The organism is Streptomyces xylophagus, from assembly GCF_000716435.1.
Taxonomy (GTDB): domain Bacteria; phylum Actinomycetota; class Actinomycetes; order Streptomycetales; family Streptomycetaceae; genus Streptomyces; species Streptomyces xylophagus.
This window is the reverse complement of the sequence record NZ_JNWO01000010.1, coordinates 56,751-114,421: the sequence shown is the minus strand read 5'-3', so window position 1 is coordinate 114,421 and position 57,671 is coordinate 56,751. Positions and strand designations below refer to the sequence as shown.

Sequence of the window (57,671 nt, the reverse complement as noted above, 5' to 3'; positions counted from 1 at the left end):
ACGGGGACTTGGCCACTTCCTGCATCAACGGCCGCTGACCGCACGCGACTTCGCCCCCTGCCCGCACCTGCTCCATCCCGCACCCGCACCCGCTCCACCCCTCACCCACGCACACTCCACCCCAACCCAAAGGTGACCACATATGCCCACACGCACCCTGTACGCCGCCACCGACACCCCCTCCCACTCCCACCTCCCTCACCCCTCCCACGCCTCTCAACTCGACATCGCCGCCGACCTGTTGACCCTCCTGCGCGACACCACCACCGAACCGCGCCCCGACACCCAACTGGAGGCCCTGACCTTGGCCGTCGCCGCCGACCTCCCCGTGCTGCTGTGGGGCGAGCCCGGCATCGGCAAGACGGCGGCGCTGACCCAGCTCGCCGCCGCGCTGGACCTGCCGTTGACCACGGTGATCGCGAGCGTGCACGAGCCGTCCGACTTCTCCGGGCTGCCCGTCGTGGGCGACGATCCCGCGGAGCAGGGCGTCCCGATGGCCCCGCCGGACTGGGCCGTACGGCTCGTGCGCGCGGGCCGGGGGCTGTTGTTCCTGGACGAGTTGTCCACCGCGCCGCCCGCCGTGCAGGCCGCGCTGCTGCGGCTGGTGCTGGAACGGCGGATTGGCGCCCTGCGGCTGCCGACCGGGGTGCGGATCGTGGCCGCCGCCAACCCGCGGTCCTCGGCGGCCGACGGCTGGGAGTTGAGCCCGCCGCTGGCCAACCGGTTCGTGCACCTCCAGTGGACCCACGACCACGAGGTCGTCGTACGAGGACTCGGTGGCACCTGGCCCCGCGCCACCCTGCCGCGGCTCGATCCCGAGAAGCTGCCCGGGGCCGTGGACTTCGCGCGCCGCGCGGTGTGCGGGCTGCTCACCGGCCGCCCCAAGCTCGTCCATCAACTGCCCAGCAGCGAGACGCGGCGCGGCGGTGCCTGGCCGTCGCCCCGGAGCTGGGAGATGGCCCAGACCCTGATCGCGTTCGCGACGGCGGTCGGCTCCTCGCGGGAGGTGCTGTCCCAGCTGGTCAGGGGCACGGTGGGGGACGGCCCCGGCCTGGAACTGCTGGCCTGTATCGACCGGATGGACCTTCCCGACCCCGAGACGTTCCTCGCCGACCCGACGGCCGGTGAGCTGCCCGAGCGCGGGGATCTGCGGCAGGCCGTGCTCGACGGTGTGGTGGCCGCGGTCCGCAACCGCCCGGACAGGGCCCGTTGGGACGCGGCCTGGGCGGTCCTGGTCCGGGCGTTGGAGACCGGAGCCCCGGACCTGGTCGTTGTCCCCGCGACCACCCTCGCCTCGCTGCGCCGCGCGGACTGGGACGTTCCCGCGTCCATCGAGCAACTCGCCGGAGTGGTCACCCTGTCGCAGCGGGCGGACCGCGCCGCCGCAGCCGCGAAGGGCGGCCGATGAACACGGGCACGGGCATGGGCACGGGCATGGGCACGGGCACGGGCATGAACACGGGCATGAACACGGGCACGGGCCCGGACACGAGTACGGTCGCCGCCCTCGACCTCGAGAAGCTCTTCGCCGCCCGCCTCTTCGCCGCCCGGGTCCGCCCCTACCTCGCCACGGCCCTGTTCGCCCTGCACACCGTCGAGTCGCGGCAGGTCCCGACGATGGCCGTCGACCGGCACTGGCGCTGCTATGTCTCGCCGGGATTCGTGGACCGGATGTCGGTCGAGGACCTGGCCGGTGTCTGGGTCCACGAGGTGTCACATCTCCTGCGCGACCACCACGGCCGCAGCGACCGGGTCGCCCGCGAGCGCGAACTGACCGGCCCGGGGGAGCGGTTGAGGATGAACATCGCCGCGGACTTCGAGATCAACGACGACGTGTTCGGCGACGGCCTGGTCGTCCCCGAGGGAGCGGTCCTGCCGGGGTCCCTGGGGCTGCCCGCGGGGAACCTGATGGAGGACTACTTGCGCTGGTTCCAACTCGGGCCGCGCACCCAGGAGTTGGCCTGGCTGGACTGCGGCAGCGGTGCCGACGGGCTGGACCGGGGCTGGGAGTTGGGGCCCGATGGCGCGAACGGGCTGAGCGAGCAGCAGCGCGACGCGGTCCGCTTCCGGGTGGCGCAGGGCATCACCGGCCGTCCGGGCAGTGCCCCGAGCGGGTGGCGGCGGTGGGCGGAGGAGGCGTTCCATCCGCCGCAGCCGTGGCGGGAGTTGCTGGGCGCGGCGATCCGCTCGGCGGTCACCGGTCCCGGCGCGGGCGAGGACTACTCCTACGGCAGGCCCTCGCGCCGCTCGGCCGGGCTGCCCGGCGTGGTGCTGCCGAGCCTGCGCCGCAGACCGCCCCGGGTCTGTGTGGTCATCGACACCTCCGGGTCGGTCAGCGACGCCGAGTTGGGCAGCGCACTCCTCGAAGTCGCCGCGATCTCAAGGGCGGTGGGCGGCCGCCGCGACCTGGTGACCGTGGTGCCGTGCGACGCGGCGGCCGAGTTCGCGCACCCGCTGTGCCGCGCCGAGGGCATTCCGCTGCTGGGCGGCGGCGGTACAGATCTGCGCACCGGCTTCGCCAAGGCGCTGCGCGCCCAGCCCCGGCCCGACGTCGTCGTGGTCCTCACCGACGGCCAGACACCCTGGCCGGAGCGCCGACCGCCGTGCCGGACGGTGGTGGGCCTGTTCCCGCGACCGTACGCCAACAGGTCCTACGACGAGGACGACCCCGACTATGTGCCGGACACGCCGCCCGACTGGGCGCGGGTGGTCGAGATCGGCTCCGCCCCCGTTTCCCGCTGAGCACGCAAGGTGACCGACCTTCCGGTGAACGGCGCCTCCTGGAGTTCCAGCACCCACACCTCGTTCACGCCCTCCCGCAGGACGGGACCGGGGACGTACAACTCCCGTTGCGGCCCGGCCGACCAGTACCGCCCCAGATTGAACCCGTTGACCCACACGAACCCCCGCGTCCAGCCCGGCAGTTCGAGTACGGCGTCCCCGGCGCCGCGCACCTCGACCGTGCCCCGGTACAGGCCGGGGGAGTCGCCCGGGGGCAGTTCCCGCAGCGGAACGCCCTCGACGTCGTCCAGCGCGTCAAGACGCAGCCCACGCGCGCGTACCCCGTGCAGATACTGCCGCTCGTGCAACAGCCCCCCGGTGATCCCCTTCGACTCCCCGAGGCGCGGGCCGTAGTTGACCCTCCCCAGGGACTCCACCCACAACTCCACACGCGCGTCCCCGGCGACGGGCTCCTTGAGCTGCTCGTCGCCCTCCACGAGGACCCCGGCCCGCTCCCCGTCGACGTACACCACCGCGAGGTCCCGCAGCCCGCGCGCGGTGAGCGCATACGGTCCGCGCGGTCCCGGCACGGTCACTTCGTAGCGGACGATTCCCCGGTCCACGTCCAGTTCCTCGAAGGTCGGCGGGACCGGGCCCTCGACCTCCGGCCCACCGCGAGCCTCCAGTACGTCGGCCAGGGGCGCCCAGCCCGTCAGGCGCACCTCGGCCGGATCGCCCAACACGGCCGGTGCGGGCGGGAGTTCGGGCAGCGGCGCGTCGGCGTACTCGGCGAGGACCTCGCGCAGGCGCCAGAACTTCTCCGTGGGGTGCCCGTGCTCGTCGATCGGGGCGTCGTAGTCGTAGGACGTCACGTCGGGCTCCAACGGGCCCTCGTGCAGATCGCCGCCGCCCCGGTTGGCGCCCGCCCAGCCGGCGAAGTTGGTGCCGCCGTGCGCCATGTAGAGGTTGACCGACGCACCGCACTCCAGGATCTCCCGCAGCGCGTCCGCCGCGTCCCCGGCATCGCGGACGACGTGCTCGCCGGCCCAGTGGTCGAACCAGCCGCACCAGAACTCCATGCACATCAACGGTCCTTCGGGCCGGTGCCGGCGCAGCGTCTCGAAGGCCTCGCGCGCGTGGGACCCGAAGTTCACCGTCGCCAGGACACCGGGGACCGAACCGCCGCTCAGCATGACGTCCTCGGGGCCGTCCGAGGTGAACAGCGGGACGGTGACGCCCTGTTCGCGCAGCAGCTCGGCCACGCGCCGCAGATAGACCGCGTCGGAGCCGTAACTCCCGTACTCGTTCTCGATCTGCACCATGATCACCGGTCCGCCCCGGTCCAGCTGCCGGGACACGACCTCGGGCAGCAGATGCCGGAGCCAGCGCTCCAGGTGTCCCAGGAAGCGTGCGTCACGCGTACGCGCGCGTGGCCCCAGCTCGCCCGTCAGCCAGTGCGGCAGCCCGCCGTTCTCCCACTCCGCGCAGATGTACGGCCCCGGGCGCACGATCGCCCACAGGCCCGCCTCCCGGGCCGCGTCCAGGAACCTGCCAAGCGCCTGTACGTCCCTGAAGTCGCCCGGCGCCGGCTCGTGCAGGTTCCACGGGACGTACGTCTCCACGCAGTTGAGGCCCATCGCCCGCAGCATCGCCAGCCGGTGCCCCCAACTCGCCTCGTGCACCCGGAAGTAGTGCAGCGCTCCGGACAGCAGCCGCACCGGCCGCCCGTCCAGCAGAAAGTCCCTGTCGCCCACGGTGAACTCGCCCATGCCCCCGACTCTCACCCCTTGGCGCCGATCACGTCCATGGACAAAGATCACCGCTACTTGGACGGATGGACGAACGCACGGCCGGACCCATGGACGGACGCATGGCCGTCCCCATGGACGGAACGCGGGAGAGGGCGCCGATGTACCACACCTGGATGCGGTTCTTCACCCCCGCACCCGCCCACCACCGCCTCGGCCTCGCCTGCCTCGGCGTCGGCCTCCAGTACGGCGAGCTGCCCACCGTCGGCCCCCGCACCCTCGACCACCACGTCGCCGTCGTGATCAGCGCGGGCGGCGGCTGGTACCTGAGCCCCGACGGCCGCCGTACGACGGTCACCGCGCCCGCGCTGCTGTGGCTCACCCCCGGCGTGCCGCACCACTACGCGCCCGATGCCGGCGCCGGCTGGGACGAGGGGTTCGTCGACTTCACCGGGCCTGCGACGACGACGTACACCGAACTCGGCTACATCGAGCCGGAGCGGCCCGTGGTGGCCCTCTCGGATGCGAGCGGACCCCGCGCGGTCATCGGGCGGATGGCGCGTGCCGCACGGCGCGGCAACCCCCTCCTGGAGGTGGAGACCGGCGCGGCCGTCCACGAACTCCTGGTCGCCCTGCGCCGCGCCCGCGCCGACCTCGCCCCCGACGGCGACCCCGTCCTGCAGGCCCTCGCCCGCGACGCCTGTCTGCCGCTCACCGTCGCCGACCACGCGGCCCGGCACGGCATGACCCCCGCCGCACTGCGCACCGCCGTCCGCAGGGGCGCCGGATGCAGCCCCAAGGACTACCTCCTCGGCATCCGCCTGGGCCGCGCCAAGGAGTTGCTGGCCGCCACCGAACTCCCGGTCGCCGCCGTCGCCCGCCGCGTCGGCTACGACGACCCCGCCTACTTCTCCCGCCTGTTCACCCGCCGCGTCGGCGTGCCACCCGTCCGCTTCCGCGCCCAGCAGGGCCGCACCGTCCCCGGCGGCTGGAGCGACCAGGTGCCCGATCCGGCGGACCCGCCGAGGATCGAGTGGCCGCACGCCACGTAGCGGTCGATTGTCGAGTGGCCGCACACCACATAGGGGACGAGTGTCGAGTGGTCGCCCGCCACGTGGAGCCGACGATTGAGTGGTCGCACACCACATGGGTTCGACGACCAATCGGCAGTGCGCCGAGGTAGGTCCGACGACCGTGTGGCCGCACACCACACAGGCCCGCTGATCGATCGACCGCACTCCACGTAGGGTGGTCGCCCATGACCACCAGCACCAACGGAACCGGTGACGTCGACCCCGCCGTGCGCGAGGAGCTCGCCCGGCTGCGCGACAGCATCGACAACATCGACGCGGCCGTCGTCCACATGCTCGCCGAACGCTTCAAGGCCACCCAGCAGGTCGGCTTCCTCAAGGCCGCCCACCAGCTGCCGCCCGCCGACCCGGCCCGCGAGGCCCGCCAGATCGAGCGGCTGCGGGCGCTGGCCGAAAGCGCCAAGCTGGACCCGGCGTTCGCTGAGAAGTTCCTCAATTTCATCATCGGCGAGGTGATCCGCCACCACGAGCGCATCGCCGAGGACACCGTGAACGGCGGTTCACCCACGGCGAACTGACCTCCCGAGTCCCGTAATGGGCGTGACAGCGGGGTGAGTTCGGGGCGATGCTGCGCTGTGCAGTCCTTGTGCACTCCTTGTCAGCCGACGGGCACGGCCCGTCATCGGCTGCGTCATAAGCTGGTTGTCCCACGCGGGAGGGACGTCGGGCCATGCCGTCGGATGCCAAGATCCTCATCGTCGACGACCATGAGGACACGCTGTACGCGCTGGAGAGCGCCCTGGCCCCGCTGGGCCGTCCGCTCGCCCGCGCCACCAGCGGCGACGAGGCGCTCAAGCAGGTGCTCCGCGGCCAGGTCGGCCTGCTCCTGCTCGACGTGCGCATGCCCGGCGTCAGTGGCCTGGACGTGGTCCGCTACCTGCGCCGCCTCGAACAGACCCAGCACATCCCCGTCGTCCTCCTCACCGGCTTCGGCCTCGACCCCGAACTGACCGCCGCCGCCTTCGCCCTCGGCGTCGCCGACCTCGTCACCAAACCCGTCGACCCCTGGACCCTGCGCACCAAGGTCCGCTACCTCTACGACGCCCACCGGCGCCACCAGGCCCTCGAACACGAGGTCCGCGAACTCCGCGCCCTCCTCAAGGACCCGCCCGACCCCGGCCCGGCGCTGCCCCACCCCTCCCCGCCGCACCCGGACGCGCGCGTGCCCTACCAGCGCGACGCCCAGAACACCGCCTCCGCCACCCCCACCCCCGACCGGACATAGGCCGCGTACCGGACCCGCCCTGTGCCATGTCAGTGCCATCAGGCAGCATGTCCACCATGTCCGTACTGACGCGCGACGAAGCGCAGACCCGTGCCAGGCTCCTCGACGTCCACCGCTACACGATCGAACTCGATCTGACGACGGGCGAAGACACCTTCGACTCCCGCACCGTCATCCGGTTCACCGTTCGCGGGGATCAAGAAGGCACCGACACCTTCGTCGAGCTCAAGCCCGCCGAGCTGCGCTCCGTCACCCTCGACGGCCACCCCCTGGACCCGGAAAAACTCGTCGAGAACCGGCTCCCGCTGCCCGGCCTCACCGCCGGCGAGCACGAACTGCGCGTCGACGCGAGCATGCGCTACTCCCGCACCGGCGAGGGCATGCACCGCTTCACGGACCCCACCGACGGCGAGACCTACCTCTACACCCAGCTGTTCATGGACGACGTCCAGCGCGTCTTCGCCGCCTTCGACCAGCCCGACCTCAAGTCCGTCTTCGACCTGACCGTCACGGCCCCCGAAGGCTGGACCGTCCTCGCCAACGGCATCACCGAACACCTCGGCGAAGGCCGCTGGCAGGCCGCCCCCACCCCCCTCATCTCGACCTACCTCGTCGCCGTCGCCGCCGGCCCCTGGCACTCGATCCGCACCGAGCACCGAGGACTGCCCTTCGGCATCCACTGCCGTCGCTCCCTGGCCCCCCACCTCGACGCGGACGCCGAGGAGATCCTCGACATCACCCGGCAGTGCTACGACCGCTACCACGAGAAGTTCGAGGAGCCCTACCCCTTCGACTCCTACGACCAGGCCTTCGTCCCCGAGTTCAACGCGGGCGCCATGGAGAACCCCGGACTGGTCACCTTCCGCGACGAGTTCATCTACCGCTCCGCCGTCACCGACACCGAGCGCCAGACCCGCGGCATGGTCATCGCCCACGAGATGGCCCACATGTGGTTCGGCGACCTCGTCACCCTCCAGTGGTGGGACGACATCTGGCTGAACGAGTCCTTCGCCGAGTACATGGGCTACCAGACCCTCACCGAAGCCACCCGCTTCACCGACACCTGGACCGACTTCGGCGTCGTCCGCAAGGCCTGGGGCTACGACGCCGACCAGCGCCCCTCCACCCACCCCGTGGCCCCGGAGAACGTCGACGACACCGCCTCCGCCCTCCTGAACTTCGACGGCATCTCGTACGCCAAGGGCGCCTCCGCACTACGGCAGTTGGTGGCCTGGCTCGGCGAGAAGGACTTCCTCGCCGGCATCAACACCCACTTCGCCCGCCACAAGTTCGCCAACGCCACCCTCGCCGACTTCATCGACTCCCTCGCCTCCGGCACCGAACGGGACGTCCACGCCTGGGCGGACGCGTGGCTGCGCACGACGGGGGTGGACACCCTCACGCCCGAAGTCGGCGCGACCGACGGCTACTGGAGCCTCGCCATCCAGCACGAGGGCAGCCACGGAGTCTGGACCGGGCCCGACCCCGCCCAGGACCGGGACGGACTCACCCACCTCAGCACCCACGAGTCAGCCGGCGGCAAGCGCCCGCACCGCATCACCATCGGCCTCTACGACCACGACCTCCACGACGCGAGCCGCCTCACCCTGCGCGGCCGCATCGAGGAGGACCTCGCCGCCACCCCCAGCGGCAGCAGCAGCACAAGCACCATGGGTTCCCGCCCCGCCCTCGTCCTCCTCAACGACGGCGACTTCACCTACGCCAAGATCCGCTTCGACGCCGAGTCCCTCGAAACGGTCCGCACCAGCCTCTCCGGCCTCCCCGAACCCCTCACCCGCGCGGTCGTCTGGAACGCCCTTAGGGACGCTGTCCGCGACGGCGAACTCCCGGCCTCCGCCTACCTGGACGCCGCCCGCGCCCACCTCCCGCACGAGACGGACCTCGCCCTCGTCCAGGGCGTCCTCGCCTTCTCCGCCGCCCAGGTCGCCGACCGTTACCTCACTCCCGAGGCCCGCCCGGTCGCCCTCTCCACCCTCACCGATCTGTGCCGCGACCTCATCCGCCGCACCGAGGACGGCTCCAACCCCGGCCTGCGCCTCATCGCCGTACGCCACTTCATCGACGTCGCCGCACACCCGGACACCATCGCCGCCTGGCTCACCGAGGGCACCGTCCCCGGCGGCCCCGAGCTGGACCCGGAGCTCCGCTGGCGCGTGCTGGGTCGCCTGGCCGTCCTCGGCGCCACCGACGAGCCCGCGATCGCCGCCGAGCTGGAGCGCGACCCGTCCGCCACCGGCCAGGAAGGCGCCGCCCGCTGCCGTGCCGCCCTGCCCGACCCCGAGGCCAAGCGCACGGCCTGGGAGGCGATGTTCACCACCGACGACCTCTCCAACTACCTCTTCACCGCCACCGCCCAGGGCTTCTGGCAACCCGAACAGGCCGATCTGGTACGGGAGTACGTGCCCCGCTTCTACGAGGACGCGGTCGCCCTCGCCGCCCGCCGGGGCCCCGCCATGGCCGATGCTGCCGGCCGCTGGGCCTTCCCCACCCACGCCGTCGACCCCGAAACCCTCCGCCTCGGCGAGGAATGCCTGCGCGACGCCGACCTCACCCCGGCCCTGCGCCGCAAGCTGGTCGACCAACTCGACGACCTGGAGCGCGCATTGCGAGTACGGGGGGTGCAATTCAGCCCGTCCGGCGTTTGAGGACGAGGCCCCTTCAGGGCCGAAGCGGGGGTCTGGGGGCGCAGCCCCCGGCAACGCCCGCACCAACACACGGGCCCTGAACAACACCCTTTCGGGTTCTGATCGTTGTACTCCCCGGGCGCGTCGACTCATCCGGGTCCAAGCTGGAATTCCCCATGCCCGCGCCCCGGAGGACAGCATGAGCAGCGCCCCCCTCGCCTCAGGCCCCGAAGGCCCCGACGCTCTACGGCCGTTGCTCGACACCGTCCTCGACGCCCTCGGCACCGGCCGCCGCGCACGCGGCGGCCCGTTCCCCGCGGGCGGCCCCGAGGCGGTCGCCGCCCGCATGCTGGACGCCGTGGGGGACGTACTCCCGGACGAAGGCGATCCGATCGCCCTGCGCACCCTCGTGCACGCCCTCGCGGAGGGCGCCGCCGACCCCGCCGACCCGCTCTGCGCGGCGCACCTGCACTGCCCGCCGCTCGCTGTCGCCACCGCCGCCGACCTCGCCGTCAGCGCGCTCAACCCGTCGCTGGACTCCTGGGACCAGGCCCCGGCCGCCTCCGCCCTCGAAGCCCTCGTCGCCCGTACCCTCGCCCACGAGATCGGCCTCGCCGACGCCCTCGTCACCACCGGCGGCACCGAGGCCAACCAACTCGCCCTGCTGCTCGCCCGCGAAGCGCACAACGGCAGCGTGCAGTTGGTGTGCGGCTCCAACGCCCACCACTCCCTGCCCCGCGCCGCCTGGCTCCTCGGGCTGCCCGACCCCGTGGTCGTCCCCGCCCCGGCCGGCACCCTCGACCCCGCCGCCCTCGACGAGGCCCTCACCGCACTGCCGGGCCCGCGCGGCTCCGTCCTGGTCGCCGCCACCGCCGGCACCACCGACGCCGGCCTCATCGACCCGCTGCCCGAGATCGCCGGCCTGTGCGCGGCCCACGGCGCCCGCCTCCACATCGACGCGGCCTACGGCGGAGGCCTCGCCTTCAGCGACCGGCACCGCGACAAACTCGCCGGCCTCGACCGCGCCCACACCGTCACCCTCGACCTGCACAAACTCGGCTGGCAGCCCGTCGCCGCCGGCCTCCTCGCCGTACGCCACCCCCGCGACCTCGCCGCCCTCACCCAGCGCGCCGACTACCTCAACGCCGACGACGACACCGAAGCCGGTCTCCCCGACCTCCTCGGCCGCTCGATGCGCACCACCCGACGCCCCGACGTCCTCAAGATCGCCGTCACCCTGAAAACCCTCGGCCGCACCGGACTCGGCACCCTCGTCGACCAAGTCTGCGCCCGCGCACGGGAGTTCGCCGCCATGGTCCACAACCACCCCGGTTTCGAGCTCTACGACCCGCCCGTCATCAGCACCGTCCTGTTCCGGCCGGCCGAAGCCACCGACGAGGCCGTCGCCGCCGTACGCCGACAACTCCTCCACGACGGACGGGCCGTCCTCGGCCGGGCCGCGCTCGACGGCCGGCTCTGGCTCAAAGCCACCCTCCTCAACCCCCACACCCGGCCCGACGACCTGGCCGCCCTCCTGAAACTGGTGGAAGGACACACCCCCCGATGAGCCACCCCCCGACGGGTCACCCCCAGGCCCCCAACCCCCCACGCCACGAACCCGAAGCACCCCGCGACCTGGTCGGCATCGGCATCGGACCGTTCAACCTCTCGCTGGCCGCGCTCGCCCACCCCCTCACCGAACTCGACACCGCCTTCTACGAACAGCGCCCCGGCTTCGACTGGCACCCCGGCCTGCTCATCGACGGCGCCACCGTCCAAGTCCCCTTCCTCGCCGACCTGGTGACCCTCGCCGACCCCGCCAGCCCCTGGTCCTTCCTCAACTACCTCAAGGACCGTGACCGGCTCTTCCCCTTCTACTTCGCCGAGCGCTTCCACATCCAGCGCGCCGAGTACGACGCCTACTGCCGCTGGGTCGCGGGCAGCCTCCCCGGACTCCACTTCGGCCACCAGGTCGACGCCGTCCGCTTCAACCCCGAACGCGACGTCTTCGAGGTCGACTTCACCCAGCTCGACAGCGACGGAGAGGCCGAAGCCCTCGGCCGCACCTACACCAAGAACATCGTCCTCGGCGTAGGCACCGCCCCCTACGTCCCGGACCCGCTCAAGCCCCTCGTCGAAGCCCCCGGCGTCCCCGTCATCCACGCCGCCGACTACCTCGCCCACCGCGAAACGTTCCTCGCCGCCGAGCACATCACCGTCATCGGCTCCGGACAGACCGGCGCCGAGGTCTTCCTCGACCTGCTCCGCAACCGCCCCGCAGGACACGAGAAGATCCACTGGCTGGGCCGCAGCGAGGCCTTCGCGCCCATGGAGTACTCCAAGCTCGGCCTGGAGCACTTCACCCCCGACTACACCCGCTACTTCCACGCCCTCGCCGAACCGGTCCGCGACCGCCTCGTCACCGCACAGTGGCAACTCCACAGGGGCATCGACGCCGGCACCATCGCCGCCATCCACGACGAGCTCTACCGCCGTACCCTGCACGGCGGTTGGCCCGACGCCGTCCTCACCCCCGGCGTCCGCGTCCGTACGGCGGGCCGCATCGCGACCACCAAGGTCGAACTCCACCTGGAACACGTCCAGCAGAACACCCGCTCCCGCCTCACCACCGACGCCGTCGTCCTCGCCACCGGCTACCGCGAACGCCCCCTCGGCCGCATCCTCGCCGGACTCGACCCCTACCTGCGCCGCGACAGCGCCGAACGCCCGCGCGTGGACGACCAGTTCAGGCTCGTCCTCGACCCCTCCGTCACCGGCGCCGGCTGCCAGGTCTACGTCCAGAACGCCGAAGTCCACACCCACGGAGTCGGCGCCCCCGACCTCGGCCTCGCCGCCTGGCGCAGCGCCACCATCCTCAACTCCCTCACGGGCAAGGACCCTTACCCCCTGCCGGACCGAACGGCCTTCACGACCTTCGGGCTCGACCCCCAGCCGCAGATCCCCCCGGCCCGGCAGGCCCGGACCCTCACCCCGCTAGTCGAGGGAAGGTGACAAGCGGAGAGTAAAAAAAGCGCAAGGGGAGGAAGACGTCCGACAATCGCGACGTTGGGCCCGCCATGACAACGACGTGGATCGCAGCCCACCGCTCCGCCGTCCTCAGCCCCCACGAGGACTTCCACCTCTTCGAACCCCGCGGCTTCACCGACCAGACCGTACGGCAGTCCCTGCGCCTGGCCGGAGGGGGCGACGCACTCCGAGTCAGGCTCAGCAACCGCTACGGCAAGGAGCCCCTGGACATCGGCGGCGCCCACCTCGCCACCCGCACCCGGGGCAGCGGCATCGACCCCGGCACCGACACCCCGCTGACCTTCTCCGGCGCTCCGACCGCCGTGATCCGCGTCGGCGAAGAACTCCTCAGCGACCCCGTCGAACGGCCCGCGCACGCGGGCGAGGAACTCGTCCTCAGCCTCTATCTGCCGGGCGACACCGGACCGACCACCTACTCCGCCGTCGCCCACGACACCGGACACGTCGTCCCCGGCAACCAGCTCTCCGCCGAAGTCCTCGACGACGCCGAAGAACTGACGACAAGTCACCTCCTCGCCGGCGTCGACGTCCTCGCGCCCGCCGGCACCCGCATCGCCGTCGCCTTCGGGGACTCATGGGTCGAGGGCGCGGCCACCACCCCCGGCGCCGACAACAGCTTCCCCGCACAGCTCAGCCGCCGTCTCACCCGCGGCTGGATCGTCAACCAGGGCATCTCCGGCAACCGGCTCCTCACCGACGAGGCCGGCGAACACCTCCTGGCCCGACTCGAACACGACGTCCTCGACGTGCCCGGCGTCAGCCACGTCCTGATCCATGCCGGCCTCAACGACATCGGCCTGCCCGGCGCCCAGTCCTTCCCCGAACCCCCGGCCGGCGCCCCGACCGCCGAGGACCTCATCGCGGGCTTCACCGCCCTCACCGACCGCCTCCACGCCGCCGGACTCATCGCCATCGGCGGCACCCTCGGACCGTACGAAGGCACCATCTACGACGGGGTCGACACCCCGCAGGGCCAGGCCACCCGCCGCCGCGTCAACGACTGGCTGCTCGGCCCGGACCAGCCCTTCGACGCCGTCGTGGACATCGCCGCCGCCGTCGCCGACCCCGGCCAACCCACCCGGATCCGGGCCGAGTTCAACGCCGGCGACGGCCTCCACGTCAACGACGCCGGTGCGAAAGCCATCGCCGACGCCGTCGACACCACCTTGCTCACGCTCTAGAACACCGGCGTCCCGTTCCGCGTCAACTTCCAGTCCACCGAAGCGAAGTCCGCCGGATCCAGCACACCCTTCGCGGTCACCCACTCCGCGATCCGCGTCCGGATCTCCGTCGACTCCGCCCACACCTCGGTCGCCGACGCCACATGCGGGAACGCACCGCCGCCGTTCGCCCGGTAGTTGTTCACCGCCAGCACGAACTGCTGCGCGTCGTCCAGCGCGGCGCCGTTGTAGGTGAGGTTCTTGATCCGCGAACCGGCCGCCTGCGCGATGTCGATCTCGTACGAGAAGCCGGACACGTAGTCGTAGTTGTAGTCCGGCCGGCCGTTCGCGTTCGTCAGCTTCTCCGTGTCGACGACCGCGTCCGCCGCCGTCTGCACGAAGTACTCCGCCGAGTACTCCAGATACGCCCGCACCTGAGCACCCGTCAGAAGCTTCGCGACCAGCGTGTTGTCGTACACGTACAGCCCCGACAGATCCCGGATCGTCACCTCGCCCGCCGGGATCTCCGAGGTCCGCGAGAACGGCGACGCCTGCGCGATCACCGGCAGCGACGCATACGACGTCCCCGCCAACGCCGCCTTCACCACGTCTTCTTGAACCTTGGTGATCAGGTCGATGATCGGGGCGTCCTTGTACCGCGCGTCGACCGTCGTCAGCGTCGCCGTCGCCGTACCGACGACCTGGTTGACGTACTCCACGACCAGCGCGTGCTCGTCCTTCAGCAAGCGCGTGATCTTCGGGTCGTCCGCGACCGTCTTCGCGTCCCGCAGCGACGCCGCCACCGACTCGACGGTCCAACGCCCCTTCTCGAAGACCAACTCGAAGTCGAACACGCTCAACCGCTCGGCGTAGCACAGCGGTTCGGACAGCACGACCGTCTTGCCCGTCGCCGTGTTCGTGACCTTCAACTCCGGGATCTCCACGTGCGCGTGGCCGACGAGGATCGCGTCGATACCCGGCACCTGCTGCGCGACCAGCGCCGCCGAGTTCTCCACGTACGGCAGCTGATCACCGTACGACGACGTCCCCGACGACCCCGAATGCGCCGACACCACGACGACATCCGCCCCCATCGACCGCAGCTTCGGCACCCACTTCGCCGCCTGCTCCTCGAGCCCCGGGAACGTCAACTTCCCCTGCACATACGCCTTGTCCCAGATCGCGATACCCGGATTGGTGAGCCCGAGCACCGCCACCTTCACCGGCGGAGCGCCCGGCACGTGGAACTTCTTGATGAAGTACGGCGGGAACGCCGGCTTCAGCGTCTTCGCGTCCAGCGCGTTCGCCCCGAGCAGCGGGAAACGGCACTGGTCCTCGAACTTCCGCAGCGTCTCGATCCCGTAGTTGAACTCGTGGTTGCCCAGCGCCGCCGCGTCGTACCCGATCGCGTTCATCGCCTGCGCCATCGGATGCACCGGACCACCCTTCGCGGTGATCGGATCCACCTTCGCGAAGTAGTACGTCAGCGGAGTGCCCTGGATCGTGTCGCCCGCGTCCAGCAGCAGCGTGTTCCGCCGCCCCTTCTCCTGACGGATCTGGTTCACGAGCGTGGACACCCGCGCCAGACCCATGGCATTGCCCTTGGCGTCCGCGTACTCCGCGTCCTTGAAGTAGTCCCAGTTGAAGACATGCCCGTGCAGGTCCGTCGTGCCCATCACGGTCAGCGAGTACCGCTTCGCGGGCCTGCCCGGCTTCTTCTTCTCCGCGGCCTGCGCCGCCGGAGCCGCCGCCGCACCGGCCAGCGCGACCCCGGCGCCCGTCACGGCGGACTTCTTCAGGAACTTCCGGCGGTTCAAGGGCATGTCTGGATCTCCTCGGGAAACGGTCAACAACGCGCGTAGATTCTTACTTGCTTCTTACTGGATGCGACAGGTCCCCCAGGTTTCGATCTGATGACCACCAGGCGGCACACCTGACAGAGTGGGACGTATGACCACGCCCAGCACGGACGACCCGCAACCCCCCTTCCCCTACGGCACCCCCGACGCCCCCCGCATCGCCGTCCGCGGCGAAGCACGCCTCGAAGTCGACCCCGAGATCGCCCGCATCGGCATCACCGTCGCCGCCCGCGGCACCGACCGCCGCACCGCCCTCGACGACCTCACCCGCCGCAACGCCACCGTCCTCGACCTGGTCAAAAGCTACGGCGACGCCGTCGAACGCCTCGAGACAGGCGGCTTCTCCATCACCCCCGAACTCACCAAACACGGCCGCGGCGAACGCGTCCACCGCTACCACGGCAGGGTCAACGTCACCGCCGAACTCACCGACTTCACCTCCCTCGGCGAACTCACCACCCGCCTCGCCGACCTCGACCTCACCCGCGTCGACGGCCCCTGGTGGGCCCTGCGCCCCGACTCACCCGTCCACCGCCAGGCCCGCCAGCAAGCCGTACGCGAAGCCGTCCAACGCGCCCGCGAATACGCCGAAGCACTCGGCACGACCCTGGCCGCACTCGTGGAGCTCGCCGACATCGGCGCCGAGAACGCCCAGACCTACGGCGCACCCCAGGGCCGTATGCGCTCCATGTCCTTCGCCGGCGCAGCCGCCGAGGACACCGCCGCCGCACCCCTCGACCTCGAACCCCAACGGCAACACGTGTACGCCCAGGTCAACGCGCGCTTCACCATGGCACCCCCGATTCTGTGACCGGAGTTCAAATGGCGACCATTCGAACGCTCATTGGAGCACCCCGCCGCACATTCAAGCCTTGTCAATAACCCTTCACCCAAAGGTTGTTGAGTAGTCATGCACGGCCAATTCCCTACCCACCGGTAAGGCCTAGGCTCAAACCATGCGCCGAGCAAAAATCGTCTGTACATTGGGCCCCGCCACCGACTCGTACGACCAGATCAAAGCCCTGGTCGAAGCCGGAATGGACGTAGCCCGCTTCAACCTCAGCCACGGCTCCCACGCCGAACACGAGGAGCGCTACCAGCGCGTGCGAAAGGCCGCCGAAGAGACAGGCCGCAACGTCGGAATGCTCGCCGACCTTCAAGGCCCGAAGATCCGACTCGGCCGCTTCACCGAAGGCCCCGTACTCCTTGAACGCGGAGACACCTTCACCATCACCGTCGAAGAAGGCGCCGAAGGCGACCGCCAGTCCTGCGGAACGACCTACGCCGGCCTCGCCACCGACGTCACCCCCGGCGAACGCGTCCTCGTCGACGACGGCAAGGTCTGCCTCGAAGTCACCTCCGTCGACGGCCCCCGCGTCCACACCAAGGTCGTCGAAGGCGGCATGGTCTCCGACCACAAGGGCCTCAACCTCCCCGGAGTCGCCGTCTCCGTCCCCGCCCTCTCCGACAAGGACGAGGCCGACCTCCGCTGGGCCCTGCGCTCCGGCTTCGACGTCATCGCCCTCTCCTTCGTCCGCAGCGGCAAGGACATCGACGGCGTCCACCGCATCATGGACGAGGAAGGCCACCGCCTCCCCGTCATCGCCAAGGTCGAAAAACCCCAGGCGGTCGAGGCCATCGACGACATCGTCGCCGCCTTCGACGGCATCATGGTCGCCCGCGGCGACCTCGGCGTCGAAATGCCCCTCGAACAGGTCCCGATCGTCCAGAAGCGCGCCATCAAGCTCGCCAAGCGCAACGCCAAACCGGTCATCGTCGCCACCCAGATGCTCGACTCGATGATCGAGAACTCCCGCCCGACCAGGGCAGAAGCCTCCGATGTGGCCAACGCCGTCATCGACGGCACGGACGCCGTGATGCTCTCCGGCGAGACCAGCGTCGGCAAGTACCCCATCGCGACCGTCACCACCATGGCCCGCATCATCGAAGCGGCAGAAGAAGACATCCTCGCCAAGGGCCTGCCCCCACTGACCGAACGCAACAAACCCCGCACCCAGGGCGGCGCGGTGGCCCGAGCAGCCGCCGAGATGGGCGACTTCCTCGGCGCGAAGTACCTGGTGGCCTTCACCCAGTCTGGAGACACGGTGCGAAGGCTGTCCCGCTACAGGTCCCCCATCCCCGTGATGGCCTTCACCCCCGAACCGGCCACCCGCGCCCAACTCACCCTCACCTGGGGCGTGGAGACCTTCCTCGGCCCCCACGTCGACTCCACCGACGCCATGGTCGACCAGGTCGACGAACTCCTCCTCAAGTACGGCCGCTGCCAGAAGGGCGACATCGTCGTCATCACGGCCGGCTCACCCCCCGGAGTCGCCGGCGCGACCAACCTCGTCCGCGTCCACCACATCGGCGAGGACGACAGCCCCAAGTAGTCCTACGGCGTAACGATGTTGAAGTCCGCCGCAGGCGTCACGATCACCGAGAACAACCTGGTGAGCAACGTGACGTCCCCGGACACCTGAATCGCCCCCAACCCCTTCCCGGCCAGCAACCGCAACAACTGCACCTTGTTCATGGTGAGCGTCAGCCCGGCGGAGGGGTTGGGCACGGCACCCGACGTACGCGTCAACACCCCGTGCCTCAACCGCAGATGCCAGTACGTCGCCTGCCCCGGCAGATACCAGTCGAGGGCGAGATCGAGATCCCACGCCTTGGGACCGTCGACCCGCACCGACATGGCATCGATGAGCTGATCGACGGAGAGAGCCGCTTTCACGTCCGTGCTGTCGCTGGTCGTTGAAGGCGCCTTGACTCCCTCCCGCAACTCCATCGCACCCGTGAGATAGAAGTTCCGCCACACCGCGTTCTCCGTCGCGTAAGCCAGCTTTTCGTAGACCTGGGCGAGGAGTTGCTTGGCCCTTTCGTGATCGGGCTCCGCGAAAACGCAATGGTTGAGAAGAGTGGCGGCGAAACGGAGATCGCCCTCGCGGACGAATGCCTGGGCTTTTGACACGGCGGAGGTCATGCCTCCCAGGGCTTTCACATACCGCTGCGCCTCGGCGACCGGCGGATGCTCCCAAAGATGCGCCGGATTCGCGTCGAACCAGCCCATGTACCGCTGATAAATACCCTTCACGTTATGGCTGACCGACCCGTAATAACCCCGGTTCGCCCACACCTCGGCGAGCGCGGGCGGCAGTTGGAACTCCTCGGCGATTTCGCGCGCCGTGAGACCGGAGTTGAGCATCCGCAGGGTCTGGTCATGCATGTACGCGTACAGATCCCGCTGCGCCTCGAGCAGGGCGACGATCTCGTCGTTCCCCCACGTCGGCCAGTGGTGCGAAGCGAAGGCGACGTCCACCTGACCGTCGTAGAGCTCGACCGACTCGGTGAGATACGCCGCCCACTCCTTCGCGTCCCGGACCTGGGCGCCGCGCAGCGTGATGATGTTGTGCATCGTGTGCGTGGCGTTCTCCGCCATGCAGACGGCACGGAGGTCGGGGAGGAGGAAGTTCATCTCGGCGGGCGCCTCCGTCCCCGGCGTCATCTGAAACTCCATCAGGACACCGTCGACGGTGAGGCGTTGCCCGGTCGCCGCCACGTACTGGGTGGGTTCGAGAAGCCCGATGGTCCCGGTGGAGATGTTCTGCCCGAGACCACAACCGATGTGCGCGGCGGGGCCCTTGGGGAGTTGAGCGCCGTACATGTAGATCGAACGGCGGGTCATCGCCGTGCCCGCGTATACGTTCTCGGAGACGGCGTGCTCCATGAAACCCTCGGGCGCGATGATCGGCACGTCACCGGCACCGTTCGGGAGGACGCCTCGGCAGCCGCCGTAGTGGTCGACGTGCGGGTGCGTGTAGATGAGGCCGGTGACCTCTTTGTCGGCGACGTGGTCGCGGTACAACTCGAGGGCTGCGGCGGCGGTTTCGGCGGAGATCAGGGGGTCGATCACGATGACACCGGTGTCGCCCTCGACGATCGTCATGTTCGAGAGGTCGAGCCCGCGGACCTGGTAGATCCGGTCCGTGACCTTGAACAGCCCCTGTTTCCGGGTGAGTTGAGACATGCGCCAGAGGCTGGCGTTGGCGGTCTTCGGGGCGGGGCCTTTGAGGAAGGCGTAGGCGTCGTTGTCCCAGACGACTGCTCCGGCCGCGTTCTTGACGACGCCGGGGTTCAGGGCGGCGATGAATCCCTTGTCTGCAGCTGCGAAGTCGTCTTTGTCTGAGAGATTCAGTTCATCCATGTCTGTTGGACTTTGTTCATGACTCAGGGCTGCGGCGGATTCCGGACTCATGGCTACGGCTGCCGCGGCGGCACCGGCGGCTGCCGCGACGAAACCTCGTCTGTTCAGGGGTGTCATGCGGCCGAACATCGCGGGTGGGGTTTGCGCCGGTCAACGGTCGTGCGGGGAATTGGGGCAGGTCACAAAGGGGGGCGGGGTGGGTTGTGACGCGTCATGTTGCGGGGTCAGTGTTTGGGGCCTACGTGGGTGTCCATGAGGGCGACTGAGGCTTTGCGGGCGACGGAGATGTTGAACGGGTCGCTGCCGCGGGCCAGCGTGGTCCATCCGACGCCGACCTTGTCGAGGGTGTCGGTGAAGAGCTTCCGGATGTCGTCGGACTTGTTGGTGAAGAAGTAGCGCGGGTACTCGTAGCGCTTGCGCTCACCGGCGACCATGCGAGTCGTCCAGTTGGTGATGCGGCAGCCGTCGGAGTGGATGAGACCCCGGATGAACTCCCAGGGGTGGGCATCGACGATGTCCTGCTGCCAGGGTTCGAGGGCTATGCGGCGGTCGTGTTTCTTGCCGGGGCCGTGTTGGGGGAAAAGGCAGTGCAGGTGCTTCGAGTAGACCTTCACGTTGCGGCAGCCGACCTTGCGGACGCGGCAGACGGAGTTGTCGGGGAAGACGGCGCGCATGGCTTCTTCGCAGCTGTCCATCAGTCCGGGCCATGACTCGTCGCACGTGATCATGAGGCTGGGTACGCGGTGCGCCGAGTACTGACTGATGTGGCCGTCGCCGAGGTAGAGGCCGAGTAGGTAGCTGTACGCCGCAAGGTCCAGGTCTCGGCCGTCGCAGCGCGGGCACTTCGGGTCGTGCTTCCCCGGGCACTCGCCGCGTTTCGCGCGGTCCAGGTGCTTCCAGTAGCCGATGGTGCCGAGTGGGACGTTGAGCCGGCGCGCCACTTCCGCGTTCTTCGCGCCGTCGCGCAATAGTGTCAGCGCCTGCTGTCGCACCTGTGTGCCATGAAAGAACATGTGCACACTCTGTGAGAGTGATCGCGATGGCGCGCAGCAAAAAGCGGATGTTCACTAGAACGAGAACATCCGCTTCCTGATGCCAACCTTCGATTCGAAGGAAAAGTGCCCCAGGTGGGATTCGAACCCACACTGTCCGCTGTTTGAGAGCGGCCTCTCTAACCGGTTGGAGTACTGGGGCCTTTGAAAGGAAGGAGTTGCCCAACCCCTCGGGCCACCACCTTACCGCAGCTAGGTAGGCTCTTGTCAGCACTACCCCCGTGCCCTGAACGAGGAGCCCCCGTGACCGCCCCCGAGTCGCCCCAGCCCGTAGACGCGCCCGACGACGACAAGTCGCACGTGCCTCCGCTGACGACCCGTGTCGTCATCGCCGAGGACGAGGCCCTGATCCGGCTCGATCTCAAAGAGATGCTCGAAGAAGAGGGGTACACCGTCGTCGGTGAGGCCGGTGACGGTGAGCAGGCCGTCGAGCTGGCCCGTGAGCACAAGCCCGACCTCGTGATCCTCGACGTGAAGATGCCCAAGCTGGACGGTATCTCCGCCGCCGAGAAGATCGCCGAAGAGGGCATCGCGCCCGTACTGATGCTGACCGCCTTCTCGCAGCGCGACCTCGTCGAGCGGGCCAGGGACGCCGGTGCGATGGCGTACCTCGTGAAGCCGTTCAGCAAGAGTGACGTCGTACCGGCGATCGAGATGGCCGTCTCGCGCTTCACCGAGTTGAAGCAGCTCGAGCAGGAGGTCGCCGACCTCACGCTGCGGCTGGAGACCCGCAAGCTGGTCGACCGTGCGAAGTCGATCCTCCAGACCGAGTACGGGCTGAGCGAGCCGGCCGCGTTCCGGTGGATCCAGAAGACGTCGATGGACCGTCGGATGTCCATGCAGCAGGTCGCCGAGGCGGTCATCCAGGACGCGGACGAGAAGAAGTCCGCGAAGGGCTGACACCGACCCACGGCAGCACGTACGACTACGACGAGGCCCGCGCCCCCGAAGCTGGGGGCGCGGGCCTCGTCGTAGAAACGCAACCGGAAGACGAAGACTCAGTCCTCGCCGAGGTACGCCTTCCGTACCGACTCGTCGTGGAGCAGGTCCTGGCCCGTGCCGGAGAGGACGATGTTGCCGACCTCCATGACGTGGCCCTGGTCGGCGAGGGAGAGCGCTGCTTGGGCGTTCTGTTCGACCAGCAGGATCGTTGTGCCTGATGCCTTCAGTTCGACGATCGTCGCGAGGATCTTCTGCATCATGATCGGCGAGAGGCCCATGGAGGGCTCGTCGAGCATCAGCAGTTTCGGCTGGGACATGAGCGCGCGGCCCATTGCCAGCATCTGCTGCTCACCGCCGGACAGGGTGCCTGCCGCCTGCTTCTGGCGCTCTCCCAGGATCGGGAAGAGGTCGTAGGCGCGCTGGATGTCCTTTTCGATGCCTTCTTTGTCCTTGCGGAGGAAGGCGCCGAGTTGGAGGTTCTCCGCGATGGTGAGGCGGGGGAAGATGTGTCGGCCTTCGGGGGAGTGGGCCAGCCCGAGGGAGACGATCTTGTGTGCGGGGACGTTCTTCAGCGGCTTGCCGTCGAAGGTGATCTTGCCGCCGGCGGGCTGCAGCAGGCCTGAGAGGGTGCGCAGGGTGGTCGTCTTGCCGGCGCCGTTGGTGCCGATGAGGGTGACGATCTGGCCGGCTTCGACGCTGAAGGAGATGCCCTTGACGGCTTCGATCTTGCCGTAGGCGACCCTGAGGTCCTCGACCTCTAGCAGTGCGGTCACTGGGCTTCTCCCTTGGTGCTGGTGGTGCCGGTCGTGCTCTCCGCTTCCGTTTCCGCCGTGGTGTCGTCGGTGCCGCCGTCGAAGGGTTCGCCGAGGTAGGCGGCTACGACGCGTTCGTCGGCCTGGACGACGTCGGAGGTGCCTTCGACGAGTTTTTCGCCCTGGACGAGGACGGCGACGCGGTCGCAGAGGTTGAAGATGAAGCGCATGTCGTGCTCGATGACGAGGACGGCGATGCCCTTGTCGCGGATGGCGAAGACCAACTCCTCGGTCGCCCGCGTCTCTTGGGGGTTCATGCCTGCGGTCGGCTCGTCCAGCAGGAGCAGACCCGGTTCGCTCGCCAGTGCCCGCGCGATCTCCAGCTTGCGCTGTTCGCCGTAGGGGAGGTTCCTGGCGAGGTGGTCGCGCTTGTGGGCGAGGCCGATGAAGTCCAGGAGTTCCATGGCGCGTTCTTCGCTCGCCTTTTCGGCCTTCTTGAAGCCGGGGCCGCGGAGGAGGGCCGACCAGAGGCCTTCCTTGGTGCGGGTGTGGCGGCCTACGAGGACGTTTTCCAGGACCGTCATGTTGGCGAACAGGCGGATGTTCTGGAAGGTGCGGGCGATGCCTGCCTTGGTGACCAGGTGGGGCTTCGGGGGAAGCACCGTGCCCTGGTAGGAGACCGTGCCCTCGGTCGGGACGTAGAGGCCCGTGAGGCAGTTGAAGAAGGTGGTCTTGCCGGCGCCGTTGGGGCCGATGAGGCCTACGATCTCGCCGGCGTTGACGGTGAAGTCGACGGAGCGGACGGCGGTGAGGCCGCCGAAGCGCATGGTGACGTCACGGGCTTCGAGTACAGGTGTCGTCATGGCTCTCTACGCCCCTGCCTTGGTGATGGCCGGATCGTCGGTCAGGGTCGTGGTGTCCGGTACGTCGAGTTGGCCGGTCTCGTGGAATTCGAGCTGGCGCCGGCGGTTGGGGATGATTCCTTCGGGGCGGAAGCGCATCAGGAGGATGAGCGCGATGCCGAAGGCGAGGAGCGACTTGTCCTGGAGGGCGACGAGCTTCTCCGGGAGCAGGTAGAGCAGGGCGGCGCCGAGGAAGGGTCCGGAGACGGTGCCCATGCCGCCGAGGACGACGGCGGCCAGGAGGAACGCGGAGTTGGGCGGGGCCGCTCCGGCGAACTGGTACGGGTTGGGCACCACGCTGTAGGTGACGTGGGCGCTGACGGTGCCGGCGAGGCCGGCGAGGGTGGCGCCGAGGGCGAACGCGATGAGCTTGACGCGGAAGCCGTTGATGCCCATGGCGGTGGCGGCGGTCTCGTCCTCGCGGATGGCGATCCAGGAGCGGCCGATGCGGGAGTCGGAGGCGCGGCGGTAGATCGTGACGACGAGCGCACTGATCAGGACCATGAGCAGGTAGTAGTTGGCGAACCGGCCGATGGTGAATCCGGCGATGTCGTGGTTCTCCCCGAAGTTGAAGCCGAAGAACGACAGGTCGGGGATGGACGGGATGCCGTTGGGGCCGTTGGTGATGTCGGGGCCGGAGACGCCGTCCATGTTGTTGACGGAGATGCGGAAGATCTCTCCGAAGCCGAGGGTCACGATGGCGAGGTAGTCGCCGCGCAGGCGCAGCGTGGGGGCGCCGATGAGGACGCCGAAGATCAGGCTGGCGGCGGCGCCGGTGAGGGCGGCGGCCCAGAAGGGGAACTGGACGCCGGAGAACTTGGAGAACTCGGAGCCGGAGACCAGGGCGGCGGTGTAGGCGCCGACGCCGAGGAAGGCGACGTAGCCGAGGTCGAGGAGTCCGGCGAGGCCGACGACGATGTTGAGGCCGAGGGCGACGGTCCCGAAGATCAGGATGTTGACGCCGAGGTTGGCGTAGTGGTCGTTGGTCTGGGTGAAGGGGAAGCCGATCGCGGCGACGAAGCCCATGGCGAGGGCGAAGCTGCGGTTCTGGGCCGTGAGGCGGCTGAAGCGGTCGAAGAGGCCGGCGGTCTGCAGGGCCCAGGCGGTGAAGACGACAACGATGAGGAAGCCGACGAAGAGTTGGTCCTCGGCGTCGATGCCGTAGGCGAAGACGGTGAGGGCGAGGGCGGCGACGATGGTGATGACCAGTCGCTGGATCCAGGGTGCGGTGGCCTGGGCGGCCGGGACGCGCTCGGCCTTGGCGATGTACGCCTTGAGTGCTTCCTTGGTGGTGTCGGTGGCGTCCTGCGGGAGGGCGAGGGCGCCGATGACGGGGAGCAGGGAGGCGACGGCGGCGATGTAGGTGCCGGGTTCCCAGTTGACGATGCCGCCGAGTTTCGCGGCGATCGCGATGACCGTGTACCAGGTGACGGCGAAGCCGCCGACGGCGGTGAGGACGAGGGGCGCGTTGTTGCGGGCGGGCACGAGCCAGCCGAGTCCTCGGACCTCGTAGGTGGCGAGGGCGAACAGCGTGGTGATGAGGCCGGCGACGAGGGTGAGGACCTGGAGGCCGCCGGGGTAGCCGTTGACGGTGAGGTCGCCGGGGAAGTCGGAGGTCCAGGTCCAGCGCAGGAACGTGGAGGCCGCGGTGGCGATGCCGCCGACCAGGAGGAGGGCGCGGGCGGCTGCGAGGGGCAGCGGGATGATGCCGCGTCGTGTTCCGGGTGCGGGGGTGGCGTCGTCGGCGGGCGGGGTGGCCGGGGTTTTGGTCGTCTCGGTCATGTGATCACGCCCTGTCCGCGACGCGTTCGCCGAGCAGGCCTTGTGGCCTGAACAGCAGTACGAGGATGAGGAGACAGAATGCCCAGACGTTGGCCCAGCTGGAGCCGCCGAGCTGTTCCATGCCGGGGATCTTGCTGATGTAGGCGGAGGCGAGGGTCTCGGCGACGCCGAGGACGACTCCGCCGAGCATGGCGCCGTAGATGTTGCCGATGCCGCCCATGACGGCCGCGGTGAAGGCCTTGAGGCCCATCAGGAAGCCCATGCGGTAGTCGATGTTGCCGTACTTCAGGCCGTAGGACACAGCTGCTACGGCGGCGAAGAAGCCGCCGATGGCGAACGCTATGACGATGATGCGGTTGGTGTCGATGCCCATGAGCTGGGCGGTGTCCGGGTCCTGGGCGGTGGCCTGCATGGCGCGGCCGGTGCGGCTCTTGCGGACGAACCAGGCGAGGCCGGACATGCAGATGATGGCGGCGATGACCAGGAAGATGTCGGCGTCGGAGATGGTGACGGAGCCGATGTCGTGGTTGCCGTCGAGGCTGGGGAAGGAGCGGGCCTTGTCGGCGCCCGGGTAGAAGTTCCGGACGAGTTCCTGGAGTGACAGGGAGAGGCCGATGGCGGTGATGAGGGGGGCCAGCCGTGGTGCTTGCCGCAGAGGGCGGTAGGCGAATCGTTCGGCCCCTACCGCGACGACGACGGAGACGATTCCGCCGCCGATCAGCATCAGTGGTACCGCGACCACCATCGAGGTGCCGTCGGGCAGGATGTAGGCGTAGACCGTGAGGGCGCCGAAGGCCCCGGTCATGAAGATCTCGCCGTGCGCGAAGTTGATGAGCTGGACGATGCCGTACACCATCGTGTAGCCGATGGCGATCAGCCCGTACATCGAGCCTAGGAGCAGCCCGTTGGCCAGCTGCTGCGGCAGGGTGTTCACCGCGTGGCCTCCATTGTCGCTGGTGGTCGTGTGCACAGATCGCGTGCCTGGGGGTGGGGGGGTGTGACAACGGGCCGCGCGGTCGGGATCCTCCTTCCGCGCGGCCCGTGGTGCGGTGGTGCTGGAGCTGTTGAGGTCAGCTGCCGTTGAACGTGCCGGTCTTCACGGCCTTCCAGGCGCCGTTGGCGACCTGGTAGACGGTGAGCTGCTTGTTCGTGGTGTCGCCGTACTCGTCGAAGGCGACCTTGCCGGAGATGCCTTCGAAGTCCGACTTCTGTACGGCGTCGACGACCTTGGAGCGGAGGTCGTTGCTGGCGGGCAGCTTGTCGCCGTTGGCGTCCTTGACGGCCTTCACTGCCTTGATGATGGCGGTGGCGGCGTCGTAGGCGTAGGCACCGTAGGCGCCGTAGTCACCCTTGTAGCCCTTGGCCTTGTAGGTCGCGATGAACTGCTTGGCGGCGGGCAGGGTGTCGGCGGGGACGCCGACGGAGGTGGCGAGGTCGCCTTCGGCGGCCTTGCCGGCGGTCTGGATGTAGGTGGTGGCGAACATGCCGTCACCGCCGAACAGCGGGATCTTGACGCCGGCGCCCTTGAGCTGCTTGGTGATCTTCTCCGACTCGTCGTACTGGCCACCGTAGTAGAGCAGGTCGGCGCCGGAGTTCTTGATCTTGGTGACGAGCGAGCTGAAGTCGGTGTCGCCGGTGTTGACGTGGTCGGTGCCCGCGATGGAGCCGCCGAGCTTCTTGAAGGCGCTGTTGAAGATCCCGGCCAGGCCGGCGCCGTAGGTCTGCTTGTCGTCGACGACGAAGGCCTTCTTCTTCTTGAGGCCGTTGTACGCGTAGTCGGCGGCGAACGCACCCTGGAGGGCGTCGGTGGTGGCGGTGCGGAAGTACGTCTTGTACGGCCGCGTCTTGCTGGTCGCCCAGTCCTTGCCCTGGGTCAGGGCGGGGTTGGTGTTCGAGGGGGAGATCTCGACCATGTTGGCCGAGGCGAACACCTGCTGCATCGACTGGGCGACGCCGGAGTTCAGCGGGCCGACGGCGCCGACGACGTCCTTCTGGCCGGTGAAGGCGGTCGCGTTGGACTGGCCGGTGGCGGGCTGCGCCTTGTCGTCCAGGGCCTTGATCTTGAACTTGACGCCGGGGACCCAGTTGTTTTTGTTGGCGTCGTCGACGGCGATCTGGACGCCGTACTGGATGCCGAGACCGGTGGTGGAGTTCTCACCGGACAGCGGGGCGTCGACACCGATGGTCAGGGTGGTCGAGCTGCTGTCGCTCTTGCTGCCGCTGTCCCGGGAGCCGCACGCGGTGAGGGTCAGAGCTCCAGTCGTGAGGACGGAGGTCAGTATCACCAAAGAACGCTGTCGCACAATCAGTCCTTTCCGCAGGCACAGTCGCCCCCGTTTGGAGCGGCAAGGTGCTGCGCTGGTACCCAACTCCCGATGGAGCGGTGACTGGCCGTGACTCTAAGCCCGGTCTGTAGGCAGGGGCATCGTCGTGCGCTGGCTTGTGACTTTCTTGTTATGACGTGCAGGTTGGTGGGCTTCGTGGAGGGTGGGTCTCGGCCGGTTTGGCGGAATTCAGCTTAGGTCCACATTTTGAGAACCTGCACTTCCGCTTGGCCGTGGGCCTGGCCTGGCCTTTGTCGTGTCGCAGGCCCTGTGGAGGAGCTGGGAGAGGTCCTTGGAGTAGTTGCTGCCGAAGATGAAACTATGGTGTTGTATTGCGCGCGTGTTACGCAGCGTTACGTCCAGAAAGGCCAGGTCCGCATTCAGGGGCAGTCCCGAACAGTCGGAAACCGATATCTGGACCGTGATGCGGCGGGTCGCGCCGACGCGCACGGTGAAGGAAGGTTCCGGGACGGCCTGGGCGGTGAGTCCGTCGAACGCGGCGCCGATGACCCGCACGGCGACGGGGGGTCCGCCGTCCACGGTGACCGCGAAGCGGAAGTAGCCGGTCGTGGTGGGGGAGTCGGTGGTCTGGGCGAGTCCGACGTAGCGCCATTCGGTGACGTTCGCGGGCCAGGGCACGGGCGGGGCCGGGTCGGCCCGCGGGTGGGGTGGCAGGAGGACCGCTCCGGCGGCCACGACGGCGACCGCGCCCGCCGCGAGTGCGGCCCTGCGGGCTCGTGGCGGCAGGGCGTGCCAGCGGTCCGTCAGGCGGGGCGCGTCGCCGCCGATGACGTCGTAACTCCCGTCCAGCTCCGGGGAGTCGACGGATTCGACGGGCCCGATACCGCTCATGCCGGCAGCCTCATGGGGGAACGGTAGGGGAGCGGACGGGGGTGGCGAAAGACGGGGCGTGACCCGCGTCCTGGATCAGCCGGTGGCGTGCCCGGGATCGGCTCGCGGGAAACCGGGATCAGCTCGTGGCGCTCGCGGGAATCCCGTCGCCGGGCTTCACGTCCCGCAGCATGCAGGTGAGCCGCGCGGTGCACACCCGCCGCCCGTCCTCGTCACTGATCACGATCTCGTACGTCGCCGTCGAGCGGCCCCGGTGCACGGGGGTGGCGACGCCGGTGACCAGGCCGGAGCGGGCGCCGCGGTGGTGGGTGCAGTTCAGGTCGACGCCGACGGCGATCTTCGTGCTGCCGCCGTGCAGCATCGACCCGAGCGAGCCGAGGGTCTCGGCGAGCACGGCGGAGGCGCCGCCGTGCAGCAGGCCGTAGGGCTGGGTGTTGCCCTCGACCGGCATGGTGCCGACGACGCGCTCGGCGGATGCCTCGACGATCTCCACGCCCATCCGGGTGCCGAGGTGCCCCGCGGAGAACAGGGCGACCAGATCGATGCCGAGGGCCGCGTACTCGTCGATGACGTCCTGCGGGAACTTCCCGTGCTGCTGCTCGCCCATGGGGCCGACTCCGTTCGTCCTACGCCTGGCTGGTGCACCTGACTGACGGCTGAGCAAACGCTCAGTCGGTCGCCGATTGTTCCAGACGTACGACGACGGACTTGCTGGCCGGGGTGTTGCTGGTGTCGGCGGTGGCGTCCAGGGGGACCAGGACGTTGGTCTCGGGGTAGTAGGCGGCTGCGCAGCCCCGCGCGGTCGGATAGTGCACGACCCGGAAGCCGGGCGCCCGCCGCTCCACGCCGTCCTTCCACTCGCCGACCAGGTCGACGTACGACCCGTCGGCGATCCCCAGCCGGTCGGCGTCCTCGGGGTGGACCATGACGACCCGGCGGCCGTTCTTGATGCCCCGGTAGCGGTCGTCGAGGCCGTAGATCGTGGTGTTGTACTGGTCGTGCGAGCGCAGTGTCTGCAACAGCAGGCGGCCCTCGGGCAGTTCGGGGTACTCGACGGGCGCGGCGGTGAAGTTGGCCTTGCCGGTGGCGGTCGGGAAGCGGCGCTCGTCGCGCGGGGCGTGCGGGAGGGCGAAGCCGCCGGGGTGGGCCACGCGCGCGTTGAAGTCGGTGAAGCCGGGGATCACGCGCGCGATGCGGTCGCGGATCGTCGCGTAGTCCTTCTCGAACTCCTCCCAGGGCGTGCGGGACTCCTCGCCCAGGACGCGGCGGGCGAGGCGGCACACGATGGCCGGCTCGGACAGCAGGTCCTTGCTCGCGGGCTCCAGGCGGCCGCGTGAGGCGTGCACCATGCCCATGGAGTCCTCGACGGTCACGAACTGCTCGCCGCCGCCCTGGAGATCGCGCTCGGTGCGTCCCAGGGTGGGCAGGATGAGGGCACGCGCGCCCGTGACGGCGTGCGAGCGGTTGAGCTTCGTCGACACGTGCACGGTGAGACTGGCGCGCCGCATGGCCGCCTCGGTGACCTCGGTGTCGGGGGAGGCCGACACGAAGTTGCCGCCCATCGCGAAGAACACCTTCGCGTCGCCGTCGCGCAGGGCGCGGATCGCGGCGACGACGTCGTAGCCGTGCTCCCGCGGCGGGGCGAAGCCGAACTCCTTCTCCAGAGCGTCCAGGAAGGCGGGTGCGGGGCGCTCGAAGATGCCCATCGTGCGGTCGCCCTGCACGTTGCTGTGGCCGCGCACGGGGCACACGCCCGCGCCGGGGCGGCCGATGTTGCCGCGCAGCAGAAGGAAGTTGACGACCTCGCGGATGGTCGGCACCGCGTGCTTGTGCTGGGTGAGGCCCATCGCCCAGCACACGATGGTGCGCTCGGAGGCGAGGACCATCTCCAGGGCCTTCTCGATCTCCGGGCGGGTCAGCCCGGTCGCCAGGAGCGTCTCGTCCCAGTCGGCGTCCCGCGCGGTGGCGGCGAACTCCTCGTAGCCGTGGGTGTGTTCGTCGACGAAGGTCTGGTCCACGGCACCCTCGGTCTCGAGGATGAGCTTGTTCAGGAGGCGGAAGAGGGCCTGGTCGCCGCCGATGCGGATCTGCAGGAACAGGTCGGTGAGGGCGGCGCCCTTGAGCATGCCCTGGGGGGTCTGCGGGTTCTTGAACTTCTCCAGGCCCGCCTCGGGCAGCGGATTGACGCTGATGATCTTCGCGCCGTTGGCCTTGGCCTTCTCCAGGGCGGAGAGCATGCGCGGGTGGTTGGTGCCCGGGTTCTGGCCGGCGACCACGATCAGGTCGGCCTGGTACATGTCCTCCAGGAGCACGCTGCCCTTGCCGATGCCGATCGTCTCGTTCAGTGCCGAACCCGACGACTCGTGGCACATGTTCGAGCAGTCCGGGAGGTTGTTGGTGCCCAGCTCCCGCGCGAACAGCTGGTACAGGAACGCGGCCTCGTTGCTGGTCCGGCCCGAGGTGTAGAAGAGGGCCTCGTCCGGGGAGCCGAGGGCGGCGATCTCCTCCGCGACGATGTCGAAGGCACGCTCCCAGGTGACCGGTTCGTACCGGTCCGCCCCTTCGGGGAGATACATAGGGTGCGTCAGCCGCCCCTGCTGCCCCAGCCAGTACCCGCTGCGCGTCGCGAGATCGCTCACCGGATGCGCGGCGAAGAACTCGGGGGTGACCCGGCGCAGAGTGGCCTCCTCGGCGACCGCCTTCGCGCCGTTCTCACAGAACTCCGCCGCGTGCCGGTGGTCCGGCTCGGGCCAGGCGCAGCCCGGACAGTCGAAGCCGTCCTTCTGATTGACCCGCAGCAGCGTCAGCGCGGTGCGCTTCACACCCATCTGCTGCTGGGCGATGCGCAGCGTGTGCCCGATCGCCGGAAGTCCGGCCGCGGCATGCTTCGGCTCGGAGACCTGCGGCGCGTCCTGGACCGGATCGCCCTTGGGCGGCTTCGTGGCCATCGCGGGCCCTCCTTCGCTGGCACGTGTGCACTACATCTCTGATCCTCGCACGCGCCACCGACAACGCCGAGGTCGGTTCGTGGGCTCAATGGTTTCGGCCCGTGCGCGAGGTGCGAGGCGGGACGGGGTGGGCTTGTGCGGCTCCTCGCTGCGCGGGGAACGGTTGTGCGGGTCGCGCCGAGCCGGCCGCTCCCGCCGTCGCGGTGAAGACTCCGGCCACCGCTTCCGCGGCCGCCGTTCATCCCGGCCGCGCCGTCCGACGCGGCCACCGTGACCCCGACTGTCAGTGGGGCGTGGCAGGATCGGGGTCGTGGCAGAGACAGCATCGAAGAAGACCGACAAGACCTCCGGCGGAGACCGTCCACGGCTGATGCTGATGGACGGGCACTCGCTGGCCTACCGCGCGTTCTTCGCGCTGCCCGCGGAGAACTTCACGACCGCGACGGGCCAGCCGACGAACGCCATCTACGGCTTCGCGTCGATGCTGGCCAACACCCTGCGCGACGAGGCGCCCACGCACTTCGCGGTGGCCTTCGACGTGTCCCGCAAGACCTGGCGCTCCGAGGAGTTCACCGAGTACAAGGCGAACCGCTCCAAGACCCCGGACGAGTTCAAGGGCCAGGTCGAGCTGATCGGCGAGCTCCTCGACACGATGCACGTCTCCCGCTTCGCGGTCGACGGCTTCGAGGCCGACGACGTCATCGCCACGCTCGCCACCCAGGCCGAGGCCGAGGGCTTCGACGTGCTGATCGTCACCGGCGACCGCGACTCCTTCCAGCTCGTGTCCGAGCACACCACCGTGCTCTACCCGACGAAGGGCGTCTCCGAGCTGACCCGGTTCACTCCGGAGAAGGTCGTCGAGAAGTACGGGTTGACGCCCGCCCAGTACCCCGACTTCGCGGCCCTGCGCGGCGATCCGTCCGACAACCTCCCCGGCATCCCCGGCGTCGGCGAGAAGACCGCCGCGAAGTGGATCAACCAGTTCGGTTCGTTCGCCGAGTTGGTCGAGCGCGTCGACGAGGTCAAGGGCAAGGCCGGGCAGAACCTCCGCGACCACCTGGACGCGGTCAAGCTCAACCGCCGCCTGACGGAGATGGTCAAGGACGTCGAACTGCCCAAGACGGTCGTCGACCTGGAGCGCGCTCCCTACGACCGCACGGCCCTCGCGATGGTTCTCGACACCCTGGAGATCCGCAACCCCTCGCTCCGCGAGCGACTGCTGGCCGTCGACCCGGGCAACGAGGAGGCCGACGCGGCACCGCCCGCCGAGAGCGGAGTGGCGGTCGACGGCTCGGTCCTCGGCACCGGCGAACTGACCGGCTGGCTGGCCGACTACGGCACCGAGCCCCTCGGCGTCGCCACCGTCGACACCTGGGCGCTCGGCTCCGGTTCGGTGACCGAGGTCGCGCTCGCCACCGCCGGGGGAGCGGCCGCCTGGTTCGACCCCGCCGAGCTGGACGAGAGCGACGAGAACGCGTTCGCGACCTGGCTGGCCGACGCCGACCGCCCCAAGGTGTTCCACAACGCCAAGGGCGCGATGCGAGTCTTCGCCGAGCACGGCTGGACCATCGCCGGCATCTCCATGGACACCGCGCTCGCCGCCTACCTGGTCAAGCCCGGCCGCCGCTCCTTCGACCTGGACGCGCTGTCCCTGGAGTACCTCGGCCGCGAGCTGGCCCCCGCCGCCACGGCCGACGGCCAGCTGGCCTTCGGCGCGGACGACGGCGCCGAGGCGGACGCCCTGATGGTGCAGGCCCGCGCGATCCTCGACCTGGGCGACGCCTTCGGGGAGCGCCTCCAGGAGGTCGGCGCGGCAGACCTGCTCCGCGACATGGAACTGCCCACCTCGATCCTCCTCGCCCGCCTGGAGCGGTACGGCATCGCGGCCGACAAGGCCCATCTCGAGGCCATGGAGCAGATGTTCGCCGGCGCCGTGCAGCAGGCGGTGAAGGAGGCGCACGCGGCGGCCGGGCACGAGTTCAACCTCGGCTCGCCCAAGCAGCTCCAGGAAGTCCTCTTCGGCGAACTCGGCCTGCCCAAGACCAAGAAGACGAAGACCGGCTACACGACCGACGCGGACGCCCTGGCCTGGCTGGCCAACCAGACGGAGAACGAACTGCCGGTCATCATGCTCCGCCACCGCGAACAGGCGAAGCTGCGCGTCACCGTCGAGGGCCTGATCAAGACGATCGCGACGGACGGCCGCATCCACACCACGTTCAACCAGACGGTGGCGGCGACCGGCCGCCTCTCCTCGACGGACCCGAACCTGCAGAACATCCCGGTCCGCACGGACGAGGGCAGGGCGATCCGCCGGGGCTTCGTGGTGGGCGAGGGCTTCGAGTCCCTCATGACCGCGGACTACAGCCAGATCGAACTCCGCGTGATGGCCCATCTCTCCGAGGACGAGGGCCTGTTGGAGGCCTTCACCTCGGGCGAGGACCTGCACACCACGGTCGCCTCCCAGGTGTTCTCCGTCGAGGGTTCCGCGGTGGACGCGGAGATGCGCCGCAAGATCAAGGCGATGTCGTACGGCCTCGCCTACGGTCTGTCGGCGTTCGGCCTCTCCCAGCAGCTGAACATCGACGCGGGCGAGGCACGGGTCCTCATGGACACCTACTTCGAGCGCTTCGGCGGCGTACGGGACTATCTGCGCCGAGCGGTCGACGAGGCACGCGCGACGGGCTACACGGCGACGCTCTTCGGGCGCCGGCGCTACCTCCCCGACCTCAACAGCGACAACCGCCAACGACGCGAGGCCGCCGAGCGGATGGCGCTCAACGCCCCGATCCAGGGCACCGCGGCGGACATCGTCAAGATGGCCATGCTCAAGGTCGACACCGCCCTCCGCGAGGCCGACCTCAAGTCCCGCATGCTCCTCCAGGTCCACGACGAAATCGTCCTGGAGATCGCTCCTGGGGAACGGGCGGCGACGGAAGAACTCGTCCGGCACGAGATGGCCGGCGCGGTACATCTCCGGGCGCCGTTGGACGTCTCGGTGGGCGTGGGGCCGGACTGGGAGTCGGCTGCGCATTAGCCTCCGGCGGTTGGGCGGAGGGGGAGTTGCGTGGGGGTGAGTTGTCAGGTGGGGGGGCGGAGAGTTGCGGCCGGGGTGGTAGCGGGCGTAGGTCTACGGCTGGGGTGGTGAGCGGCGGAGGTTCGTTTCCAACGGGGCCCACCCCCCCCAGCTTTTAGAGCCGGCCCGCACGAAAATTCCGCCGCAACGGCGCAGCACCCACCACAACCCATCCCGGCGGTGCCGAACCCATCCGCACCCTCCCAGGCCGCCCGAAGGGCAACGCACCGCTTCCCTGCCCCAGTCGGCGCACACCCCCACCCGCCCGGGCCGCCCGCGCACCCCCACCGCATCCCAACCCGCTCGGCACACACCCACCCCTGCCCTTCCTGGGCTGCCCGCAGGGCAACGCACCGACCCCGGCACATGAGACCAGCCTCCGCCCTTCCCGAGCCGCCCGCAGGGCACCGCACCAACCCCGTCAGCCGAAACGCCCCCGCCCCTCCCGAGCCGCCCGCAAGGCACCGCCTCCCACGCCGACCGGCACAGACACCTCGGCCACGGAAACTCCCCGCACAACCTCCGGCCAACCCCCGGAGGGCCCGTCACCCGCGTGGCCCCCGCGAAGACGCCCCCCGCCCCCGGCGACCGTAAGGATGCGGGCATGGGTATACGCATGCTCCATCGCCGGTCGGGCCGGGCGCGGACACGGATACAGGTAGCGGACGCCGCTGCCGCCCAGGTCACGCCCCGCCCGCCGGTCCCGGCCCTCGCGGCCGGCGCAAGCACCGCCCGCATCCCCGCCGACCTCGCCATGGCCCTGCATCACACGGCCGCGGACCTCCGGCGCCGCCTCACGTTCCGGGACGACACGGACGTAGACCCCCGAGAACAAGCCAGACACCCCCAGGGGCCGGCCATCACCCCCAGCGGCACCCCCGTCTGGCGCCTGTGGGCGGACCTGGGCCGCAGCTACCTCGACCTGGTCCTCACCCGGCTTCCGAAGTCACGCTCCGCGCACACCATGACGGTGTTCATCGCGACCCCGCCGGACGGCTCCGCTCCGCACTGACCTCGCCGGGGGCGCCGGGGCCCGCCGGACGCCACACGCGGACGCCTACGGCGTACAGCAGGACGCCCAGCACCAGCCCGGCGCCCGCCCCGAAGCACAGGGTCGGGATCAGGTCCCAGAGGCTTGCCGTCGAGCCCCAGTACGCCCACCAGTGGGACGCCCGCTCCACGGCCGCCACCAGCGCACAGCCGGCCAGGACGACCCCGGCCGCCCACCGGTCCCGTACCGACAGCACGGGCACCCCCACCGGCTCGGAGGCCGGAATCCGTCGTAGCGCACGGATCACGAACGCGGTGATCACCAGCGCGCCGAACAGTGAACTGCCGTACTGCAGGGACGAGAACAGCGGCCTGCCGCCCACTTCGCGGTCCAGGACGGGGAACAGGCGTACGCCCCACCGGTCGTGGTGGGTGAACGCGTCCCACACCACGTGGGTCAGCCCGCCGAGCACCGCGGACGCGTACCAGCGGGCGGCCAGTGACGGGGTCGCACGCGCGCGTGGGGTGCCGCAGCGCAGGAGGGTCGCCGTCCGGGGCTGTCGGGCGCGCGGGAGCAGGGCCACCAGGGGTTCGCGCAGCAGCAGCCACAGGCAGACCGTCGTCCAGGTGATGGGGACGTCGACCGTGAAGACGCCCGCGATGGAGTGCGTGACGTTCCCGAACTCCATCGCCCCGGGGACCGCACTCGCCGCGTAGTACGTCATGTCGGGCGCGAAGGAACCCGCCACCAGCACCGCCGGCACCAGCCCGCCGCGCCCCCTTCCGTCGCCGCGCACGGCGGGCAGTACGGCGGCGGCATGACTCAAAGTGAACGGCAACAGGGCTCCCCGTAGGAGACATCGGCATATGGCCAAGCGGTGAATAACGGGCGCGAACGGGTGCCCGTGCAAAGCAAGTTGTCGTAGGGTCGCCTGGGTTGCCGCGCGGGGGAGCGCGTGGCGGAACGGAGTACGGAGCAAGCGTACAGAACATCCGAAAAGCACCACGAGGGCAACCTGTGACGCGGGTCGATCGTCACAACAGGCGCAGAGGCAACAGACAAGGACGGGCGCTCGGGCGTCCCTGGGAGGGGTTCACTCCATGACGGCGCATTTCGGCAGGCGGCTGCGCAAGGGTGCGGCGACGACAGCGGTGGCCGCGGCAGCGGTCGCGGCACTGTCCGCGTCCCAGGCTCCGGCGGTGACCGGCAGCGACAGACCCATCGCCACCGGCCAGGCGACGCCCGACGGGAGCACCGACCACAACAGCGCCACCGGAGACTCGCCGTACTACACGGACCTCCCGCCCCTGAGCAGCCCCGTCCCGAGCCCGAGCGGCAGCCAGTCGCCGTCCATAGGGACCCCGGTCTCGGTGGGCGCGGCCGAGGCCGGCATCCCCGCGACCGTTCTCGACGCCTACAAGAAGGCCGAGGCCGAACTCGCCACCTCCAAGCCCGGCTGCAACCTGCCCTGGCAACTCCTCGCCGCCATCGGCAAGGTCGAGTCGGGCCAGGCCCGCGGCGGCCAGGTCGACGCCGACGGCACCACGACCTCGAAGATCCTGGGCCCCACGCTCGACGGCAACGGCTTCGCGCTCATCAAGGACACCGACAACGGCAAGTACGACGGCAACAGCGCGTACGACCAGGCCGTCGGACCCATGCAGTTCATCCCGTCCACCTGGGCCTGGGCGGGCCGTGACGGCAACGGCGACGGAGTCAAGGACCCGAACAACGTCTACGACGCCGCGCTCGCCGCCGGCCACTACCTGTGCCGCAACGACTGGAACCTGGCGACCGACTCGGGCCTGCGCAGCGCGATCCTCAGCTACAACAACTCGACGGACTACCTGAACACGGTCCTGTCCTGGCTGGAGTTCTACCGCAAGGGCACCCACTCGGTCCCGGACGGCACGGGCACTGTGCCCTCCGGCCGCAGCGACGACAACTCCGGGGCCAATCACACGCCTTCGGCCACGCCGTCGACTCCGACCACCTCGACGCCGAGCACCACCCCCACCACGCCGGCCACTCCGACCCCGACGCCCACCCCCACGCCGACTCCGACGCCGACCCCCACCGACACGGTGGCCAAGCTGGCGGACGCGGGCACGGCGAAGCTGACCGCGACGGCGGGCGCCCAGTTCAGCAAGAAGATCAGCACCACCGCCCAGACCTCGGCCGGCAAGGCCGTCGCCAAGGTCCGGATCCGGTTCACGATCGTCGGGACCACGGACGCCACGTTCACCGGCGGCGAGAAGGTCGCCACGGTCGTCACCAGCGCCTCCGGCGTGGCCGTCGCCCCCGCCCTCCAAGCGGGCGAGACGACCGGTGACTTCACCGTTCGCGCCACCGTCGTCGGCCGTACGATCGCCGGTCTCGACTACACGGCAAGCGTGACGCCCCGCGTCGCCGACACCCTCGTCCGCACCAGCACCACCGCGCTGACCTGCACCCCGGGCGGCGAGTTCGCCGACCAGGTCGAGGTGAAGGCCACGGAGAACGGTGCCGTCGCCGACAAGGTCGCCGCCACCGCGACCCTCATCAAGGCCGCCGACGACACGACCGAGAACGACAAGGGCCCCTACTTCAAGGACGCGGACGGCAAGACCGTACGCACCCTCACCGGTCTGGCGACCGACGCCGACGGCCTCCTGAAGCTGCCGAAGCTGTACGCCGACGACACCACCGGCACCTTCCTGCTCCAGATCACCACCACGGGCGGTGCGACCCTCACGGTCGAACTCACCGTGGCCGCGGCGACCGACACCTCCTCGGCCAGCCCGAGCCCGTCGCCCTCGCCGAGCGCTTAGTCCGGCAGCACGACCGCACGACAAGGGCGCCCCTCCGCTACGGCGGGCGGGCGCCCAAGTCGTGTCCACACCCCCTCCACGCCTCGTGCGTGTGCAACGTGTTCTCATCTCGCCCGTGCGTTGCTACGGTGCCGGACCTGACGACCTATCAGTTCCTGGACCCATCGGTTTCTGTCTGTCGGGAGGCCGGCATGCGTGCCCTGATCGCCGCCGCGACCGGTCTCGTGCTCGCGTTCGCGCTGGTCCTGACCGTCACCGCGATGGGCTCACCGATGGGGAAGACCTCCCCGAAACCGCTGCTGACGACGGTACCCGCGCACCCGTAAACGTTTGCGCAAGCCTTTACGCAAGCCTTTACGCAAGCGTTTAACCGCTAGGGAAGGAGGCCGAGATGCGCCGCAGGGCCAGCCTGATCCTGCTCGCCCTCGCCGTGTTCTTCACGGCGCTGTCCCCGCTGCTGCGCTGGTACGCCTTCCCGCGCCTGGCCAAGATCCCGGCGAACCAGTACCAGGACATGGTCCTGGAGGCGAAGAACGCCACCCTCCTCGACTACGGCACCATGCAGGCCAAGACGGTCCCCAAGGTCACCATCGTGCAGACCCTCAAGGGCAACGTGGAGGCCGCGAAGAAGATCGACAAGACGGCGGGCCGGGACGTCGTCGTCTGGGACGGCCTGTCCTACGTCCAGGGCCCCGACGGCAAGATGGTCTCCTCGATCCCCGAGCGCTACATCTTCGACGCGCACACCCAGGACCCCGTCCACGCCACCGGCGAGATGGTCGACGGCGACCCGGTGAAACGGGACGGCATCGAGTTCAAGTGGCCGTTCCTGACCCAGAAACGGGACTACGAGTACTTCGACGCGCAGACCCGCACCACCAACCCCATCCACTACAAGGGCACCCAGAACTTCCGCGGCGTCAAGGTCTACTACTTCGAGCAGACCATCCCCTGGACCAAGGTCCCCTTCCCGAAGACGATGCCCGTCAAGGGCATCACCCCGGAGTCCGTCGCCAAGACCGGCACCACCCGCTGGTACACCACGGTCCGCAAGTTCTGGGTGGAACCCGTCACCGGAGCACCGGTCTACGGCGAGGAGCTCCACAAGGAGGAGCTGCGCGGCGGCACCCTCCTGGGCGGCCGGGACAAAGTGACGGCGTTCGCGGGCGACGTGAAGATGCGCGAGGACTACATCAAGCACACCGTCGCCCTGGTGAAGTCCAACCGCACCCTCGTCCTGCTGATGGTCTCCTACCTCCCCTGGGGCTTCCTGACCCTCGGCCTCCTCCTGCTGGCGCTCTCCCTCTACCTGGAGGCCCGCAGCAGGCGCCCCGGAGACCCCGCCCCCACCGAGGTCCAGGAACCGGAACCGGTCACCGCCTGAGCCGCGCGTTCGTGAACCGCGTGGCCTCGGCGGTCGCCGGGTCCTCGGGCCACGGATGCTTCGGATACCGCCCCCGCAACTCGGCCCGCACGCCCTTGTAACCGTCCTTCCAGAAGGAAGCGAGATCGGCGGTGACGGCGGCGGGCCGCCCGGCGGGGGAGAGGAGATGTACGAGCACGGGCACCCCGGCGACAGTCGGCGACTCGTGAAGTCCGAACATCTCCTGCAACTTCACGGCGAGCACGGGCTGTTCAGGGTTGGCGTAGTCGATCCGAACCTTGGACCCGCTCGGCACGGCGAACCGCTCCGGAGCCAACTCGTCCAACCGCCCCGCATCCCCCGAGGCCCACGGCAACAGCCGCCGCAGCCCCTGCCCCGCCTCGATCCGCCCCAGATCACCCCGCCGCCGCGCCCGCCCCAACTCCGGCTCCAACCACTCGTCCACACGCGCGTGCAGCGCGTCGTCGGACACATCGGGCCAGGGCTCGCCGACATGCAGATGAAGGAACGCAAGCCGCTGCCGCAGCACTTGGGCATCGGGGGACCACCGCAGCAACCCGAACCCTTCCTGCCGCAGCCCTTCAACAAGCGCATCCCGTACGGCAACGCGGTCGGCGTCACGGAGCGGCCGCACCGCCAACTCGACCGCCCCGAGGCGCTCGACGCGCCGGGCCACCACGTCGCCGTCGGCCCAGTGGACCTCGTCCGCCTCACTGAGCAGCGCTCCGGCCGCGAACCGGGCGACATCCTCGTCGACAACGGCCCCCAGCTGCACGCGCGCGTGCCCTTTGCCGATCGGCCGGTCGGCCACGGCGACAGCGATCCAGGGGGCGCCGCGCAGGGCACTGCCTTCACCGACCTCGGCACGGGTACCGGAGACGAGGAGATAGGAACCGCCGTCGGCTCTGGCGACACGTTCGGGGTAGGCGAGGGCGGCGACGAGTCCGACGAGGGCGTCATCGCTTGTGACGTTCACTTGTAGGGGGCTGTAACGGGTGGGTGGGTGGGAAATCTCCCCTCCCAGGGCCCGCAGCCGCCGAACCTCCGCACGCCACCGCCCGGCATAGGCGTCACCCCCACGCCGGGCAAGCCGCAACGCACCGGCGAGATCATCGCCGTAGTCCCGCGGAGCCTCCTCACTGAGCAGGGCGACAACCTCGGCGCCCGCCACCCCCGTGTCGAGCAATGCCCGCCCCAGCCGGGGATGCAACCCCAGCCGAGCCAACTGCACACCCCGGGACGTGGCCCGCCCGTCGGGGCCGACCGCGCCCACCGCCGCCAGGACACCCCGCGCCGCCGCCATACCCCCGGAGGGCGGCGCATCGAGCAACGCCAGCCCGGACGCCTCAGGGTCACCCCAGCACGCCGTCTGAAGGGCGAACGCCGTCAGGTCGGCCACTTTGATCTCCGGCGACGGAAACCGCGGCAGACGCGCGTCCTCGGCCTCCGCCCAGCACCGGTACACCGCCCCCGGCGCCTCCCGCCCGGCCCGCCCCGCCCGTTGCCGCCCGGCCGCCTGCGAGGCCCGTACCGTCGCCAACGCGCTCAGCCCGCGCGCGTGATCGACCCGCGGCTCCCGCGCCAACCCGGAGTCGACGACCACCTGTACACCGGGAACCGTCAGCGACGACTCCGCCACGGACGTCGCCAGCACCACCCGCCGCCGTACCCCGGGGGACAGCACCGCGTCCTGTACGGCGGCCGGTGCCCGCCCGTGTACCTGGAGCACGTCGATGTCACCCAGGGCGCCCAGCTGCCCGGCGACGCGCGCGATCTCCCCGACCCCGGGCAGGAAACACAGCACGTCCCCGTCCCGCTCGCCCAGCGCCCGCCGTACCGTCGACGCCACGTGCGTGAGCAGCGCCGGGTCCACGCGCATCCCGTGCGGCGGCCGGACCGGACGTGCCGGAGGCGTCCACACGACCTCCACCGGGTACGCGACGCCCTCCGCCTCGACCACCGGCGCCCCGCCCAACAGCCGGGCCCAGCCCTGTGCGTCGGTGGTCGCCGACGCCGCGACCAGCCGCAACTCGGGCCGCAGCGCCTCCCGTACGTCGACCAGGAAGGCCGCCACGGTGTCCGCGTCCAGATGCCGTTCATGGCACTCGTCCAGGATCACGGCGTCGACGCCCGTCAACTCCTGGTCCCGTTGAAGACGTTGGAGCAGCACACCGGTCGTGACGACCTCCACGCGTGCGTGCCGTCCCACGACCCGCTCCCCGCGCACGGTGTACCCGATGCTCTCCCCGACCTTCTCGCCGAGCAGCCACGCCATGCGCCGGGCCGCCGCCCGCGCCGCGATCCGGCGCGGCTCGGCGACGACCACCCGCCGCGCGGGTCCCTCGCCGAGCAGCCCGGCCAGCGCGAGCGGCACCAGCGTCGTCTTGCCGGTGCCGGGCGGCGCGACGAGCACGGCCGCACCGCCCGCCTCCAGGGCGGCGTCAAGACCGGGCAGGGCACTGCGGACGGGCAGCGCGTCGAGGGCGTCGTAGCGGATCACGCACCCAGTGTCGTACGGCTTCCGGAACGGCCTCTACGCGCGCGTGCCCGCGTTCCCTCAGTCCCGCTCGCGGTCGCGTTCGCACACGAAGATCGTCGTGCCCGGGATCAGGTTGCCGCGCAGGGGCGACCAGCCGCCCCACTCGGAGGTGTTCCAGGAGGGCCATTCCGGCTCGACCAGGTCCACCAGGCGCAGGTCCGCCGCCACGATGTCCCGGACGCGGTCGCCGATCGTCCGGTGGTGTTCCACGTACACCGCGCGGCCGTCGTCGTCCTGCTCGACGTACGGAGTGCGGTCGAAGTACGAGGACGCGACCGTCAGTCCCTCGGGGCCCGGCTCGTCCGGGAACGCCCAGCGGATCGGGTGCGTGGTCGAGAAGACGAACCGGCCGCCCGGCCGCAGCACCCGGCGCACCTCGCGCAGCACCTGCACCGGGTCGGCGACGAACGGCATCGCCCCGTACGCCGAGCAGGCCAGGTCGAAGGAGTTGTCCGCGAAGGGCAGCGCGCCCGCGTCGGCACACACCAGAGGGAACGATCCGCCGATCCGCAGCGCGTGCTGGAGCTGGCGGTGGGAGAGGTCCAGGGCCACCGGACGGGCGCCCTGGGCGAGCAGCCAGCGCGAGCACTGGGCCGCGCCGGCGCCGATCTCCAGGACGTCCTTGCCCTTCAGCTCCTCGGGCGGGCCGAGCAGCTCCGCCTCCACCTCGTCGAGGCCCTCAGGGCCCCACACGAACCGGTCGTCGCCGAGGAACGTGCCGTGTTCGACCTGGTAGTCGTCCGCGTTCCGGTCCCACCAGCCCCGGTTGGCCCGGGAACTCTCGGTGACGTCGGCGTCACGCCGGGTGGCTTCCGGTTCGAACGTATCGGGCTCTTGGATGATCGGCTCCCTCGTCGTACTCTTCCGTCACCTCTACGGTGCGGCTGTCCCCGGCGGCGTCACTGAAGGGGTGCGTCAGGCCTGCGTGGCCTCGCGGGACACGTTTTGTGCCGGGTATGCGGCGATCCGCCCCGGGTGTGCGCCTTCGCGCATTGACCCTGCCTGGCTGCCCCCGTATGCTACAAGTTGCGCTGCGGGCCTGCGCACCTCAGACGTAGCAGGTTGCGCTCGCATCTGTATGTATGACCCCTCGGTTTTCGAGGCGCCACTGGACACTTCGGTGTTCCGGATCGGCGCTTCCTTGGCTGTCCGGCCTTCTACAGAGCGAAGCGAAACGGGCTCCCGGCGTAAGCAGTACCTACGACTTCAATGTCCGTACCGGAGCCCTTTCCCACATGACGAGCAGCACCGAGACCACCGCCACCACCCCGCAGGTAGCGGTCAACGACATCGGTAACGAGGAAGCCTTCCTCGCCGCGATCGACGAGACGATCAAGTACTTCAACGACGGCGACATCGTCGACGGCGTCATCGTGAAGGTCGACCGGGACGAGGTCCTGCTCGACATCGGTTACAAGACCGAAGGCGTTATCCCGAGCCGCGAACTCTCCATCAAGCACGACGTCGACCCGAACGAGGTCGTCGCCGTCGGCGATGAGATCGAGGCCCTGGTCCTCCAGAAGGAGGACAAGGAAGGCCGCCTCATCCTGTCCAAGAAGCGCGCTCAGTACGAGCGTGCCTGGGGCACGATCGAGAAGATCAAGGAAGAGGACGGGATCGTCACCGGTACCGTCATCGAGGTCGTCAAGGGTGGACTCATCCTCGACATCGGCCTCCGTGGCTTCCTGCCGGCTTCTCTCGTCGAGATGCGCCGTGTCCGCGACCTCCAGCCCTACGTGGGCAAGGAGCTCGAGGCCAAGATCATCGAGCTGGACAAGAACCGCAACAACGTGGTCCTGTCCCGCCGTGCCTGGCTGGAGCAGACCCAGTCCGAGGTCCGCCAGACCTTCCTCACGACCCTCCAGAAGGGTCAGGTCCGCTCCGGCGTGGTCTCCTCGATCGTCAACTTCGGTGCCTTCGTGGACCTTGGTGGCGTCGACGGTCTGGTCCACGTCTCCGAGCTGTCCTGGAAGCACATCGACCACCCCTCCGAGGTTGTCGAGGTCGGCCAGGAAGTCACCGTCGAGGTCCTCGACGTGGACATGGACCGCGAGCGTGTCTCCCTGTCGCTGAAGGCGACCCAGGAAGACCCGTGGCAGCAGTTCGCCCGCACCCACCAGATCGGCCAGGTCGTGCCCGGAAAGGTCACGAAGCTGGTTCCGTTCGGTGCGTTCGTCCGCGTGGACGAGGGCATCGAGGGTCTGGTGCACATCTCCGAGCTGGCCGAGCGCCACGTGGAGATCCCGGAGCAGGTCGTCCAGGTCAACGACGAGATCTTCGTCAAGGTCATCGACATCGACCTCGAGCGTCGCCGGATCTCGCTGTCCCTGAAGCAGGCCAACGAGTCCTTCGGTGCCGACCCGGCCTCGGTCGAGTTCGACCCGACGCTCTACGGCATGGCCGCGTCGTACGACGACCAGGGCAACTACATCTACCCCGAGGGCTTCGACCCCGAGACCAACGACTGGCTCGAGGGCTACGAGACCCAGCGGGAGGCGTGGGAGCACCAGTACGCCGAGGCGCAGCAGCGCTTCGAGCAGCACCAGGCGCAGGTCATCAAGTCCCGCGAGGCCGACGCCCAGGCTGCGGCCGAGGGTGTCGACACCCCGGGTGCGGCTCCGGTCGCCTCCGGTGGCGGCGGCGGTTCGTACTCCTCCGAGGGTGCGGACACGTCTGGCGCGCTGGCGTCCGACGAGGCGCTCGCTGCCCTGCGTGAGAAGCTGGCCGGCGGCCAGAGCTGATCACTGAGCAGTAGCTCTTGAACTGAGGGGCCGCACCTTTCGAGGTGCGGTCCCTCAGTCGTGTTTCGGCTTGCGGCCGGTGGGGGCTGGTCGCGCAGTTCCCCGCGCCCCTTCGGGGCGCGCCCCGAAGGGGCGCGTTTCCTCGGGCTTGCAGAAACTTGTGGGATACATCAGTAACTGCCGTGTCGTAACCGGTTGTTGGGAACCTGCCTCGGTCATTCATGATCGGGAAAGGGGAGCCGGACCATGGCAAGGAACCAGAGCCGTCGTGCTTTTCTGCGGAACGTGGGTCTCACCGGTGGCGCGGGCACCATGTTCGCCACGATGGGGGCCCTCGGGCTCGCCCCCACCGCGCAGGCCGCCCAGCGCGAGCAGCCCTTCCGGGCCCTGAACGCGAGCGACTTCACCCTCACCGGACGCGGTGCGGCCAAGGTCGTCATCGTCGGTGGGGGTATCGCCGGACTGACCACGGCGTACGAACTCGGCAAGGCCGGCTACGACTGTACGATCCTGGAGGCCAGGGACCGTACCGGTGGCCGCAACTTCACCGTGCGCGGCGGTGACACGACGACCGACCTGTACGGCAACCGGCAGACCGCCCGTTTTGCCGAGGGCCACTACATGAACTGCGGTCCCGCGCGGATCCCGCAGTGGATGATCACCCTGGACTACTGTCGTGAACTCGGCGTCCCCATCCAGGTGTTCACCAACGTCAACGCGGACGCGTACATCTACAACGAGTCCGCCGGCATGACCAAGCCCGAGCGCTACCGGACGGCCAAGGCCGATGTCTACGGCTATGTCTCGGAGTTGCTCGCCAAGGCCACCGACAAGGGCGCCCTGGACAAGGAGTTGACCGCCACCGACCAGGAGCGCCTCGTCGAGTTCCTCAAGGACTGGGGGGAACTCGGCGACACGCTCGCCTACGAGGGCGGCGAACGGCGCGGGTACACGACCGTTCCGGCCGGCGCGGGCACCCCTGGTGTGCTGCTCGGGGACGTACCCAGCGCCTCCGAGGTGTTGGCCAGCGGTGTGGGCCGCTACTTCTCCTTCGAATTCGGCTTCGACCAGGCCATGTTGATGTTCCAGCCGGTCGGCGGCATGGACCAGATACCGAAGGCCCTCACCAGGGCGATCGGCGCCCAACACATCCGTACCGGGGCGGTCGTCTCGAAAATCACCGACAAGGGGAGTGGTGTTTCGGTCACCTACACCCAGGGCGGCCGTACGAAGGTGATCGAGGCCGACTACTGCGTCGGCGCCCTCCCGCCGAACATCCTCGCCAAGATCCCGCACAACCTCGGCACCGGCGTACAGACCGCGCTGGAGGCGATCACCCCGTCGTCCGCCGCGAAGATCGGCCTGGAGTACAAGTCCCGTTGGTGGGAACTGGATCACCGGATCTACGGCGGTATCACCGAGACCGACCAGGACGTCACCCACATCTGGCACCCTTCGTACGGCTTCCACGGTGAGCGGGGCGTCCTCATCGGGTATTACAACTACGACGACAACGCGGACTCCTACGCGAAGCTCACGCCCAAGGGGCGGGAAGAGAGGGCGGTGGCCGCGGGCGTGAAGATCTACGGCGAGAAGTACCGCACCGAACTGGCATCGTCCTTCTCCCACCACTGGCGTCAGACGCCCCACCTGGAGGCCTCGTGGCACGACACCCCGGGCGGTCCCGACGACGTCCGCTACAAGCCGCTCAACGAACCCGCAGGACGCGTCTACTTCGCCGGCGACTGGCTCAGCTACGCCGACGCCTGGCAGCACGGCGCGTTCTCCTCCGCCCGCAAGGCCGTGACCGCACTCCACGCGCGCGTGCTGTCCTCGTGACGCGGACGCTCCCCTGGTGACGCAGGGGAGCGGCGCATGAAAAGCCCGTAAGAGGTGCCTGATCAGGGGCATGGGCGGGAATGCCCATGCCCTGGAGGGCGTTGTGCAGTACGAACACGAGGAGGAGCGGTCACAGTGCTTGATCCGCAGGGTTTGTACGCATGGGAGCCGAAGGGCCTCGCCGTGGTCGACATGGCGCTCGCCCAGGAGTCGGCCGGTCTTGTGATGCTCTACCACTTCGACGGATACATCGACGCGGGTGAGACGGGCGACCAGATCGTCGAACGACTGCTCGACACGTTGCCCCACCAGCTCGTGGCAAGTTTCGACCACGACCGGCTCGTCGACTACCGCGCCCGCCGCCCGCTGCTGACCTTCAAGCGGGACCGGTGGACCGACTACGAGGAGCCCACCCTCGACGTACGGCTGGTCCAGGACGCCACCGGAGCCCCCTTCCTGCTCCTCTCCGGCCCCGAGCCGGACGTGGAGTGGGAGCGCTTCGCCGCGGCCGTCCAGCAGATCGTGGAGCGGCTCGGCGTCCGGCTGTCCGTGAACTTCCACGGCATCCCCATGGGCGTCCCGCACACCCGCCCCGTGGGCATCACCCCGCACGGCAACCGCAACGACCTCGTCCCGGGCCACCGCAGCCCCTTCGACGAGGCGCAGGTCCCCGGCAGCGCCGAGGCGCTCGTCGAGTACCGCCTCATGGAGTCCGGCCACGACGTCCTGGGCGTCGCCGCGCACGTCCCGCACTACATCGCCCGCTCCCCGTACCCGGACGCGGCCCTGACCGTCCTGGAGGCCATCACGGCGGGCACCGGACTGGTCCTGCCCGGCATCGCGCACTCCCTGCGCACCGAGGCCCACCGCACCCAGACCGAGATCGACCGCCAGATCCAGGAGGGCGACGAGGACCTCGTGGCGCTCGTCCAGGGCCTGGAGCACCAGTTCGACGCCGCCGCGGGCGCCGAGAGCCGCGGCAACATGCTCGCCGAGCCGGTCGACATCCCGTCGGCGGACGAGATCGGGCAGGAGTTCGAGCGCTTCCTGGCGGAGCGCGAGGGGGACGGCTGACGGTCGCCGGGTGCCGTGTCGGTGGCAGGCCCTAAGCTTCGGCTCATGCTGAAGGTGGGCCTGACCGGCGGCATCGGTGCCGGTAAGAGTGAAGTGTCGCGGCTGCTCGTCACGTACGGTGCCGTGCTGATCGACGCCGACCGCATCGCGCGCGAGGTCGTGGCGCCCGGAACTCCCGGGCTCACGGCGGTCGTCGAGGCCTTCGGTGAGGGCGTGCTCGCCGAGGACGGCAGCCTGGACCGGCCGAAACTGGGCTCCATCGTCTTCGCCGATCCCGACAGGCTGGCCGTACTGAACTCGATCGTCCACCCCCTGGTCGGCAGACGCTCCCGCGAGCTCGAGACCGCCGCGGCCGACGACTCCGTAGTGATCCACGACGTACCCCTCCTCGCCGAGAACGCCCTGGCCGCGCTGTACGACCTGGTGATCGTCGTCGACGCGAGCCCCGAGACCCAGCTCGACCGGCTGGTCCGGCTGCGGGGCATGACCGAGGAGGACGCACGCGCGCGGATGGCCGCCCAGGCGACGCGTGAGAAGCGGCTGGCCATCGCGGACATCGTGATCGACAACGACGTACCCCTGGAGGCGCTGGAGCGGCGCGTACGGGACGTATGGGCCGAACTCGTGCGCAGGGCGCACGCGCCCCAGCAGCCACCCCAGGAATAGCGGTCCTTGCCGCGTGCGTTGAAACGTGCGAGTGAGGGAAGGACTTTGCCGTGCCCGAGAACAGCGGAACGACCGGACGTACTCCGGAGACGCATGTCATCGACTTCCGCGCCGCCGAGCAGCTGCTCGCCGCGCGGGACCCGCGGGGCGCGGTGAAGCTGCTCGACAACGTCATCGGCGCGCACCCGGAGAACACCGCCGCCCGCCTGCTGCGCGCGCGTGCCTTCTTCGCCGCCGCGCAACTACGGCCTGCCGAGCTGGAGTTCACCATCGTCCTGGAGCGCGAGCCGGACAACGCCTTCGCGCACTTCGCGCTCGCCCGCACCTACGAGCGGCAGGGCCGCGCCGACCAGGCCAAGCGCCATTTCCGGCTGGCCGCCGCGCTCGATCCCACACCGCAGTACCTGAAGGCGGCCGGCTTCGACGGGTAGGCGCACTCCAGTAGCAGTCACCTGGGCACGCCTTTGCGGATCATGCCCCTGTGGGTCAGGGGTGGCGGTGTTCCGGCGGGCGGTACGGCGGGATGTCGGGGCCGGGCTGGTAGTGCGGGCCCTGGCGCATGTGTCTGAGGATCATGGCCATGTCGATCGTGACGACCAGCCACAGCACCCCGCAGGCCGCCGCCCACCCGGGGCGACCGGCGAGCGCGAACGCCGCCGTGCCGAAGATCGTCCAGACCAGGCCCCACACGCTCAGCCAGAACCGCGCCCGCAGTGGACTGCGCGCTGTCGTCGGCTCACTGCCCGTACGCATCAGGATCACTACTCCTCCTTGCAACGTACTCTTCGGTTCGGACGTTCTCCACAGGGAGGGGAAGCGCGCTGTGCTGCCGGACGCCGACGAACTGCCCGAGGTCCTGCTCGACCTCGCCGTACCCCACGAGGACATCAACGAACTGGTCCGGCTGCGCGGGGTGTTGGCGCGGGACACGGACGCGACGCGGCTCCTGGAGGAGTGCGTCGAGGAGCTGGTGAAGGACATCGGAGAGCACGGCCACTGGACACGGCTCACCGAGCTGCTCCTGGCGCGGCTGCCCGAGGCCCCGCCGGAGATCGGCGCCTACTTCTCCGTGTACGTGTTCGTCGCCGCCCTGCCCTCCACGCGCGCGTACCACCGCGCACGCGGCATCCCCGCGGACGTCTCCCGGCGCACCCTCGCCGACCTGGGACGCAACATCGCGGTGCACCACAAACGGTACGGCGGGGGAGGGGTGCCGATTCCGCAGTGGCTCGTCCCGCACTTCCGCGGCGAGCTGTACCAGCTGGGGCGGCTTCAATACGAGCGGGCGCGGCTCGGCGGGCGCACCGCGCAGGCGCTCGTGGCGGCCGGACTGGACGCGGAGCCCGGGGCACCCTGCCTGAACCTGCACATCCCCGACTTCCAGGGGCCGCTCTCGCCGACCGCGTGCGACCGTTCGCTGGAGTCGGCCCGCGCGTTCTTCACCCGGCACTTCCCCGAGGAACGCCATGCCGTCGCGGTCTGCCACTCCTGGCTGCTGGACCCGCAGTTGAAGAAATACCTGTCCGCCGACTCCAACATCGTCCGCTTCCAGGAGCGGTTCCGGGTGATCCGCGAGGACACGGAGCCGGCCGACACCGAGCCGGTCCAGTTCGTCTTCGGCCACCCGGATCTGCCGGTGGAGAACCTGCCCCGGCGCACGTCCGTGGAGCGGGCGGTCGGGGATCATCTGCGGACCGGCGGGCACTGGTACATCGGGCACGGGTGGTTCCCGCTCTGAGCCCGGGCCGGCCGTCCGGCTCCGGCAGGTTCCGCTCCAACGGTCCCGACGGCTCCAACGGTTGCCTCTCCAGAGGGAATTGACTCGTACGGGTGAACCAGTGCGAGTCGGGAACGGACGTGCGGACGCGGCCCGTTGGACGGGCATGCGAATCGAAATGCGTGAGGGGCACGAGGGGACAGGACCCGGGGCGATCACCCCGGACGGCTGCGCGGTGGAGCTGTACTCGCGGCTCCCCGTGGGAGCGGAGCCGGACATCATCGCGGCGGCCGTGCCGGCGGGCGCGCGCATCCTGGAGCTGGGCAGCGGGGTGGGGCGGATGACCCACCCCCTCCTGGAGCGCGGATTCACGGTCACGGCGGTCGACGAGTCCGCCGAGATGCTGGAGCGGGTCCGAGGAGCGCGCACGATATGCAGTCCGATCGAGAACCTCGATCTGGGCGAGACCTTCGACGTGGTGATGCTCGCGTCGTTCCTGGTGCACACCGGGGACGAGGAGGAGCGGCGCGGACTGCTGCGGACCTGTGTACGGCATGTCGCGGCGGGCGGCTCCGTGCTGATCCAGCGCGAGGGCGAGGACTACCACTCGAAGGTGCCGCGCGAGCGGGTCGACCCCAGTGGCTTCACCGTGCGGATTGTGTCGGCGGAGCCGGTCGGGGACGGGGTCAACTCGGTGCACGCGGAGTATGTGTTCCCGGACGCGGTCTGGACCCAGACGTTCCTGGCCCGGCCGTTGACGAAGGACCAGTTCGAGGAGGCGTTGGCGGAGACGGGACTGAAGGTGGACAGCTATCTGACACCGGACCGGGTGTGGGTGCGGGCGGTGCCGATGGACTGATGGGCTTACGGACGAACGGGAAATGCCGTACGGCGGCGATGAGTTCCCGAGCGGGGGCCGGTCTACCTCTGTGACAGCAACACGGACCGCTTCCCGCAGGAGACCTCCATGTCCGAGACCGTCACCCCCGTCACCTCCGCTGCTTCCGTCGGCTCCGCGAAGGCCCGCACCGCCGTCGTCGCCGAGTCCGCGACCGCCCGCGGGCGCCGCGCCCGAATCGCGCTGCGCGTCCTTCAGGTGCTGCTCGCCCTGTTCTACGGCATCGCGAGCGCGCTGCCCAAGCTGATCGCGCACCCGTCGGCCGTGGAGTCCTTCGACAGGATCGGCTGGGGCAGCGGGGCCATGTACACCATCGGCGCGCTCGAACTCGCCGGGGCCGTCGGACTGTTGATCCCGGTGCTGCAGTCCGTGGCGGCGACGGCGCTCAGCGCGCTGATGGTGGGTGCGTTCATCGTGCAGATGACCGTGTTCCACGGTCAGAACGCGGCGACACCGCTGATCCTGATCATCCCGCTCGCCCTGATCGCCTGGGCACGGCGGGGGCAGAACGCGGAGTTGCTGCGACTGCTACGACGACGGGCGTGACCTGACCTGCGCCGTACAGCAGTAGCGGCGAGCCCTGGTCGGCGCAGGGGCAGGGGCAGGCGCAGGCGCAGAGGCAGGGTGACGGTGGCGTCCGGTGGGCCGAGGGCCCGGGGCCGGATGTCACCGTTGCGTGCCTCGGCGTGTGTCTCGGTGTGCGCCGCGATGGGTGTCGCGGTGCTCGTCGGGGTCGGTGCCGGGGTCGGGCAGGCCGCGTAGGCGTTCCATCTCGCGGCGGTCGCGTTTGGTGGGGCGGCCGGTGCCGCGGTCGCGGATGCCGGCCGGGGCGACGGCCTCGCGGGGCGGGGGCGGCGGGGAGTTGTCCACGTAGCACTGGACGGCCACCGGAGGGCCGACGCGTTTGCGGATGACCTGCTTCACGATGACGACGCGCTCCCGGCCCTCGTGGCGCAGGCGGACCTCGTCGCCGACGTGCACGGAGTGGGCGGGCTTCACGCGCTCGCCGTTGACACGGACGTGGCCGCCCTTGCAGGCGGCGGCGCCCATGGAGCGGGTCTTGACCAGACGGACGGACCAGATCCAGCTGTCGACGCGGACGCTCTCACCGTTCGAGGGACCGGCGGCCCTGGCGGCGGCCACGGTGTCGCCCTGCGGCTCGGCCGTGCCGCTCCGGTGTGTGTCGGTGTTCCGGCTCGTCGTGGTCGCGCCGGTTCCGTTGTCGCCGTCGGTTTCGTCCGCACCCTCGGAAGCCATGGCTCGACTTTAGTACCCCTGGGCGGAGGGTTCCGGCGGGTTTTGGTCGGCGACGTGAGCACGGAGGCCGTTCGCGGCCCTGGTCCGGCGGCCTCCGGTCCGTGCCTCGGCGGGCCTACGGTGAGGGCATGAAGCGGCCCTACGGTGAAGGCATGAATACGGTGGCGGCATGAACCTGTCCGACCTCGATCACCGGATCACCGGCTGCCGGGCCTGCCCCCGACTGGTCGCCTGGCGCGAGGAGGTCGCCCGTACCAAACGCGCCGCCTTCGCCGACTGGACGTACTGGGGCCGCCCGGTACCCGGCTTCGGTCCCGCCGACGCGCCCCTGCTGATCATAGGCCTCGCCCCCGCCGCGCACGGCGCCAACCGCACCGGCCGCATGTTCACGGGCGATCGCTCCGGGGACGTGCTGTACGAGGCCCTGTACGACATCGGGCTCGCCTCGCAGCCGACCGCCGTGAGCGTGGACGACGGCCTGGAGCTGTACGGCGTGCGCATCACCTCGCCGGTGCGCTGCGCACCGCCCGCCAACAAGCCCACCCCGGAGGAACGCGACACGTGCCGGTCCTGGCTCGTCGAGGAACTGACCCTGCTGCGGCCGACGTTGAGGGCCGTGGTCGTACTCGGCGCCTTCGGCTGGCAGGCGGCGCTGCCGGCGTTCGCGGCGGCGGGGTGGCAAGTGCCCCGCCCACGGCCCGTGTTCGGGCACGGGGCACACGTGCCGCTCGACGGCCTCGACCTCTTCGGCTGCTTCCACGTCAGCCAGCGCAACACCTTCACTGGGAAGCTCACCCCCACGATGCTGCGGGACGTGCTGCGCACGGCGGCCGGGGCGGCGGGGCTGCCGACCACGTCGTAGCGAGGTTAGGGTCGTCGGATGGGCCTGTATCCGGAGATCGAACCGTACGACCGCGGCATGCTCGATGTCGGTGACGGGAACCACATCTACTGGGAGACCTGCGGGAATCCGCACGGCAAGCCCGCGGTCGTGCTGCACGGCGGCCCGGGCTCGGGCTGTTCGCCGTATCCCCGGCGCTACTTCGATCCCGTCGCCTACCGGATCGTGCTGCTCGACCAGCGCGGGTGCGGGCGTTCCACGCCGCGCGCGAGCGCCTACGACACCGACATGAGCGTGAACACGACGGCTCACCTCATCGCCGATCTGGAGCTGCTGCGGCGGCACTTGGGGATCGAGCGGTGGCTGGTGTGGGGCGCGTCGTGGGGGTCGGTGCTAGGGCTGCGGTACGCGCAGACGTGTCCGGGGGTGGTGTCGGAGCTGGTGCTGACCTGTGTCGCCACCGGGTCCGATGCTGAAGTGGCCTTGTTGACCAGGGGACTTGGGAGGCTCTTCCCGGAGGCGTTCGAGCGGTTCGTCGGTGAGCTGCCCGTGGATGAACGGGACGGGAACCTCGCCGCCGCCTACAACCGGCTCATCGAGTCGCCCGACCGGGCGGTGCGGGAGCGGGCGGCACGTGCGTGGACCGACTGGGAGACGGCGATCGTCCCGGCCCCGCCGCGCTCCGAAAAGCGGTACGAGGACCCGGAGTTCCGCATGGGCTTCGCCCGCACCGTCACGCACTACTTCGGCAACGACCACTTCCTGGGAGCGGGCAACGACGAGGGCGTCGTGCTCCGGGACGCCCCTCTCCTCAAGGACATCCCCGGCACCCTCGTCCAGGGCAGCCTCGACCTCGGCAATCTCCTCGGCATCGTCTGGCGCCTCCAACACGCCTGGCCCGGGAGCGAGTTGGTGATCGTGGACGAGGCCGGGCACAACGCGAGTGCGCCGGGTGTCGCGGAGGCGCTGGTGGTGGCGACGGACAAGTACGCCCGTCGTTAGTCCAGTTGGTCAGCCGATGCGCGCTGCCGCGATCGGTCGTGCCGTCACGTCGTAAGTCCCGCCGGTCTTCGCGGAGTTGACGCTCCACCGGTAGCGGGAGAACTCGCCGGTGGTGTCGGAGGCGTAGAACATCATGTGGCCGATGCCGACGCCCTGGAGGTTCTCGCCGGTGATGTTGCCGACCATGCGGGTGTCCGGGTATTTGGGGTAGTTGGTCAGGGCGTACACGCCGTGCGGGTTGGAGGTGCAGTCGATGATCTCGACGGCGTACTGCGTCTCGCCGGTGAAGTCCGCGGTGCCGCTGAAGACGCCCTTGAGTTCGCGGACCATGACGATGTGGCCGGTGTTGTCGGGGTCGCTGCCCCTGTAGTCGACGGCGATGATGTCGCCGGGCCGGAGGTCGGTGACCTTGCGGATGCGTGCGAAGCGCGGGCCGCCGGTGCCGGTCAGGAATGCCGAGCAGTAGTCGGCGGCCTCCGGGCCCCTCTCCTGGAAGTAGCGGAGGAAGTAGTCGTCCGATGCCCAGTCGTAGGTGTGCTTCAGGACGCCGGTGACGAAGGACGCGCAGCGGGCGCGGGCCACCCAGCTCGCCGGGTCGCCGGGCGTGCCCCAGGTGAGGGTGGCGGGCGAGCCCGTCAGATAGACGTTGTTCTGGCGGGCCGTATGGCCGCTGACCAGGGCGATCTCGTCGGCGGTGAGGGCGCGGGCGTAGGCCCGTACGTCGTCGATCGCGCCCTTGAAGCTGTCGGCGGGCGCGCTGTCGAAGCGGGCCCGGCCGAGGGAGAGACCTGCGGGTGCCGTCCAGGAGAGGGTCGTCGCCGCGCCGCCCTCCAGTCGGCCGTTGACGTACAGCTGGATCTGCGTGCCGTCCCAGACGCCGGTCAGGTGGGTCCAGACGCCGAGGGCGGCCGGTGTCGTGGCGACGGCGGACACCTCCGTGGCCTGGTCCTCGCTGCGGACCTTGAAGGCCCAGGTGGCGGCGGTGTCGTCGTACTGGAGGAGGAAGCGGCTGGTGGTGGTCCCGTCCTGGCTCACCGCCGTGTACATGGTCGCCGGGTCGGCGTCGCTCGCCAGGCGTACCCACGCCGAGACGGTGAAGGGGAGTGTCGTGTCCAGGACGGAGTCGGTGGTGGCGTACGCCCCGGACGTTCCGTCGAGGCTCAGTTCGCCGCCTGCGCGCAGTGCCGTCCAGGTCGCGCCGGTGCCGAGTGTGACGGGGTGCTCGCGGCCCGAACGGTCCGTGCCCGAGCCGTCCAGCGGCCAGTGCCCCACCAGCCCGCTCGTCAGATACCCGGCCGCCAACAGCCGCTGATAGTGCACCAGTTGCTCGGCCTGGGCCAGATGCGGCGTGCCGACCGGCGTGAAGGGAGTGTCCAGTGCCATGTCCGCCACGGCCACCCCCGCCATCGCACCGGCACCGATGAGCGCGGCCCCGCCCAACAGGCCACGTCTGCTGACCATGTTCTCTCCCTCTGTCTAGGGCTGCGCGTCGTCGCCGAACAGATGCCGCACAGTGGAACGGTAGTTGGCCTGGACGTGGCTGAGGGCGTGGGCGCGGGCGCGGTCCGGGTCGCCGGAGGCGATCGCCTCGTACAACTCCTCGTGCTCGGTCAGGAGTTGGGGCCACTCCTCGTTCTGCCGGGTGAGCCAGCGCAGCCGGCCGTCGACCGGTTCCATGACGGAGATCAGCAGGCTGTTGCCGGCCAGGGCCAGGATGCGGTCGTGGAAACGGGTGTTGACGTCGGTGATCGCCTCGGCGTCGTCGGACCTGGTGGCCTCTGCCGCGGCGTCGAGCAACTCCCTTAGTTCGGCCAGGGCTTGAGGGGTCGCGCGGGCCGCCGCGAGCCCGGAGGCGTACACCTCCAGCGCCTCGCGCAGTTCGAACAGTTCCTTGACGTCGGTCGGGGTCAGCCGTCGTACGACCGTGCGGCGCGCCGACTCGAACAGGACGAAGCCCTCCGCGACCAGGGCCCGGATCGCCTCCCGGACCGGCACGCGCGAGACCCCGAAACGCTCGGCCAGCTCGCGCTCCACCAGCCGGTCGCCGGGACGCAGCCGACCAGCGATGATGTCCTGCCGCAGGGTCGCCAGGACGCGCTCGCGCACCGCTCCGAGGGGTTCGATCTTCGCTGTCATGGAGCTCATGGGGCCATCTTCGCCGACTCCGGGGGTGTTTTACGGAGCGTTAACAACTGCGACATCGGTCGGAACGGTTGACGGGAGGACTATGACGGCAGTTTGGTATACCAAACGGCGGCAAGTAGTCCTCCTCGCTCCTCCCAGCTCCTCTTCCCAGCCCCTCCTCCCGTTCCCGCTCCCGCTCCTCCGTCCCTTGCCCTGGAGGCCCCGTGTCCCTCGCAGATCATGCCGAAGCCACCGGCACGCCAGCGTTCGTCCCCGACCCCCGGCTCACCAACGAAGACCTCGCACCCGCCGACAAGCGCAACTGGAAGGTCTTCGACCTCTTCGCCATGTGGATGTCGGACGTCCACAACCTCGGCAACTACACGTTCGCCGCAGGCCTGTTGGTCCTCGGCATGAACGTCTGGCAGGTCTTCACCTCCCTGCTCGTCGGCTTCGTGCTCATCTACGTCGGCATGAACTGGATGGGGAGGATCGGGCAGGCGCACGGCGTCCCGTTCCCGGTCGTCAGCCGCATCAGCTTCGGCGTCTGGGGCGCCAACATCCCGGCCCTCATCCGGGCCGTGATCGCCATCATGTGGTACGGCATCCAGACCTACCTTGCCTCCGTCGCCGTCAACGTGATGCTGCTGGCGGCCTGGCCGAGCCTGGAGTCCTGGACTCACCACTCCTTCCTGGGACTTGACGCCCTCGGCTGGGTCTCCTTCGTGTCGCTGTGGCTGATCCAGGCGGTGATCATCAGTCAGGGCATGGAATCCGTACGGAAGTTCCAGGACTTCTGCGGTCCCGCGATCTGGCTGGTGATGATCGCGCTGGCCATCTGGGTACTTTCCAAGGCGGGTTGGAGCATCTCGCTGACCTCGACCCCGCACCCGGTCTCGTTCGGCGAGCAGTGGCGGCAGTGGTTCGGCGCGATCGGCCTGATCCTCGCCACGTACGGCACGCTGATGCTCAACTTCTGCGACTTCTCCCGCTTCGCGCCCGACTACAAGACGGTCCGCCGCGGCAACTTCTGGGGCCTGCCCATCAACTCCACGGCGTTCGTGGTCGTTTCGGTGATCGTGACGGCCGGCTCGCTGGAGGTCTGGGGCCAAGCCATCACCGACCCGGCCGAGTTGGTCGCCAAGGTCGGCAACACCTGGGTGATGGTGCTCGGCGCGTTCACGTTCGCCGTCGCCACCATGGGCGTCAACATCGTCGCCAACTTCGTCTCCCCGGCGTACGACCTGGCCAACGTCTGGCCGCAGAAGATCACCTTCAAGATCGGCGGCATGATCAGCACGGTCGCCGCGCTGGTCGTGACCCCGTGGAACCTCTTCTCCAACCCCACGGTCGTCAACTACTTCCTCGGCGGCCTCGGCGCCTTCCTCGGCCCACTGTTCGGCGTGATCATGGTCGACTACTACTGGGTGAAGCGCGGCCGAGTCGACGTACAG

The 57,671-nt window shown here is 69.7% G+C and carries 47 protein-coding genes and 1 tRNA gene (1 of these 48 only partly in view); 28 read left to right on the top strand and 20 right to left on the bottom strand.

From position 1 onward, the window contains the following. Positions 1-142 precede the first annotated feature (142 nt). A complete protein-coding gene (locus OO70_RS24020; RefSeq protein ID WP_043675194.1) occupies positions 143-1,408 on the top strand; it encodes an AAA family ATPase in 1,266 nt (421 codons plus the stop codon). 44 nt (positions 1,409-1,452) lie between these two features. Further along, positions 1,453-2,742 (top strand): vWA domain-containing protein, encoded by a 1,290-nt coding sequence (locus OO70_RS24015; RefSeq protein WP_407702824.1) that lies wholly within the window; start codon positions 1,453-1,455, stop codon positions 2,740-2,742. On the opposite strand, the gene OO70_RS24010 is transcribed toward OO70_RS24015, so the two are convergent. Then, positions 2,673-4,490 (bottom strand): glycoside hydrolase family 35 protein, encoded by a 1,818-nt coding sequence (locus OO70_RS24010; protein ID WP_043675191.1) that lies wholly within the window; start codon positions 4,488-4,490, stop codon positions 2,673-2,675. The two genes, OO70_RS24015 and OO70_RS24010, sit on opposite strands and share 70 nt — an antisense overlap. 140 nt (positions 4,491-4,630) lie before the next feature. On the opposite strand from OO70_RS24010, the gene OO70_RS24005 reads away from it, so the two are divergent. The 7 genes from OO70_RS24005 (at position 4,631) to OO70_RS23975 (ending at position 13,659) form a co-directional block, all read left to right on the top strand. Beyond that, positions 4,631-5,521, top strand: a complete 891-nt coding sequence (locus tag OO70_RS24005) for a helix-turn-helix domain-containing protein (RefSeq protein ID WP_043675584.1) — start codon at positions 4,631-4,633, stop codon at positions 5,519-5,521. 206 nt (positions 5,522-5,727) lie between these two features. After that, a complete protein-coding gene (locus OO70_RS24000) occupies positions 5,728-6,078 on the top strand; it encodes a chorismate mutase (RefSeq protein ID WP_043675188.1) in 351 nt (116 codons plus the stop codon). A gap of 152 nt (positions 6,079-6,230) precedes the next feature. Then, entirely contained in the window at positions 6,231-6,785 is a 555-nt protein-coding gene (locus OO70_RS23995; RefSeq protein WP_043675185.1) for a response regulator, read from the top strand. A 47-nt stretch (positions 6,786-6,832) separates the two neighbouring features. Continuing rightward, positions 6,833-9,451: an aminopeptidase N gene (pepN, locus tag OO70_RS23990; RefSeq protein ID WP_199827392.1), complete on the top strand. Its 2,619-nt coding sequence runs from the start codon at positions 6,833-6,835 to the stop codon at positions 9,449-9,451. A 178-nt stretch (positions 9,452-9,629) separates the two neighbouring features. Then, positions 9,630-10,997 carry a pyridoxal phosphate-dependent decarboxylase family protein gene (locus OO70_RS23985; RefSeq protein ID WP_043675182.1) on the top strand — a complete coding sequence of 456 codons (1,368 nt, stop codon included), beginning with the start codon at positions 9,630-9,632 and terminating at the stop codon, positions 10,995-10,997. Continuing rightward, the gene (locus OO70_RS23980; protein ID WP_043675178.1) at positions 10,994-12,442 is read left to right on the top strand and encodes a lysine N(6)-hydroxylase/L-ornithine N(5)-oxygenase family protein; all 1,449 of its coding nucleotides are present in this window, start codon (positions 10,994-10,996) and stop codon (positions 12,440-12,442) included. Before OO70_RS23985 ends, OO70_RS23980 begins: the two co-directional genes overlap by 4 nt. Before the next feature lie 65 nt (positions 12,443-12,507). Further along, the gene (locus tag OO70_RS23975) at positions 12,508-13,659 is read left to right on the top strand and encodes a GDSL-type esterase/lipase family protein (RefSeq protein WP_043675176.1); all 1,152 of its coding nucleotides are present in this window, start codon (positions 12,508-12,510) and stop codon (positions 13,657-13,659) included. Here the strand turns inward: OO70_RS23975 and OO70_RS23970 are convergent. Beyond that, a complete protein-coding gene (locus OO70_RS23970; RefSeq protein ID WP_043675174.1) occupies positions 13,656-15,461 on the bottom strand; it encodes a bifunctional metallophosphatase/5'-nucleotidase in 1,806 nt (601 codons plus the stop codon). The two genes, OO70_RS23975 and OO70_RS23970, sit on opposite strands and share 4 nt — an antisense overlap. Before the next feature lie 127 nt (positions 15,462-15,588). On the opposite strand from OO70_RS23970, the gene OO70_RS23965 reads away from it, so the two are divergent. Next, positions 15,589-16,308, top strand: a complete 720-nt coding sequence (locus tag OO70_RS23965; protein WP_043675171.1) for an SIMPL domain-containing protein — start codon at positions 15,589-15,591, stop codon at positions 16,306-16,308. Between the two features lie 145 nt (positions 16,309-16,453). Next, the gene (gene pyk, locus OO70_RS23960; protein ID WP_043675168.1) at positions 16,454-17,890 is read left to right on the top strand and encodes a pyruvate kinase; all 1,437 of its coding nucleotides are present in this window, start codon (positions 16,454-16,456) and stop codon (positions 17,888-17,890) included. A gap of 2 nt (positions 17,891-17,892) precedes the next feature. Here the strand turns inward: pyk and OO70_RS23955 are convergent, their stop codons facing one another. The 3 genes from OO70_RS23955 to OO70_RS23945 form a co-directional block, all read right to left on the bottom strand. Continuing rightward, positions 17,893-19,821 carry an alkyl/aryl-sulfatase gene (locus OO70_RS23955; RefSeq protein ID WP_043675578.1) on the bottom strand — a complete coding sequence of 643 codons (1,929 nt, stop codon included), beginning with the start codon at positions 19,819-19,821 and terminating at the stop codon, positions 17,893-17,895. 107 nt (positions 19,822-19,928) lie between these two features. Then, a complete protein-coding gene (locus OO70_RS23950; RefSeq protein ID WP_043675165.1) occupies positions 19,929-20,717 on the bottom strand; it encodes a helix-turn-helix domain-containing protein in 789 nt (262 codons plus the stop codon). Between the two features lie 106 nt (positions 20,718-20,823). Further along, positions 20,824-20,898, bottom strand: a tRNA-Leu gene (locus OO70_RS23945). 101 nt (positions 20,899-20,999) lie between these two features. On the opposite strand from OO70_RS23945, the gene OO70_RS23940 reads away from it, so the two are divergent. Further along, positions 21,000-21,656, top strand: coding sequence for an ANTAR domain-containing response regulator (locus OO70_RS23940; RefSeq protein WP_043675163.1), 657 nt, complete (start codon positions 21,000-21,002; stop codon positions 21,654-21,656). Between the two features lie 98 nt (positions 21,657-21,754). Here OO70_RS23940 and OO70_RS23935 read toward each other — a convergent pair whose 3' ends face one another. From OO70_RS23935 to OO70_RS23900, 8 genes are all read right to left on the bottom strand, one after another. After that, the gene (locus OO70_RS23935) at positions 21,755-22,471 is read right to left on the bottom strand and encodes an ABC transporter ATP-binding protein (RefSeq protein ID WP_043675160.1); all 717 of its coding nucleotides are present in this window, start codon (positions 22,469-22,471) and stop codon (positions 21,755-21,757) included. After that, positions 22,468-23,313 carry an ABC transporter ATP-binding protein gene (locus OO70_RS23930; RefSeq protein WP_043675157.1) on the bottom strand — a complete coding sequence of 282 codons (846 nt, stop codon included), beginning with the start codon at positions 23,311-23,313 and terminating at the stop codon, positions 22,468-22,470. The genes OO70_RS23935 and OO70_RS23930 overlap by 4 nt, the downstream gene beginning before the upstream one ends. A gap of 6 nt (positions 23,314-23,319) precedes the next feature. After that, complete coding sequence (locus OO70_RS23925; protein ID WP_043675154.1) at positions 23,320-25,134, bottom strand: branched-chain amino acid ABC transporter permease; 1,815 nt, start codon at positions 25,132-25,134, stop codon at positions 23,320-23,322. A gap of 4 nt (positions 25,135-25,138) precedes the next feature. Beyond that, entirely contained in the window at positions 25,139-26,068 is a 930-nt protein-coding gene (locus OO70_RS23920) for a branched-chain amino acid ABC transporter permease (RefSeq protein WP_043675152.1), read from the bottom strand. A 136-nt stretch (positions 26,069-26,204) separates the two neighbouring features. Then, positions 26,205-27,422 (bottom strand): branched-chain amino acid ABC transporter substrate-binding protein, encoded by a 1,218-nt coding sequence (locus OO70_RS23915; protein WP_043675149.1) that lies wholly within the window; start codon positions 27,420-27,422, stop codon positions 26,205-26,207. Positions 27,423-27,647: 225 nt separating this feature from the next. Then, a complete protein-coding gene (locus OO70_RS23910) occupies positions 27,648-28,310 on the bottom strand; it encodes a hypothetical protein (protein WP_043675146.1) in 663 nt (220 codons plus the stop codon). Between the two features lie 118 nt (positions 28,311-28,428). Next, the gene (locus OO70_RS23905) at positions 28,429-28,917 is read right to left on the bottom strand and encodes a PaaI family thioesterase (RefSeq protein WP_043675143.1); all 489 of its coding nucleotides are present in this window, start codon (positions 28,915-28,917) and stop codon (positions 28,429-28,431) included. Between the two features lie 61 nt (positions 28,918-28,978). Continuing rightward, positions 28,979-31,258, bottom strand: a complete 2,280-nt coding sequence (locus OO70_RS23900) for an FdhF/YdeP family oxidoreductase (protein WP_043675140.1) — start codon at positions 31,256-31,258, stop codon at positions 28,979-28,981. A gap of 310 nt (positions 31,259-31,568) precedes the next feature. Here OO70_RS23900 and polA point away from each other — a divergent pair, with 310 nt between their 5' ends. Both polA and OO70_RS23890 read left to right on the top strand, forming a co-directional pair. After that, positions 31,569-34,295 carry a DNA polymerase I gene (gene polA, locus OO70_RS23895; RefSeq protein WP_043675137.1) on the top strand — a complete coding sequence of 909 codons (2,727 nt, stop codon included), beginning with the start codon at positions 31,569-31,571 and terminating at the stop codon, positions 34,293-34,295. 643 nt (positions 34,296-34,938) lie between these two features. Then, positions 34,939-35,346 (top strand): hypothetical protein, encoded by a 408-nt coding sequence (locus tag OO70_RS23890; protein ID WP_051741542.1) that lies wholly within the window; start codon positions 34,939-34,941, stop codon positions 35,344-35,346. Here OO70_RS23890 and OO70_RS23885 read toward each other — a convergent pair. Next, on the bottom strand, positions 35,309-36,163 hold the full coding sequence (locus OO70_RS23885; RefSeq protein ID WP_043675134.1) for a DUF4184 family protein: 855 nt from the start codon (positions 36,161-36,163) through the stop codon (positions 35,309-35,311). The two genes, OO70_RS23890 and OO70_RS23885, sit on opposite strands and share 38 nt — an antisense overlap. Positions 36,164-36,425: 262 nt before the next feature. Here OO70_RS23885 and OO70_RS23880 point away from each other — a divergent pair, with 262 nt between their 5' ends. The 3 genes from OO70_RS23880 (at position 36,426) to OO70_RS23875 (ending at position 39,519) form a co-directional block, all read left to right on the top strand. Then, a complete protein-coding gene (locus OO70_RS23880; protein WP_043675131.1) occupies positions 36,426-38,135 on the top strand; it encodes a lytic transglycosylase domain-containing protein in 1,710 nt (569 codons plus the stop codon). A 191-nt stretch (positions 38,136-38,326) separates the two neighbouring features. After that, positions 38,327-38,461 carry an SPW_0924 family protein gene (locus OO70_RS53880; RefSeq protein ID WP_106971750.1) on the top strand — a complete coding sequence of 45 codons (135 nt, stop codon included), beginning with the start codon at positions 38,327-38,329 and terminating at the stop codon, positions 38,459-38,461. 65 nt (positions 38,462-38,526) lie between these two features. Then, a complete protein-coding gene (locus OO70_RS23875) occupies positions 38,527-39,519 on the top strand; it encodes a DUF3068 domain-containing protein (protein ID WP_043675128.1) in 993 nt (330 codons plus the stop codon). On the opposite strand, the gene hrpB is transcribed toward OO70_RS23875, so the two are convergent. Next, on the bottom strand, positions 39,509-42,019 hold the full coding sequence (hrpB, locus tag OO70_RS23870; RefSeq protein ID WP_043675125.1) for an ATP-dependent helicase HrpB: 2,511 nt from the start codon (positions 42,017-42,019) through the stop codon (positions 39,509-39,511). The genes OO70_RS23875 and hrpB overlap by 11 nt on opposite strands. Before the next feature lie 57 nt (positions 42,020-42,076). Beyond that, on the bottom strand, positions 42,077-42,898 hold the full coding sequence (locus tag OO70_RS23865) for a class I SAM-dependent methyltransferase (protein WP_043675122.1): 822 nt from the start codon (positions 42,896-42,898) through the stop codon (positions 42,077-42,079). Between the two features lie 395 nt (positions 42,899-43,293). On the opposite strand from OO70_RS23865, the gene rpsA reads away from it, so the two are divergent. From rpsA to OO70_RS23840, 5 genes are all read left to right on the top strand, one after another. Continuing rightward, positions 43,294-44,799 carry a 30S ribosomal protein S1 gene (rpsA, locus tag OO70_RS23860; protein ID WP_043675120.1) on the top strand — a complete coding sequence of 502 codons (1,506 nt, stop codon included), beginning with the start codon at positions 43,294-43,296 and terminating at the stop codon, positions 44,797-44,799. Between the two features lie 246 nt (positions 44,800-45,045). Continuing rightward, positions 45,046-46,638 (top strand): flavin monoamine oxidase family protein, encoded by a 1,593-nt coding sequence (locus tag OO70_RS23855; RefSeq protein ID WP_043675117.1) that lies wholly within the window; start codon positions 45,046-45,048, stop codon positions 46,636-46,638. A 135-nt stretch (positions 46,639-46,773) separates the two neighbouring features. Beyond that, positions 46,774-47,712, top strand: coding sequence for a PAC2 family protein (locus tag OO70_RS23850; protein WP_043675112.1), 939 nt, complete (start codon positions 46,774-46,776; stop codon positions 47,710-47,712). Positions 47,713-47,757: 45 nt separating this feature from the next. Continuing rightward, entirely contained in the window at positions 47,758-48,378 is a 621-nt protein-coding gene (gene coaE, locus OO70_RS23845; RefSeq protein ID WP_043675109.1) for a dephospho-CoA kinase, read from the top strand. Positions 48,379-48,428: 50 nt separating this feature from the next. Further along, entirely contained in the window at positions 48,429-48,809 is a 381-nt protein-coding gene (locus tag OO70_RS23840) for a tetratricopeptide repeat protein (RefSeq protein WP_043675106.1), read from the top strand. 55 nt (positions 48,810-48,864) lie between these two features. On the opposite strand, the gene OO70_RS23835 is transcribed toward OO70_RS23840, so the two are convergent. Then, positions 48,865-49,131, bottom strand: a complete 267-nt coding sequence (locus OO70_RS23835; RefSeq protein ID WP_043675573.1) for a DUF6343 family protein — start codon at positions 49,129-49,131, stop codon at positions 48,865-48,867. A gap of 70 nt (positions 49,132-49,201) precedes the next feature. On the opposite strand from OO70_RS23835, the gene OO70_RS23830 reads away from it, so the two are divergent. From OO70_RS23830 to OO70_RS23820, 3 genes are all read left to right on the top strand, one after another. Beyond that, the gene (locus tag OO70_RS23830; RefSeq protein ID WP_043675104.1) at positions 49,202-50,116 is read left to right on the top strand and encodes an acyltransferase domain-containing protein; all 915 of its coding nucleotides are present in this window, start codon (positions 49,202-49,204) and stop codon (positions 50,114-50,116) included. Positions 50,117-50,261: 145 nt separating this feature from the next. After that, entirely contained in the window at positions 50,262-50,954 is a 693-nt protein-coding gene (locus tag OO70_RS23825) for a class I SAM-dependent methyltransferase (protein ID WP_199827391.1), read from the top strand. Positions 50,955-51,062: 108 nt separating this feature from the next. Beyond that, positions 51,063-51,539, top strand: coding sequence for a DoxX family protein (locus tag OO70_RS23820; protein ID WP_043675098.1), 477 nt, complete (start codon positions 51,063-51,065; stop codon positions 51,537-51,539). Between the two features lie 120 nt (positions 51,540-51,659). On the opposite strand, the gene OO70_RS23815 is transcribed toward OO70_RS23820, so the two are convergent. Continuing rightward, positions 51,660-52,250: an RNA-binding S4 domain-containing protein gene (locus OO70_RS23815; RefSeq protein WP_043675096.1), complete on the bottom strand. Its 591-nt coding sequence runs from the start codon at positions 52,248-52,250 to the stop codon at positions 51,660-51,662. A gap of 169 nt (positions 52,251-52,419) precedes the next feature. Between OO70_RS23815 and OO70_RS23810 the strand changes: the two genes are divergently transcribed. Both OO70_RS23810 and pip read left to right on the top strand, forming a co-directional pair. Beyond that, complete coding sequence (locus tag OO70_RS23810; RefSeq protein WP_043675093.1) at positions 52,420-53,112, top strand: uracil-DNA glycosylase; 693 nt, start codon at positions 52,420-52,422, stop codon at positions 53,110-53,112. A gap of 18 nt (positions 53,113-53,130) precedes the next feature. Further along, positions 53,131-54,093 carry a prolyl aminopeptidase gene (gene pip / locus OO70_RS23805; protein WP_043675091.1) on the top strand — a complete coding sequence of 321 codons (963 nt, stop codon included), beginning with the start codon at positions 53,131-53,133 and terminating at the stop codon, positions 54,091-54,093. A 9-nt stretch (positions 54,094-54,102) separates the two neighbouring features. Here pip and OO70_RS23800 read toward each other — a convergent pair whose 3' ends face one another. Both OO70_RS23800 and OO70_RS23795 read right to left on the bottom strand, forming a co-directional pair. After that, positions 54,103-55,554: a LamG domain-containing protein gene (locus OO70_RS23800; protein WP_043675088.1), complete on the bottom strand. Its 1,452-nt coding sequence runs from the start codon at positions 55,552-55,554 to the stop codon at positions 54,103-54,105. Between the two features lie 15 nt (positions 55,555-55,569). Beyond that, positions 55,570-56,238: a GntR family transcriptional regulator gene (locus OO70_RS23795; RefSeq protein ID WP_043675085.1), complete on the bottom strand. Its 669-nt coding sequence runs from the start codon at positions 56,236-56,238 to the stop codon at positions 55,570-55,572. A 203-nt stretch (positions 56,239-56,441) separates the two neighbouring features. Between OO70_RS23795 and OO70_RS23790 the strand changes: the two genes are divergently transcribed. Next, positions 56,442-57,671 carry the 5' portion of an NCS1 family nucleobase:cation symporter-1 gene (locus OO70_RS23790; protein ID WP_043675081.1) on the top strand. The gene runs 243 nt beyond the window's last position, so only the first 1,230 of its 1,473 coding nucleotides appear in the window; the start codon lies at positions 56,442-56,444; its stop codon lies off the right edge, out of view.

Bases quoted from the DNA above. Each gene is read 5' to 3' on its own strand.
- pip (WP_043675091.1), top strand. From the start codon at position 53,131: ATGGGCCTGTATCCGGAGATCGAACCGTACGACCGCGGCATGCTCGAT.
- OO70_RS23825 (WP_199827391.1), top strand. From the start codon at position 50,262: ATGCGAATCGAAATGCGTGAGGGGCACGAGGGGACAGGACCCGGGGCG.
- OO70_RS23875 (WP_043675128.1), top strand. From the start codon at position 38,527: ATGCGCCGCAGGGCCAGCCTGATCCTGCTCGCCCTCGCCGTGTTCTTC.
- OO70_RS24015 (WP_407702824.1), top strand. From the start codon at position 1,453: ATGAACACGGGCATGAACACGGGCACGGGCCCGGACACGAGTACGGTC.
- OO70_RS23970 (WP_043675174.1), bottom strand. From the start codon at position 15,461: ATGCCCTTGAACCGCCGGAAGTTCCTGAAGAAGTCCGCCGTGACGGGC.
- OO70_RS23855 (WP_043675117.1), top strand. From the start codon at position 45,046: ATGGCAAGGAACCAGAGCCGTCGTGCTTTTCTGCGGAACGTGGGTCTC.
- OO70_RS23955 (WP_043675578.1), bottom strand. From the start codon at position 19,821: ATGACACCCCTGAACAGACGAGGTTTCGTCGCGGCAGCCGCCGGTGCC.
- OO70_RS24020 (WP_043675194.1), top strand. From the start codon at position 143: ATGCCCACACGCACCCTGTACGCCGCCACCGACACCCCCTCCCACTCC.
- OO70_RS23810 (WP_043675093.1), top strand. From the start codon at position 52,420: ATGAACCTGTCCGACCTCGATCACCGGATCACCGGCTGCCGGGCCTGC.
- pyk (WP_043675168.1), top strand. From the start codon at position 16,454: ATGCGCCGAGCAAAAATCGTCTGTACATTGGGCCCCGCCACCGACTCG.
- OO70_RS23930 (WP_043675157.1), bottom strand. From the start codon at position 23,313: ATGACGACACCTGTACTCGAAGCCCGTGACGTCACCATGCGCTTCGGC.
- OO70_RS23925 (WP_043675154.1), bottom strand. From the start codon at position 25,134: ATGACCGAGACGACCAAAACCCCGGCCACCCCGCCCGCCGACGACGCC.
- OO70_RS23965 (WP_043675171.1), top strand. From the start codon at position 15,589: ATGACCACGCCCAGCACGGACGACCCGCAACCCCCCTTCCCCTACGGC.
- OO70_RS23975 (WP_043675176.1), top strand. From the start codon at position 12,508: ATGACAACGACGTGGATCGCAGCCCACCGCTCCGCCGTCCTCAGCCCC.
- OO70_RS53880 (WP_106971750.1), top strand. From the start codon at position 38,327: ATGCGTGCCCTGATCGCCGCCGCGACCGGTCTCGTGCTCGCGTTCGCG.
- rpsA (WP_043675120.1), top strand. From the start codon at position 43,294: ATGACGAGCAGCACCGAGACCACCGCCACCACCCCGCAGGTAGCGGTC.
- OO70_RS23815 (WP_043675096.1), bottom strand. From the start codon at position 52,250: ATGGCTTCCGAGGGTGCGGACGAAACCGACGGCGACAACGGAACCGGC.
- OO70_RS23950 (WP_043675165.1), bottom strand. From the start codon at position 20,717: ATGTTCTTTCATGGCACACAGGTGCGACAGCAGGCGCTGACACTATTG.
- OO70_RS23985 (WP_043675182.1), top strand. From the start codon at position 9,630: ATGAGCAGCGCCCCCCTCGCCTCAGGCCCCGAAGGCCCCGACGCTCTA.
- OO70_RS23905 (WP_043675143.1), bottom strand. From the start codon at position 28,917: ATGGGCGAGCAGCAGCACGGGAAGTTCCCGCAGGACGTCATCGACGAG.
- OO70_RS24005 (WP_043675584.1), top strand. From the start codon at position 4,631: ATGTACCACACCTGGATGCGGTTCTTCACCCCCGCACCCGCCCACCAC.
- OO70_RS23890 (WP_051741542.1), top strand. From the start codon at position 34,939: ATGGGTATACGCATGCTCCATCGCCGGTCGGGCCGGGCGCGGACACGG.
- OO70_RS23995 (WP_043675185.1), top strand. From the start codon at position 6,231: ATGCCGTCGGATGCCAAGATCCTCATCGTCGACGACCATGAGGACACG.
- OO70_RS23795 (WP_043675085.1), bottom strand. From the start codon at position 56,238: ATGAGCTCCATGACAGCGAAGATCGAACCCCTCGGAGCGGTGCGCGAG.
- OO70_RS23910 (WP_043675146.1), bottom strand. From the start codon at position 28,310: ATGAGCGGTATCGGGCCCGTCGAATCCGTCGACTCCCCGGAGCTGGAC.
- OO70_RS23820 (WP_043675098.1), top strand. From the start codon at position 51,063: ATGTCCGAGACCGTCACCCCCGTCACCTCCGCTGCTTCCGTCGGCTCC.
- OO70_RS24010 (WP_043675191.1), bottom strand. From the start codon at position 4,490: ATGGGCGAGTTCACCGTGGGCGACAGGGACTTTCTGCTGGACGGGCGG.
- OO70_RS23900 (WP_043675140.1), bottom strand. From the start codon at position 31,258: ATGGCCACGAAGCCGCCCAAGGGCGATCCGGTCCAGGACGCGCCGCAG.
- coaE (WP_043675109.1), top strand. From the start codon at position 47,758: ATGCTGAAGGTGGGCCTGACCGGCGGCATCGGTGCCGGTAAGAGTGAA.
- OO70_RS23880 (WP_043675131.1), top strand. From the start codon at position 36,426: ATGACGGCGCATTTCGGCAGGCGGCTGCGCAAGGGTGCGGCGACGACA.
- OO70_RS23800 (WP_043675088.1), bottom strand. From the start codon at position 55,554: ATGGTCAGCAGACGTGGCCTGTTGGGCGGGGCCGCGCTCATCGGTGCC.
- OO70_RS23980 (WP_043675178.1), top strand. From the start codon at position 10,994: ATGAGCCACCCCCCGACGGGTCACCCCCAGGCCCCCAACCCCCCACGC.
- OO70_RS23835 (WP_043675573.1), bottom strand. From the start codon at position 49,131: ATGCGTACGGGCAGTGAGCCGACGACAGCGCGCAGTCCACTGCGGGCG.
- pepN (WP_199827392.1), top strand. From the start codon at position 6,833: ATGTCCACCATGTCCGTACTGACGCGCGACGAAGCGCAGACCCGTGCC.
- OO70_RS24000 (WP_043675188.1), top strand. From the start codon at position 5,728: ATGACCACCAGCACCAACGGAACCGGTGACGTCGACCCCGCCGTGCGC.